The 55,625-nt window shown below is 71.3% G+C and carries 57 protein-coding genes (2 of these 57 only partly in view); 20 read left to right on the forward strand and 37 right to left on the reverse strand.

The window, feature by feature from the left end; translation table 11 throughout:
* Positions 1-373, forward strand: partial view of a GNAT family N-acetyltransferase gene (locus tag ACIA5G_RS23055; RefSeq protein WP_395926334.1) — the 3' portion only. It extends 110 nt beyond the left edge of the window; only the last 373 of its 483 coding nucleotides appear in the window; the start codon falls outside the window, past its left edge; it ends in the stop codon at positions 371-373.
* A 114-nt stretch (positions 374-487) separates the two neighbouring features.
* On the opposite strand, the gene ACIA5G_RS23060 is transcribed toward ACIA5G_RS23055, so the two are convergent.
* Positions 488-958: a hypothetical protein gene (locus tag ACIA5G_RS23060; RefSeq protein WP_395926336.1), complete on the reverse strand. Its 471-nt coding sequence runs from the start codon at positions 956-958 to the stop codon at positions 488-490.
* 335 nt (positions 959-1,293) lie between these two features.
* Here ACIA5G_RS23060 and ACIA5G_RS23065 point away from each other — a divergent pair, with 335 nt between their 5' ends.
* Entirely contained in the window at positions 1,294-2,220 is a 927-nt protein-coding gene (locus tag ACIA5G_RS23065) for a diacylglycerol/lipid kinase family protein (protein ID WP_395926339.1), read from the forward strand.
* A gap of 277 nt (positions 2,221-2,497) precedes the next feature.
* Entirely contained in the window at positions 2,498-2,752 is a 255-nt protein-coding gene (locus tag ACIA5G_RS23070) for a WhiB family transcriptional regulator (RefSeq protein WP_072481920.1), read from the forward strand.
* 308 nt (positions 2,753-3,060) lie between these two features.
* Here the strand turns inward: ACIA5G_RS23070 and ACIA5G_RS23075 are convergent, their stop codons facing one another.
* Positions 3,061-4,581, reverse strand: a complete 1,521-nt coding sequence (locus ACIA5G_RS23075) for a sensor histidine kinase (RefSeq protein WP_395926341.1) — start codon at positions 4,579-4,581, stop codon at positions 3,061-3,063.
* A gap of 2 nt (positions 4,582-4,583) precedes the next feature.
* Complete coding sequence (locus ACIA5G_RS23080) at positions 4,584-4,796, reverse strand: biotin/lipoyl-binding carrier protein (RefSeq protein ID WP_323323221.1); 213 nt, start codon at positions 4,794-4,796, stop codon at positions 4,584-4,586.
* Between the two features lie 135 nt (positions 4,797-4,931).
* On the opposite strand from ACIA5G_RS23080, the gene ACIA5G_RS23085 reads away from it, so the two are divergent.
* A complete protein-coding gene (locus ACIA5G_RS23085) occupies positions 4,932-5,006 on the forward strand; it encodes a 50S ribosomal protein bL37 (RefSeq protein WP_098515123.1) in 75 nt (24 codons plus the stop codon).
* A gap of 66 nt (positions 5,007-5,072) precedes the next feature.
* On the opposite strand, the gene rsrA is transcribed toward ACIA5G_RS23085, so the two are convergent.
* Positions 5,073-5,393 (reverse strand): mycothiol system anti-sigma-R factor, encoded by a 321-nt coding sequence (gene rsrA / locus ACIA5G_RS23090; RefSeq protein WP_284744382.1) that lies wholly within the window; start codon positions 5,391-5,393, stop codon positions 5,073-5,075.
* Positions 5,390-6,013 (reverse strand): sigma-70 family RNA polymerase sigma factor, encoded by a 624-nt coding sequence (locus tag ACIA5G_RS23095; RefSeq protein WP_395926344.1) that lies wholly within the window; start codon positions 6,011-6,013, stop codon positions 5,390-5,392. The genes rsrA and ACIA5G_RS23095 overlap by 4 nt, the downstream gene beginning before the upstream one ends.
* Positions 6,014-6,207: 194 nt before the next feature.
* On the opposite strand from ACIA5G_RS23095, the gene ybaK reads away from it, so the two are divergent.
* Complete coding sequence (gene ybaK, locus ACIA5G_RS23100; protein ID WP_395926346.1) at positions 6,208-6,684, forward strand: Cys-tRNA(Pro) deacylase; 477 nt, start codon at positions 6,208-6,210, stop codon at positions 6,682-6,684.
* Positions 6,685-6,806: 122 nt separating this feature from the next.
* Here the strand turns inward: ybaK and ACIA5G_RS23105 are convergent, their stop codons facing one another.
* A complete protein-coding gene (locus ACIA5G_RS23105) occupies positions 6,807-7,415 on the reverse strand; it encodes an alpha/beta family hydrolase (RefSeq protein ID WP_395926348.1) in 609 nt (202 codons plus the stop codon).
* A complete protein-coding gene (locus tag ACIA5G_RS23110) occupies positions 7,412-8,182 on the reverse strand; it encodes an SOS response-associated peptidase (protein WP_395926350.1) in 771 nt (256 codons plus the stop codon). Before ACIA5G_RS23110 ends, ACIA5G_RS23105 begins: the two co-directional genes overlap by 4 nt.
* Positions 8,183-8,297: 115 nt before the next feature.
* Between ACIA5G_RS23110 and rsgA the strand changes: the two genes are divergently transcribed.
* The 4 genes from rsgA (at position 8,298) to ACIA5G_RS23130 (ending at position 12,077) form a co-directional block, all read left to right on the forward strand.
* Positions 8,298-9,320, forward strand: coding sequence for a ribosome small subunit-dependent GTPase A (gene rsgA, locus ACIA5G_RS23115; RefSeq protein WP_395926352.1), 1,023 nt, complete (start codon positions 8,298-8,300; stop codon positions 9,318-9,320).
* Between the two features lie 101 nt (positions 9,321-9,421).
* Complete coding sequence (locus ACIA5G_RS23120; RefSeq protein WP_395926354.1) at positions 9,422-10,321, forward strand: hypothetical protein; 900 nt, start codon at positions 9,422-9,424, stop codon at positions 10,319-10,321.
* Between the two features lie 70 nt (positions 10,322-10,391).
* Positions 10,392-11,144: a hypothetical protein gene (locus ACIA5G_RS23125; protein ID WP_395926356.1), complete on the forward strand. Its 753-nt coding sequence runs from the start codon at positions 10,392-10,394 to the stop codon at positions 11,142-11,144.
* 51 nt (positions 11,145-11,195) lie between these two features.
* Positions 11,196-12,077 (forward strand): NAD-dependent epimerase/dehydratase family protein, encoded by an 882-nt coding sequence (locus tag ACIA5G_RS23130; protein WP_395926358.1) that lies wholly within the window; start codon positions 11,196-11,198, stop codon positions 12,075-12,077.
* Between the two features lie 265 nt (positions 12,078-12,342).
* Here the strand turns inward: ACIA5G_RS23130 and ACIA5G_RS23135 are convergent, their stop codons facing one another.
* Both ACIA5G_RS23135 and ACIA5G_RS23140 read right to left on the reverse strand, forming a co-directional pair.
* Positions 12,343-12,834 (reverse strand): DUF6912 family protein, encoded by a 492-nt coding sequence (locus ACIA5G_RS23135; RefSeq protein WP_395926360.1) that lies wholly within the window; start codon positions 12,832-12,834, stop codon positions 12,343-12,345.
* Positions 12,831-14,237, reverse strand: a complete 1,407-nt coding sequence (locus ACIA5G_RS23140; RefSeq protein WP_395926362.1) for a wax ester/triacylglycerol synthase family O-acyltransferase — start codon at positions 14,235-14,237, stop codon at positions 12,831-12,833. The genes ACIA5G_RS23135 and ACIA5G_RS23140 overlap by 4 nt, the downstream gene beginning before the upstream one ends.
* Before the next feature lie 34 nt (positions 14,238-14,271).
* On the opposite strand from ACIA5G_RS23140, the gene ACIA5G_RS23145 reads away from it, so the two are divergent.
* On the forward strand, positions 14,272-15,033 hold the full coding sequence (locus ACIA5G_RS23145; protein ID WP_395926364.1) for a TrmH family RNA methyltransferase: 762 nt from the start codon (positions 14,272-14,274) through the stop codon (positions 15,031-15,033).
* A 4-nt stretch (positions 15,034-15,037) separates the two neighbouring features.
* Here the strand turns inward: ACIA5G_RS23145 and ACIA5G_RS23150 are convergent, their stop codons facing one another.
* Complete coding sequence (locus ACIA5G_RS23150) at positions 15,038-15,412, reverse strand: HAD-IA family hydrolase (RefSeq protein WP_395926516.1); 375 nt, start codon at positions 15,410-15,412, stop codon at positions 15,038-15,040.
* Between the two features lie 187 nt (positions 15,413-15,599).
* On the opposite strand from ACIA5G_RS23150, the gene ACIA5G_RS23155 reads away from it, so the two are divergent.
* On the forward strand, positions 15,600-16,061 hold the full coding sequence (locus tag ACIA5G_RS23155; RefSeq protein ID WP_395926366.1) for an Rv3235 family protein: 462 nt from the start codon (positions 15,600-15,602) through the stop codon (positions 16,059-16,061).
* A 154-nt stretch (positions 16,062-16,215) separates the two neighbouring features.
* Here ACIA5G_RS23155 and ACIA5G_RS23160 read toward each other — a convergent pair whose 3' ends face one another.
* From ACIA5G_RS23160 to ACIA5G_RS23195, 8 genes are all read right to left on the reverse strand, one after another.
* Positions 16,216-17,415, reverse strand: a complete 1,200-nt coding sequence (locus tag ACIA5G_RS23160) for a cytochrome P450 (RefSeq protein WP_395926368.1) — start codon at positions 17,413-17,415, stop codon at positions 16,216-16,218.
* A gap of 63 nt (positions 17,416-17,478) precedes the next feature.
* Positions 17,479-20,367, reverse strand: a complete 2,889-nt coding sequence (secA, locus tag ACIA5G_RS23165) for a preprotein translocase subunit SecA (protein WP_395926370.1) — start codon at positions 20,365-20,367, stop codon at positions 17,479-17,481.
* 205 nt (positions 20,368-20,572) lie between these two features.
* Positions 20,573-21,259, reverse strand: coding sequence for a ribosome hibernation-promoting factor, HPF/YfiA family (gene hpf, locus ACIA5G_RS23170; RefSeq protein WP_395926372.1), 687 nt, complete (start codon positions 21,257-21,259; stop codon positions 20,573-20,575).
* A gap of 759 nt (positions 21,260-22,018) precedes the next feature.
* Positions 22,019-22,732, reverse strand: a complete 714-nt coding sequence (locus ACIA5G_RS23175; protein ID WP_395926374.1) for a ComF family protein — start codon at positions 22,730-22,732, stop codon at positions 22,019-22,021.
* 69 nt (positions 22,733-22,801) lie between these two features.
* Positions 22,802-24,511 (reverse strand): LpqB family beta-propeller domain-containing protein, encoded by a 1,710-nt coding sequence (locus tag ACIA5G_RS23180; RefSeq protein WP_395926376.1) that lies wholly within the window; start codon positions 24,509-24,511, stop codon positions 22,802-22,804.
* Positions 24,508-26,232 carry an MtrAB system histidine kinase MtrB gene (gene mtrB, locus ACIA5G_RS23185; RefSeq protein WP_395926379.1) on the reverse strand — a complete coding sequence of 575 codons (1,725 nt, stop codon included), beginning with the start codon at positions 26,230-26,232 and terminating at the stop codon, positions 24,508-24,510. Before mtrB ends, ACIA5G_RS23180 begins: the two co-directional genes overlap by 4 nt.
* 7 nt (positions 26,233-26,239) lie before the next feature.
* On the reverse strand, positions 26,240-26,917 hold the full coding sequence (gene mtrA, locus ACIA5G_RS23190) for an MtrAB system response regulator MtrA (protein ID WP_005150760.1): 678 nt from the start codon (positions 26,915-26,917) through the stop codon (positions 26,240-26,242).
* Between the two features lie 157 nt (positions 26,918-27,074).
* Positions 27,075-27,389 (reverse strand): bifunctional 3-phenylpropionate/cinnamic acid dioxygenase ferredoxin subunit, encoded by a 315-nt coding sequence (locus ACIA5G_RS23195; RefSeq protein ID WP_395926382.1) that lies wholly within the window; start codon positions 27,387-27,389, stop codon positions 27,075-27,077.
* Between the two features lie 165 nt (positions 27,390-27,554).
* Here ACIA5G_RS23195 and ACIA5G_RS23200 point away from each other — a divergent pair, with 165 nt between their 5' ends.
* Positions 27,555-28,340 (forward strand): IclR family transcriptional regulator, encoded by a 786-nt coding sequence (locus ACIA5G_RS23200; protein ID WP_395926384.1) that lies wholly within the window; start codon positions 27,555-27,557, stop codon positions 28,338-28,340.
* On the opposite strand, the gene ACIA5G_RS23205 is transcribed toward ACIA5G_RS23200, so the two are convergent.
* On the reverse strand, positions 28,337-29,305 hold the full coding sequence (locus ACIA5G_RS23205; protein ID WP_395926386.1) for a helix-turn-helix transcriptional regulator: 969 nt from the start codon (positions 29,303-29,305) through the stop codon (positions 28,337-28,339). The two genes, ACIA5G_RS23200 and ACIA5G_RS23205, sit on opposite strands and share 4 nt — an antisense overlap.
* 64 nt (positions 29,306-29,369) lie before the next feature.
* On the opposite strand from ACIA5G_RS23205, the gene ACIA5G_RS23210 reads away from it, so the two are divergent.
* The 3 genes from ACIA5G_RS23210 (at position 29,370) to solA (ending at position 33,091) form a co-directional block, all read left to right on the forward strand.
* On the forward strand, positions 29,370-29,819 hold the full coding sequence (locus tag ACIA5G_RS23210) for a hypothetical protein (protein WP_395926388.1): 450 nt from the start codon (positions 29,370-29,372) through the stop codon (positions 29,817-29,819).
* 90 nt (positions 29,820-29,909) lie between these two features.
* On the forward strand, positions 29,910-31,964 hold the full coding sequence (locus ACIA5G_RS23215; RefSeq protein WP_395926390.1) for an FAD-dependent oxidoreductase: 2,055 nt from the start codon (positions 29,910-29,912) through the stop codon (positions 31,962-31,964).
* Positions 31,961-33,091 (forward strand): N-methyl-L-tryptophan oxidase, encoded by a 1,131-nt coding sequence (gene solA, locus ACIA5G_RS23220; RefSeq protein WP_395926392.1) that lies wholly within the window; start codon positions 31,961-31,963, stop codon positions 33,089-33,091. Before ACIA5G_RS23215 ends, solA begins: the two co-directional genes overlap by 4 nt.
* Positions 33,092-33,102: 11 nt before the next feature.
* Here solA and ACIA5G_RS23225 read toward each other — a convergent pair whose 3' ends face one another.
* The 3 genes from ACIA5G_RS23225 to ACIA5G_RS23235 form a co-directional block, all read right to left on the reverse strand.
* Positions 33,103-33,753 (reverse strand): dTMP kinase, encoded by a 651-nt coding sequence (locus ACIA5G_RS23225; protein WP_395926394.1) that lies wholly within the window; start codon positions 33,751-33,753, stop codon positions 33,103-33,105.
* Between the two features lie 61 nt (positions 33,754-33,814).
* Entirely contained in the window at positions 33,815-34,579 is a 765-nt protein-coding gene (locus ACIA5G_RS23230; RefSeq protein ID WP_395926396.1) for a hypothetical protein, read from the reverse strand.
* On the reverse strand, positions 34,576-35,151 hold the full coding sequence (locus ACIA5G_RS23235; RefSeq protein ID WP_395926398.1) for a papain-like cysteine protease family protein: 576 nt from the start codon (positions 35,149-35,151) through the stop codon (positions 34,576-34,578). Before ACIA5G_RS23235 ends, ACIA5G_RS23230 begins: the two co-directional genes overlap by 4 nt.
* A 247-nt stretch (positions 35,152-35,398) precedes the next feature.
* Here ACIA5G_RS23235 and ACIA5G_RS23240 point away from each other — a divergent pair, with 247 nt between their 5' ends.
* Positions 35,399-36,397, forward strand: coding sequence for a hypothetical protein (locus ACIA5G_RS23240; protein ID WP_395926518.1), 999 nt, complete (start codon positions 35,399-35,401; stop codon positions 36,395-36,397).
* On the opposite strand, the gene ACIA5G_RS23245 is transcribed toward ACIA5G_RS23240, so the two are convergent.
* Complete coding sequence (locus ACIA5G_RS23245) at positions 36,398-37,003, reverse strand: TetR/AcrR family transcriptional regulator (RefSeq protein WP_395926400.1); 606 nt, start codon at positions 37,001-37,003, stop codon at positions 36,398-36,400.
* Between the two features lie 49 nt (positions 37,004-37,052).
* On the opposite strand from ACIA5G_RS23245, the gene ACIA5G_RS23250 reads away from it, so the two are divergent.
* A complete protein-coding gene (locus ACIA5G_RS23250) occupies positions 37,053-38,489 on the forward strand; it encodes an MFS transporter (RefSeq protein ID WP_395926402.1) in 1,437 nt (478 codons plus the stop codon).
* On the opposite strand, the gene ACIA5G_RS23255 is transcribed toward ACIA5G_RS23250, so the two are convergent.
* The 3 genes from ACIA5G_RS23255 to ahcY all read right to left on the reverse strand — a co-directional run bounded on the left by ACIA5G_RS23255 (position 38,486) and on the right by ahcY (position 40,555).
* Complete coding sequence (locus ACIA5G_RS23255; protein ID WP_395926404.1) at positions 38,486-38,827, reverse strand: VOC family protein; 342 nt, start codon at positions 38,825-38,827, stop codon at positions 38,486-38,488. The two genes, ACIA5G_RS23250 and ACIA5G_RS23255, sit on opposite strands and share 4 nt — an antisense overlap.
* A 46-nt stretch (positions 38,828-38,873) precedes the next feature.
* On the reverse strand, positions 38,874-38,999 hold the full coding sequence (locus tag ACIA5G_RS23260; protein ID WP_395926406.1) for a hypothetical protein: 126 nt from the start codon (positions 38,997-38,999) through the stop codon (positions 38,874-38,876).
* 83 nt (positions 39,000-39,082) lie between these two features.
* Entirely contained in the window at positions 39,083-40,555 is a 1,473-nt protein-coding gene (gene ahcY / locus ACIA5G_RS23265; protein ID WP_395926409.1) for an adenosylhomocysteinase, read from the reverse strand.
* Positions 40,556-40,645: 90 nt separating this feature from the next.
* Between ahcY and ACIA5G_RS23270 the strand changes: the two genes are divergently transcribed.
* The gene (locus ACIA5G_RS23270; RefSeq protein WP_395926520.1) at positions 40,646-42,904 is read left to right on the forward strand and encodes a hypothetical protein; all 2,259 of its coding nucleotides are present in this window, start codon (positions 40,646-40,648) and stop codon (positions 42,902-42,904) included.
* A gap of 45 nt (positions 42,905-42,949) precedes the next feature.
* On the opposite strand, the gene ACIA5G_RS23275 is transcribed toward ACIA5G_RS23270, so the two are convergent.
* From ACIA5G_RS23275 to ACIA5G_RS23285, 3 genes are all read right to left on the reverse strand, one after another.
* Positions 42,950-43,612 (reverse strand): LPXTG cell wall anchor domain-containing protein, encoded by a 663-nt coding sequence (locus ACIA5G_RS23275; RefSeq protein WP_395926411.1) that lies wholly within the window; start codon positions 43,610-43,612, stop codon positions 42,950-42,952.
* Between the two features lie 271 nt (positions 43,613-43,883).
* Positions 43,884-45,410, reverse strand: a complete 1,527-nt coding sequence (locus ACIA5G_RS23280) for an amino acid permease (protein ID WP_395926413.1) — start codon at positions 45,408-45,410, stop codon at positions 43,884-43,886.
* 87 nt (positions 45,411-45,497) lie between these two features.
* Positions 45,498-46,415, reverse strand: a complete 918-nt coding sequence (locus ACIA5G_RS23285) for a cation diffusion facilitator family transporter (protein ID WP_395926416.1) — start codon at positions 46,413-46,415, stop codon at positions 45,498-45,500.
* Positions 46,416-46,568: 153 nt separating this feature from the next.
* Between ACIA5G_RS23285 and ACIA5G_RS23290 the strand changes: the two genes are divergently transcribed.
* Entirely contained in the window at positions 46,569-49,499 is a 2,931-nt protein-coding gene (locus ACIA5G_RS23290; RefSeq protein ID WP_395926418.1) for a BTAD domain-containing putative transcriptional regulator, read from the forward strand.
* A gap of 423 nt (positions 49,500-49,922) precedes the next feature.
* Here ACIA5G_RS23290 and ACIA5G_RS23295 read toward each other — a convergent pair whose 3' ends face one another.
* From ACIA5G_RS23295 to ACIA5G_RS23325, 7 genes are all read right to left on the reverse strand, one after another.
* Positions 49,923-50,255 carry a hypothetical protein gene (locus ACIA5G_RS23295; protein ID WP_395926420.1) on the reverse strand — a complete coding sequence of 111 codons (333 nt, stop codon included), beginning with the start codon at positions 50,253-50,255 and terminating at the stop codon, positions 49,923-49,925.
* On the reverse strand, positions 50,252-50,473 hold the full coding sequence (locus ACIA5G_RS23300; RefSeq protein WP_395926422.1) for a hypothetical protein: 222 nt from the start codon (positions 50,471-50,473) through the stop codon (positions 50,252-50,254). Before ACIA5G_RS23300 ends, ACIA5G_RS23295 begins: the two co-directional genes overlap by 4 nt.
* A 106-nt stretch (positions 50,474-50,579) precedes the next feature.
* Positions 50,580-51,809 (reverse strand): mannose-6-phosphate isomerase, class I, encoded by a 1,230-nt coding sequence (manA, locus tag ACIA5G_RS23305; protein ID WP_395926522.1) that lies wholly within the window; start codon positions 51,807-51,809, stop codon positions 50,580-50,582.
* A 54-nt stretch (positions 51,810-51,863) separates the two neighbouring features.
* Complete coding sequence (locus ACIA5G_RS23310; RefSeq protein ID WP_395926424.1) at positions 51,864-52,958, reverse strand: hypothetical protein; 1,095 nt, start codon at positions 52,956-52,958, stop codon at positions 51,864-51,866.
* Positions 52,942-53,163, reverse strand: a complete 222-nt coding sequence (locus ACIA5G_RS23315) for a Trm112 family protein (protein ID WP_395926426.1) — start codon at positions 53,161-53,163, stop codon at positions 52,942-52,944. The genes ACIA5G_RS23310 and ACIA5G_RS23315 overlap by 17 nt, the downstream gene beginning before the upstream one ends.
* An 84-nt stretch (positions 53,164-53,247) precedes the next feature.
* Positions 53,248-54,603 (reverse strand): phosphomannomutase/phosphoglucomutase, encoded by a 1,356-nt coding sequence (locus ACIA5G_RS23320; RefSeq protein ID WP_395926428.1) that lies wholly within the window; start codon positions 54,601-54,603, stop codon positions 53,248-53,250.
* Positions 54,604-54,683: 80 nt separating this feature from the next.
* Positions 54,684-55,040: a DUF3499 domain-containing protein gene (locus ACIA5G_RS23325; protein WP_395926430.1), complete on the reverse strand. Its 357-nt coding sequence runs from the start codon at positions 55,038-55,040 to the stop codon at positions 54,684-54,686.
* A 79-nt stretch (positions 55,041-55,119) separates the two neighbouring features.
* On the opposite strand from ACIA5G_RS23325, the gene ACIA5G_RS23330 reads away from it, so the two are divergent.
* Positions 55,120-55,584 carry a metallopeptidase family protein gene (locus tag ACIA5G_RS23330; RefSeq protein WP_395926432.1) on the forward strand — a complete coding sequence of 155 codons (465 nt, stop codon included), beginning with the start codon at positions 55,120-55,122 and terminating at the stop codon, positions 55,582-55,584.
* 25 nt (positions 55,585-55,609) lie between these two features.
* Here the strand turns inward: ACIA5G_RS23330 and ACIA5G_RS23335 are convergent, their stop codons facing one another.
* A protein-coding gene (locus ACIA5G_RS23335; protein ID WP_395926434.1) for a glycosyltransferase crosses the window boundary here: on the reverse strand, positions 55,610-55,625 show its final stretch. Its footprint extends 3,254 nt past the window's final position; only the last 16 of its 3,270 coding nucleotides appear in the window; its start codon lies off the right edge, out of view — the gene reads right to left on this strand; the stop codon is at positions 55,610-55,612.

The raw sequence follows: 55,625 nt of genomic DNA on the forward strand, positions 1-55,625 counted from the left end.
CGCCGAGCAGCTCCACGAAGCGCTCTTCGGGGACGCGCCGAAGCTGTTCGGGCATGTCGCCGAACTGGACGGCGAGGTGGTCGGTTTCGCCGTCTGGTTCCTCAACTACTCGACCTGGCGCGGAGTGCACGGGATCTACCTGGAGGACCTCTTCGTCCTCCCGGCCCACCGCGGCTCCGGGCTGGGCAAGGCGCTCCTGGCGGCACTGGCGGCCGAGTGCGTCGCGAACGGTTACGCGCGGCTCGAGTGGTCGGTGCTGGACTGGAACCCGGCGACCGAGTTCTACAAGGCCCTCGGCGCGGTGCCGATGGACGAGTGGACGGTCAACCGCCTCACCGACGAGCCGCTGCGGGCGCTGGCCGAGCAGGCGTAACTCACGTGACCAGAGCCGGAACTCGCGTGATCAGGGCCGGAACTCGCGAGTTACGGCCTCGATCACGCGAGATCCGGCCTCGATCACGCCGGTTACGGGCCTGATCACGCAGCTTCAGTCCTCTTCGTGGCCTTCGCGCTCGGCGCGGCGGCCGGCGAGCCCACCTCGTTCGGCGGCTTCCGTCTCCGTCTCGCCTTCGCGCAGGCCCAGCGCCCAGGCCCGCGACGGCCGCCGGAATAGCAGCACCAGCGCGGCGATGCCGAACAGGGCGATCGGCACACCCCAGACCGGCACCCCGGACGGGCCGAGCAGGTACCAGCCGAGCCCGACCACGATCAGCGCGATCACCACGCCGGGCGAGCGCGCCCACGTCTGGCCCAGGACGAGCCCGCCGGACGCGGCCAGGAACGCCAGCGCCACCACGATGAACGTGCCCGACTCGACGAAGACGTTGTTGCCCGGCTGCGCCGGTGAGCTCAGGCCGTTCACCAGCACGACGACCCCGAATACCAGCAGGGCGAGCGAGGGCACCGCGGTGACGACGCCGGCCAGCCGGACCTCACGGGGAGCGGGCGAGAGCTTCACTGCGGGCCTTCCGGAGGACTTGGTTTGCGGGAGCACAGTGGACTCGACCAGGGCGAGTCACCGTGCGTGAGCCATTTCGATCGTATGCCACCCGGTCGGCCGTTTTCGCGGGACCGCCCGGGCGCTGAGAATTCAGGTGTCGTCGATGAGCGGGCGGTCGGCCCGGGTGCACTTGTCACGACGAGCGGACACTCGCCACGTGAAGGAGGGCCGCCCGGCACAGGGTCACAGGTGCTGTTCGGTGCTGTTCGAAAGCGTCGCCGCGGCCGGTGCTTCCGGTCACCTTGCGCCGTCGAGAGGTTCTCGGGGCGGTGGGCGTCACTTACTCTGCGGTGGTGCGCGCAATCCTCGTCGTGAACCCCCAGGCCACCTCGACCACCGCCGGTGGCCGGGACGTCTTGGCGCACGCCCTCGCCAGCCAGGTCAAGCTCGACGTGGTCGAGACGGACTACCGCGGCCACGCGATGGCCGTCGCGCGCTCGGCCGCGCGGGACGGGATCGACCTGGTCGTGGCGCACGGCGGCGACGGCACGGTCAACGAGGTCGTCAACGGCCTGCTGGCCGACGCGGACGGCGACCCCACGCAGATCGGGCGCATCCCCGCGCTCGGTGTTGTGCCCGGTGGCTCGGCCAACGTCTTCGCTCGCGCCCTCGGCATTTCCGCCGACCCCGTCGAGGCCACCCACCAGCTGCTCAACGCGCTGGAGAACGACCGCTCCCACCGGGTCGGGCTCGGCCTGGCCGACGGCCACTGGTTCACCTTCAACTCCGGCCTCGGCTGGGACGCCGACGTCGTCGGCCGCGTCGCGAAGCGCCGGGGCAAGCAGACGACGGCCGGCCTCTACCTGAGGGCCGCGGTCCGCTCCTACTTCCGGCCGCCGCTGGGCCGGCCGGCCCTCACGATCCGCATCCCGGGTGAGGAACCCGCCGAAGCGCTGACCGCTTTCGTGTCGAACACCGATCCGTGGAGCTACCTGGGCGAGCGTCCGATCCACCTCAACCCGGGTTGCTCGTTCGAGACGGGATTGGGCTTGTTCGCGTTGAACGGTCTGGGGTTGCCCACGGTGTTCAAGCATGTACGCCGCGCTTTGGCTACGAAGAGCAACCAAAAGGGCAAACGTCTCGTGCGTCACGACGACCTGCCGATGATCCGCATCGACGCAGCTGAACCGGTAAACTTCCAGGTGGACGGCGACCTCGTCGGCCAGCGGACCAGGGTGGAATTCTTCAGCGTCCCGAATGCACTCAGCGTAATCGTGTGACGACGGGACACCTGATCGCCTGCGGCAAAGTGCAAGCTGCCGTTCGTCGACGCAGAAGCTCCACTCACCGCATCAGCCTTCCCTTCGGGCGGCTGTTTCGGAGAGAAACCGCAGGTCAGACGTGTCGCTCGGCCGGGTGAGCTGACTCACCGATCTTCAAGAAACACTTGTCGAACGCAGTGCTTCGTGAAAGCATTCACAAGCACCCAAGAACACGACCGCCATTGACGACTTGTGGCGCGGCTCTCTCCCGCGCCATATGAAGGAGCTCACGAACATGGACTGGCGCCACGACGCGGCCTGCCGAGACGAGGACCCCGAGCTGTTCTTCCCGGTGGGAACCAGCGGTCCTGCTCTGTCGCAGGTAGCTCAGGCGAAGGCCGTGTGCCACCGCTGCACCGTCGCTTCCGACTGCTTGGCCTGGGCTCTGGCCAGCGGCCAGGACGCGGGCGTGTGGGGCGGCATGAGCGAAGACGAGCGACGCGCTCTCAAGCGCCGCCGTACGCACATCGGCACGCGCACCAACGCCTGAAGTTCAATCGAAGCACCAGCTTTACCTCTAGCCGAGTAGGAATTTCACCCGGCGGGCATCCCTGTGCCCACGCCGTCTGGGGTGATACCTACCCGAACTGAGTTTAACAAGTGGGGCGAAACCACCCGGCGACGGGTGCGGTGAAACCTCACCGGGACTTCAAGTCCTCCCGCAAAACGCTGAACGGCCCGGCACCTCTGCACCAGGTGCCGGGCCTTCATCGTGTCCTGGGTCCGTCCGCGATCCGCACTCGATCACGACCACCGGGATCGAGATGCCCGGCGGTGATCAAGTCCAAACGCGACGGTCTAGAGCCGCCTCGAAAGAGGGATGCGCAGCGCGGCTTCCGTCCCGGTCGCCCGGGTCGACGACCCCTCGACGCGGACCTTCCGCAGCGACAGCGAGCCGCGCAGCTCCGACTCGACGAGTGTCCGCACGATCTGCAGGCCCAGGCCGTCCGAACGCTCTAGCGAGAAGCCCGACGGCAGGCCGCGCCCGTTGTCGCGGATGACGACGTCCAGCCAGCGAGCCGAGCGCTCCACGATCAGCTCGACCTTGCCCGACCGGCCGGCCGGGAAGGCGTGCTCGATGGCGTTCTGCACCAGCTCGGCCAGCACCATCACCAGCGGTGTCGCGATCTCCGCGACCACCACGCCGAACGAGCCCTTGCGTGACAGCCCCACCTGCGACTCCGCCGTGGCGACTTCGCCGACCATCGGCAGCACGTTGTCGAGCAGCTTGTCCAGGTCGACGCGCTCGTCGACGGAGATCGACAGCGCCTCGTGCACCAGTGCGATCGACGTCACCCGGCGCACCGACTCGGCCAGCGCGAGCCGCGCCTCCTCCGACGTCGTCCGCCGGGACTGCAGCCGCAGCAGCGCCGCCACCGTCTGCAGGTTGTTCTTCACCCGGTGGTGGATCTCGCGGATCGTCGCGTCCTTCGACAGCAGCGCGCGGTCACGGCGTTTGACCTCGGTGACGTCGCGGACCAGCACCAGCGCGCCCGCCGCCTGCCCGGCCGGGCGCAGCGGCAGCGCGCGGAACAGCACCACGGCGCCGCGTCGTGAGTCGGCTTCGGTGCGGCTCGACGGCTTCCCGTCGAGAGCCTCGATGATCCGGTGCGACACCTCGGTCGCGTCGAACGGGTCGCGGATCAGCGACCGCGTCAACGGCGCCAGCCGCGTGCCGACCAGGTCGGACTCGTGCCCCATCCGGTGGTAGGCGGACAACCCGTTCGGGCTGGCGAACACCACCGTGCCGCTGGAGTCGAGGCGGATCAGCCCGTCTCCGACCCGCGGTGACGTGTGTGTGTCGGTCGCGTTGGTGCCGCTCGGCGGGAACGTGCCGTCCACGATCATCTGGCACAGGTCACCGGCGCTGCCCAGGTACGCGATCTCCAGCGGTGAAGGCACGCGCGGCGCGGCCAGGTTGGTCTCGCGGCTCATCACGGCGACAACGTCGTCGTGGAACCGGACCGGGATGGCCTCGCGCCGCATCGGCAGGTCGCGGTACCAGTGCGGGTCCTCTTCGCGGCAGATCCGCACCTCGCGCATGGCCTTCGCCAGCTGCGGGTGCTCCTCCACGGTGAACCGGGTGCCGACGACGTCTTCCGGGTGCGCGGTGGGCGCCGTTGTCGGCCGCGCGTGCGCGACGCAGACGAAGTCGCCGCCGTCCGGCTGCAGGTCCTCGGTCACCGGGACCCAGAGCAGGAAGTCCGCGAAGGACAGGTCGGCCAGCAGCTGCCACTCGGCGACGACGGTCTGCAGGTGGTCCGCCGCCTCCCCGGGGAGGCCGGTGTTGTCGGCGAGCAGTTCGGCGAGCGTCGACACGGTTACTCGACCGTCCCGAGGACGTCGCCCTGCTGGACCCGGTCACCCTTCGCAACGGCGAGGCTGGTCAGCGTGCCCGCCTTCGCACTCACGGCGGGCAGCTCCATCTTCATCGACTCCAGGATCAGCACGGTGTCCCCCGCGGCCAGCGCGGCGCCCGGCTCGGCGACGACCTGGAGCACGGTGCCGACCATCTCGGCCCTGATCTCGGCCATCAACACCCTCCTCGCGCTGAACCGGACCACCCCATCCAACCAGAACGGCGCGCCATGACACACTTGAGAGGTTGACCCCAGCCCGGCAGGCGCCAGCGCCGCGGCCGTGGCCACCATTGACGACGAGGAGTGAACATGTCGAAGCGCGCCCGCAAGCGTCGCGACCGGAAGAAGAACGGCGCGAACCACGGCAAGAAGCCCAACGCCTGAATCCCGGCGTCCGGCATGACGAAGGCCCCCACACCACGGTGCGGGGGCCTTCGTCGTGCTCAGGCGCTATTCGGAACGCTGCTCGAGGGTGATCTCGGTGCGTTCGACCGTCACTCCGCCACGGGTGGCGACGGTCTGGCGGATCGACGCACGCAGCCGGCTCTTCAGCTCGGCCGGGGCGTGGTCACCGCCGCACTTGCGGGCCAGGAGCTGCTTGATGTGCTCGTCGATGCCGTACTCCTCGAGGCACGGCGGGCAGTCCTCGATGTGGGCGCGCAACGCGGCGTCCCGCTCGGCACTGCACTCGCGGTCGAGGAGCAGGTAGATGTCGGCGAGCGCCTCTTCGCAGCGGACCTTGTCGGACGCGCCCTCGCACATGTCGTTCATCGCCCCGCCACCTCTTCCTTGGTGCCCCGGACGAAGCCGCGCTCGCGCGCGACGTCGGCGAGCAGGTCGCGCAGCTGGGCGCGCCCGCGGTGCAGGCGGGACATCACGGTGCCGATGGGGGTGTCCATGATCTCGGCGATCTCCTTGTACGCGAAGCCCTCGACGTCGGCCAGGTAGACGGCCAGCCGGAACTCCTCGGGCAGCTTCTGCAGGGCGGCCTTGACGTCGGTGTCGGGCAGGTTGTCCATCGCCTCGACCTCGGCCGAACGCAGCCCGCTGGAGGTGTGGGCCTCGGCCTTGGCGATCTGCCAGTCCGTGATCTCCTCGGTGGGCTGCTGCACCGGCTGCCGCTGCCGCTTGCGGTAGCCGTTGATGTAGGTGTTGGTCAGGATGCGGTACATCCAGGCCTTCAGGTTCGTCCCGGCCTTGAACGACGCGAAGGCGGCGTACGCCTTCAGGTAGGTCTCCTGGACCAGGTCCTCGGCGTCGGCGGGGTTGCGGGTCATCCGCATCGCGGCCGAGTACAGCTGGTCGAGCAGCGGCATGGCGTCGCGTTCGAAGCGCTCGGCGCGCTCCGCCTCGGTCGCTTCTTCCGGCGCTGAGTTCTGCGTGCTCGGCAAACCGTTCCCTTCCCGCTCGGCGTCGATGCGCGTGCGCGCATACGGCGACGTCGAGTTTACGCGGGGGCCGGGCACACCGCGGTTCGCCGGTGCCTCGGGGCGACGACGGCTGCGAGAGCGTGTGGTGGCAAGGGTCGTGGTCACGTCCCGTACAACCGATCGGGTGCAGTGGACATTCCCTAGACTTCCGTCCCATGGCTGGCAAGGGCACCCCGGCGACCGCGGTTCTGACCAAGCAGAAGGTGGCGCACACGCTGCACGCGTACGACCACGACCCGCGCGCGGAGTCGTACGGGCTGGAGGCGGTCGAGGCCCTGGGACTGGACCGGGCGCGGGTGTTCAAGACGCTGGTCACCGAGGTCGACGGCCGTCTCGTCGTGGGAGTGGTTCCGGTCACGGGGCAGCTGGACCTGAAGGGTCTCGCGGCCGCGGCGGGCGGTAAGAAGGCGAAGATGGCCGATCCGGCGGCGGCCCAGCGGGCCACCGGGTACGTGCTGGGCGGGATCTCGCCGCTGGGGCATCGCAGCCGGCTGCCGGTGGTGATCGACGCGTCGGCGGAGAAGTACGAGACGGTGTTCTGCTCGGCGGGACGGCGGGGGCTCGAGGTGGAGCTGGCACCGGGTGAGTTGATCCGGCTGACCGGTGCCGTGGTGGCGCCGATCGCGGCCTGACCCGGGGTTCGCCGACTCGGCGCGAGCGCCCCAAGGCCACATTGGTTGCGTCTGACGCACCGAAGGCCGCCTTGGGTGCGTCAGACGCACCGAAGGCCACATTGGGGCGCTCGGGACCGGCCTCAGCCGAGCGGGCGCAGCACCCGCGAAAGCCACTCCGTCGCCGCCCGCGAGACGGTCGCCAGGTCGCGGCCCAGGCTGTGGTCGCCGTCCACCAGGACCAGCTCCTGGTGCGGTCCCGGCTTCGGGCGGCCGAACGGGTCGTGCTCGCCCTGGATCACCAGCGTGGGGACGTCGACCGCGTCGAACTCCGGCTGGCGGGTCTTCTCCGGGCGGCCCGGCGGGTGCTCCGGGAACGCCAGGCAGAGCACCGCCACCGCCTGACCGGCGGACGCCGTCCGGCAGGCCACCCGAGCGCCCGACGACCGGCCGCCGAACACCAGGGGCAGCGAGTCGAAGCGCTCCAGGAGCTCGTCCGCGATCGTCAGCCACGCCGTGTCCAGCTGGTTCGCCGGGGCCGGGGCGCGGCGGCCCGCCACCCGGTACGGCTGCTCGACCAGCGCCACGTGCACGCCGGCCGCCTGGGCCGCGCGCGTCACCGCGACCAGGTCCTTCGCGATGAGGCTGCCGCCCGCGCCGTGGCCGAGCATGAGCACCGCCACGCCCTCCTCGGCGCAGTGCAGGTAGACCCGGGCCGGGCCGTACGCGGTGTCGATCGCGAGGGCGGTCATGACTTCGGCACGTCGAACAACGCGCCCTCGGCTTCGAGCTGCTGCTGCGGGTCGACGCGCTCCAGCAGCTCGGGCCCGTTGTTGCGGACGTTGTTGACCAGGCTCGAGATCGGCCGCAGCTCCAGCGACGCGACGATGTCGTCCGGGGTGGGCACCAGCAGGTCGGTGACGTCGTCGCGGTCCGGGTCCAGCCAGCCGTCCCAGTGCGACTTCGGCACGATCAGCGGCATCCGGTGGTGGACGTCGGTGAGCTGGCCGGCGGCGTCAGTCGTGATGATCGAGAAGGTGATCAACGGCGAAGCGTTGTCGTCGTCCTTCGGCCGCCAGGTCTCCCAGATCCCGCCGAACGCGATCGAGGAGCCGTCCGGCTCCGTCATGTAGAACGGCTCCTTCTCCTTGCCGGTGCGGCGCCACTCGAACCAGCCGTCGGCCGGCACCAGGCAGCGGCGGGCCGTCAGCGCGCGCTTGAACGCCGGCTTCTCGGCCGCCGTCTCGGCCCGCGTGTTGATCATCCGCGAGCCGACCGACGGGTCCTTGGCCCAGAACGGCACCAGGCCCCACTTCATCATCCGCAGCGAGCGCTCGGCGGGCTCGTCCTCGAGAACCTGGCCCTCGTCGTCACGCGGGTGCCGCTGGACGACCGTGACCACGTTCTTCGTCGGCGCGACGTTGTGGTCCGCCCGCGCACGACCTTCCGTGAGGTCGATCGCCTCGAACTCTTCGATCAGCTTCGCCGGGTCCTTGGTGGCGGCGTAGCGGCCGCACATGTCCGACCTCCTCGCGGGGGAAACGTCCGGAACGCCATCGTTACACGCAGGCCAGGGCCCTGGCGAGCGGCATGGGATCATTCGGGTGGGCACCGGTGCACGAGAGGCGGACGGTTTGGCGCGCAACGACTGGAGCAAGCTGGACGAGTCCGACGTCCGCGTGCGTCCCGGCAAGGGCACCCGGCCCCGCAGCAAGCGCCGTCCCGAGCACCTCGACGCCGTGAACGCCATGGTCATCGGCAAGGACCGCGGGCGCTGGACCTGCGCGATCGACGCCGATCCCGAACGGGTGATCACCACGATGCGGGCCCGCGAGATGGGCCGGACGCCGGTGGTGGTGGGCGACCGGGTCGGCGTGGTCGGCGACGTCTCGGGCAAGCCGGACACCCTCGCGCGCATCATCCGCGTCGACGAGCGCACCAGCTCCCTGCTGCGCACCGCGGACGACACCGACCCGTTCGAACGGCTGGTCGTCGCCAACGCCGAGCGCCTCCTGATCGTCACGGCGCTGGCCGACCCGCCGCCGCGGACCGGCTTCATCGACCGCTGCCTGGTCGCCTGCTACGCGGGTGGCGTCGAGCCGGTGCTGTGCCTGACGAAGGCCGACCTGGCCAGCCCCGACGAGCTGCTCGCGGGCTACGCGGGCCTCGACATCCCGGCGATCGTGACCCGCTACGACGAAGAGCCCGAAGGCCTCGCGGAGATGCTGAAGGACCGGGTGACAGCGCTGGTCGGGCACTCCGGCGTCGGCAAGTCCACGCTGGTCAACCGCCTGGTCCCGGACGCCGATCTGGCCGTCGGCGTGGTGAGCGGGGTCGGCAAGGGGCGGCACACGTCCGTCGCCGCGGTGGCGCTGCCGCTGCCGGACGGCGGCTGGGTGATCGACACCCCCGGCGTGCGGTCGTTCGGGCTCGCCCACGTCACCGCGGACGACATCGTCGACGCGTTCGAGGAGTTCGCCGCGGCCGCCGAAGAGTGCCCTTCGGGCTGCGGGCACCTGGGGCCGCCCGAGGACCCGGACTGTGCGCTCGACGACGTCGTCACCGACGGCACGGCGCTGCCCGAGCGGCTCGCGTCGCTGCGGCGCCTGCTGGCCTCACGCGGCGGCCACGAGGTAATCCGCGCCACGGATTCTTGAGGCAACCGGGAACCGGTTGCGGATCGTCACCGTCACATCGGTAACCATTCGTCCGATCGGGCGATATGCCGAGCGGAAGATCCGATCCTGAGGGGAATTCGATGCGCAAGACCACCCTGGTCGCCGCCAGCGCCGCCGTCCTGGCGCTCACGCTGTCGGCTTGTTCCGGCAACTCCGCCAACGGCACCGCCGAGCCGGCGGCCGCGGGCAGCCAGTCGCAGGCCGACGGCGGCAGCGGCCTCGCCTCGCCGTTCACCGACGCGATCCAGCTGGCGTCGGCGTCCAAGCAGGGCACCGAGAAGTCCAAGTCGGCGAAGTTCACCATGGAGGGCTCGGTCGCCGGCCAGACCCTCACCGCCACCGGCGCGATGGCCTTCGACGGTGCGAACACCAAGTTCTCGATGACCAGCACCGCGGCCGGCGAGACCACCGAGATGCGCATGGTCGACAAGGTCATGTACATCAAGCTGCCGGCCGAGCAGCAGAAGCAGATGGGCACCGACAAGTCGTGGGCCAAGATCTCGGCCGACGGCACCGACCCGATCTCGCAGGCGATGGGGAGCGCGCTGTCGCAGTCGGCTGAGCAGAGCGACCCGAGCAAGATCCTGGACCAGGTCGCCAAGGCGGGCCGGATCATCTCGTCGGACCAGACCGAGCTGAACGGCCAGCAGGTCAACCACTACAAGGTGGAGCTGGACGTCGCCAAGTCGGTTGAGCAGTTCACCCAGCAGGTGCCGGCAGCCACGCGTGCCAAGCTGACCGAGATGCTCAAGGGCAAGGACGTCAAGATCCCGGCCGAGCTGTGGCTGAACAAGGACAACCTGCCGGTGCAGGTCACCATGGACCAGGGCCCGATGATGCAGGCGCTGGGCGTGCCGGGCGCGGGCGAGTCGAAGTTCACCATGAAGTACAGCGACTGGGGCACCACGGTCGACGTGGCGGCCCCGCCGGCCGAGCAGGTTGTCGACCTCGGCGAGCTGATGAAGCAGGGCGGCCGCTGACCGGCTGACCGTGAGTAGCAGCGGCTCCCCCGAACGGGTTCGGGGGAGCCGCTGTGTTTTTGTTGTCGCCATGCGCAAAGCCGCCGTCGTGCTGCTGCTCGCCCTGCTCGCCGGTGCGTGCTCCCCCGCCTCCCCGCCACCGTCGTTCGACGACGCACGGGCACTGGCCGACGCGGCCACGGCGGCCACCACGAGCGGCGGCTCGGCGAAGTTCGGCACGGACGTCGCCGTCGGCTCCGTCCGGTCGAAGGGCCAGGGCCAGGCGCGGTTCGGCGCCGGCGGGACGTCCCAGGTGATGACGACCGACTTCATCGGCGAGCCGATGGAGCTGCGGCTGGTGGCCGGGAAGCTGTACGCGAAGGTGCCGGAGGGCTCGCGCGACGAGGTCGGCGCCGGCAAGCCGTGGGTGGTCGTCGCCCAGGACGGCACGGACCCGTTTTCCCAGGTGCTCGGCGGCAGCCTCGCGCAGCTGGCTGCGCAGAACGACCCGGCGCACACGCTGGGCGAGATCCGGACGGCGGGCACGATCGTCTCGGCCGAGCGCACCGACCTCGGCGGCGTGGCGGCGGAGCACTACCGCGTCGACCTCGACCTGGCCCGGCTCGGCACTGACCTGCCCGCGGGGCTGTCAGCCGACGAAGCCGGGCGGCTCGGCGGCAAGTTCCCGGTGGAGCTCTGGCTCGACGACACGCACCGGCCGCTGCAGATCGTGCTGGACCTCTCGCCGATCCTGCAGGGCGGCGAAGCGCGGATCACGACCCGCTACACGGACTGGGGAGCGCCGGTCGAGATCCAGCCGCCGCCTTCGGGCGAAGTGGGCTAGTCACGTTTTCGCCCGCCGTCTCGTCCGGATGTCTGTCGAAAGGAGACGGACATGCGGGTGATGGTGATCGGGGCGACGGGTGTGCTGGGGCGCCCGGCGGTGACGCGGCTGCTGGCGGCGGGGCACGAGGTGAGCGGCCTGGCCCGCGACGCCTCACGCGGGCCGGCGATCGAGGCGACCGGCGCGAAGCCGGTGACGGGCGACCTGTTCTCGCCGACTTCGCTGGCGGCTGCCTTACGCGGTCACGACGCCGTGCTGAACCTCGCGACGCGCATCCCCCGGAAGGTGACGAGCAAGTCCGCCTGGGCCGGGAACGACCACGTCCGGCTGGCGGGGAGCGCCGCGCTGGCGGCCGCGGTCCGGCAGGTCGACGAGGTGCGGATCGTGGTCCAGGAGGGGATTTCGTTCGTGTACGCGGACGGCGGCGATCGGTTGCTCACGGAGGACGCTCCCCTGCGGCCGCGCGGGGTGACGGCTTCCTCGGTCGTGGCACACGCGAACGTGGCGGCTTTGGAGGACCGGACGGTGGTTCGGCTGCGGATCGGGACTTTGGTGGGTTCTGACGCGATGACTTCGGCTCTGCTGGCGGCGGCCCGGCGTGGAGCTCCGCTGATCATGGGGTCGCGGTCGGATTGGACAACGGCGATCCACCCATCCGACGCGGCTGCGGCCGCGGTGGCGGCGTTGGACGCGCCTTCGGGGGTTTACAACGTGGGGGCGCCGGCGGTGTTGAAGGGCACCTTGGGCGCGGCGATGGCTGCGGCGGCCGGGGTTCGGAAGGCGCGGGCGCTGCCGAAGTGGCTGGTTTCGCGGCTGGCGATGGCCGAGCCGATGGGGCGGTCGCAGCGGGTGGACTCGGGGAAGCTGATGGCCGCGACCGGGTGGCGGTGTGAACGGCCGGCGCCGGGGCCGGAGTGGTTCGCGGCGGAGTGAGGGATCTTCCCGGATGGCGGGGGCTCGCAAGGTGGCCCGCAGGCCTGCGATGGGGCGCCTCCGATGCGGTGAATGAGTCGTTCACTGCATTCCGGAGGGCACCCCAGGGGCCACCAGCCCACAAGAACAGCCCCCGCCCGTCCCAGGGGGGCGTCCCCGGCTCCAGTCTATCGGCCACCCCCGACCGAAACCCCAGTTCAGCCACTCGGCCCACAAGTTATCCACAAGCATTCACACCTGTGGACAACTCGGTAGAACGGATCCCTCAGAGCAGCTCCAGCAGGAACGGCAGCTCCTGCGGCGCGTACCAAGCCAGCTCATGGTCCTCGGCGTCGCCCAACGTGAACTCCGCGTCCGGGTCGCCCAGATCCGCCGCGTCGATCACCGCTGCCGCCGCGGACACCGCGTCCGCCGCCTCCGCCGCGTCCACGTGGATCGCCGCCACCGCCGAAAACGGGATCGGGCCGCCGATGCGGACCACCGGGGCGTCGAGGTCCGGGCGCAACGTCAGGCCCTCGACGTCCGCCGAGATCACCACGCGGCGTGGCTCGCCCTTCTCCTCCGCCGCGATCAGGCGCAGTGAAGCGCGGGCCGCGTCCAGCAGTGCCGCGTACTCCAGCTCCTCGTCGCTCCCGCTCACGTACGCCTCGCGCAACGCGGGTGTCAGCGCGAACGCCGTCCCGCTGCGGGGGCGGAATTCGCCCGAGGTTTCGAGGTCGCGAAGCATCGCGATGGTCGCAGGCAGATAGACCCTCACCAGTGCGCACCCTTCAGCTCTTCCAAGGACTCTTCGATCATCCCGGCCACGAGGTCGACGTCGAACGCGGCCTTGCGGTCGCCGTTGAGTCCGAAGTAGACGCCGCCGTGGTACGACGTCACCCCGATCGCCAGCGCCTGGGTGCGCATGAGCGGCATCACCGGGAACATCTCGACCAGTCTGGCCTCTCCCGCGTACATCGGCATCTGCGGGCCCGGCGAGTTGGTCACCATGACGTTGAAGATGCGCCCGGACAGCGACCCCGCCGCCCGCGCGCCCAGAGAATGCAAGGTCGCCGGGGCGAAGCCGCCTACCTTGAGCAGCCCGCGCGCCGCGACCGAGCGGCCAGAGTCGAGGTGCTCGGCCATCGCGTGCCCGATGTGCTGCAGGCGCAGCACCGGGTTCGGCTCGCCGACCGGCAGATCGACCAGGTACGCGGCGACCTGGTTGCCGATCAGCGCGGGTGTCGAATACTCCGCCGTCTCCGCGTCGCGCACCGCCAGCGGCACCAGCGCGCGGATCGTCGCGTTCGGATTCAGCGCCTCCTCACGCGAGACCAGCCACTCGCGCAGCGCGCCCGTGATGGCGGCGAGCACCACGTCGTTGACCGTGCCGCCGTGCGCCGCGCGGATCTTCCGGAAGTCCTCCAGGCGCGTGCGCACCACGGAGAACACGCGGCCGCCGGACACCCGGACGTTCAGCGGCCCCGGCGGCGCCGGGCTCACCAGCGTGCGCAACGCCGACGCGACGCCGCCGACGGTCTCGGCGAGCTTGCCCGCCGTCGCGACCGCGTCGTTCGCCGCCGACCGGACGTTCTCCACGACCTCGCCCGGCCGCTGCACACCCTCGCTCACCGCGTCCAGCACCAGCTGCGTGCGGCTCGGCTCGCGGCGCGGGGTCCAGATGTCCTCGAACGGCTCCGGCTCGGCCGGCGTCGGGTCGAGGATGAGCTGGCCCAGCTCGATCGTGCCGACACCGTCCACAACGGACTGGTGGGTCTTGGTCACCAGCGCGATCCGGTCGCCGGACAGGCCCTCGATGAAGTACGCCTCCCAGAGCGGCCGCTCCGGCGCCAGCCGCCGCGACATCAGCCGCGCCACCAGGTCGAACAGCTGCTCGTCGCTGCCCGGCTGGGGCAGCGCCGAACGCCGGACGTGGTAGTTCAGGTCGAAGTCGACGTCGTCCACCCACACCGGCCGCGCCAGGTGGCCCGGCACGTCCTGCACGCGCTGCCGGTACCGCGGCAGGTACGCCAGCCGCGCCCCGACGAGGTCGAGCAGCTGCGCGTAGCTGAACCCGGAGCGCGGCCGCTCGAAGATCGCCACGCCGCCGACGTGCATCGGGGTCGCGTGGTCCTCCAGGTAGAGGAACGAGGCGTCCAGCGCGGAAAGGCGGTCGGGCATGGGCCGATCCTTACACAGTGCGAGACTGCCCGGTGTGGGTGATGACTCGACGATTTCGCCGAAGGACCGCTTCCTGACCGTGTACGGCCGGAAGCCGGTGCTCGAGGCGCTGGCGGACGACGGCCTGCGGGTGGACAAGGTGATCCTCGCCGACACCGCCCGCGGCCCCGGCGCCACCGAGATCCAGCGCGCGGCGAAGGCCGCCGGCGTGCCGGTGCAGCGCGCCAGCGCCCACCGGGTCAAGGTGCTCGCCGGCAACGGCAAGCAGGACCAGGGGGTGCTCGCCGACGTCGTCGCGCCACGGATGCGCGCGCTCGAGGCGGCGCTGTCGGACCGCCGGCCGCCTTCTCGGGTGCTGGTGCTGGACGGCATCACCACTCCCGCGAACGTCGGGATGATCCTGCGGACGGCGACCGCCGCCGGGCTGGACGGCGTGATCGTGCCGCGCCGCGGGGTCGCGGCGCTCGACCCGCTGGTGGTCAAGGCTTCGGCCGGCGTCGCGTTCCGCGCGCCGGTGCTGCGCTGCGGCTCCGCGCGCGAAGCGGCCGAGATGCTGACCGAAGCCGGCTTCGGCCTCTACGCGCTGAGCGCCTCGGCGAAGACGGCAGTGTTCGACGTGGACCTGCCGCAGCGCGCGGCGTTCGTGCTCGGCGGCGAGACGGCGGGCGTCGGCGGGGAAGTCGGCGAGCTGGTCACGGAATGGCTGTCCATTCCGATGCCGGGTGACGTCGAGTCGTTGAACGTCTCAGCCGCGGCGGCGGTCCTGTCGTTCGAATTGGTGCGCCGCGGCCGCTGACCCCTCACCCGTCCGGGAACAGCACATCCAGTTCGGCGAGCGTCTCCTCGACCGATCGGTGGTGCACCCCGACCATGCCCGCCTCGACCGCGCCGCGGATGTTCGCCGCGGAGTCGTCCACGAACGCGCACCGGGTGGCGGGCAGCCCGAGCCGATCGGCGGCGATCAGGTAGACCGCCGGATCCGGTTTGGCGACGCCGACCTCTCCCGAAAACACCAGTGCGTCGAAATAGTCGAACATCGTGTTCTTGACCTCGGCCGACGCCCCCGGGGCGTTCGACAGCAACGCGGTGCGGACGCCTCGCTCACGTACGGCCGCCAGGTAGTCGTAGAAGCGGCCGGCGTCGGGATCGGTGAGAACTCCGGCAAAATCGACCAATAACCCCTTCAGCACCCGGCACACCATAGCGGGGTGGGTACCCGGTGTCTCGCATAGCGCAACACTGTCCGGGAATCCATGTCTTCCGCGGTTCTGTGCCGAATCGAGCGATTCCGGTCTCCTTTCCGGCCCGTTCCCCCCTCTAAGCGGTGGAGGCGGCGAAATGCCGAGTCCGGGAGGGGAGGAAATGACCGAGGAACATCGCCTGAGAACGCTCGTCCACTACGAAGCGCCTCGCCGGGCCGAACGTCCGGCGGCGCTGACCCCCGAGGAGCACCGCCGCGCCGGAACCCGGTGGCCGGTGCCCCGGCAGCTCGAAGCGGGCGAGGTGGGCCGGCTGCTGAACATGCTGCTGGAGGCCTACGACGGCCGACGGCCGGCCGCGCAGATCCGCGCGCTGGTGGCGCCGGAGGTCTACCGGGGCCTCAGCGGACCGCGGCTCGAACAGCCGCGGCACCGGACCCAGACCGTCCACACGTGCACCGCGGTGCCGGACGTGGTCGAAGCGTGCGCCCGCGTGGAGGCGGACGGCCGTTCGTTCGCGCTGGCGGCCCGCTTCACGCGGACCCCGGCGGGCTGGCGCTGCGTGCGGTTCGCCCTGCTGAAACCGCAGAGGCCGGCCCAGCGGTCCCAGCGAGCAGCGGCGTGAGGCGGGCCGGACAGGCGCGCGCTCCGCCCTGTTCCGGGTGGACGGCCACGCGCGGGCGAGGCGTGCTGACGGCTCGCCTGGCCGACCGCGGTGTGAAGCCGCGCTGAGCCGCTGAGGGTCACCACGAGAGCGCCAGCTGCCCTCGTGGTGGCCTTCAGAGCGCGACCGGCAGGCTCGCCAAGCCGCGCAGGGTCGTGGTCGGGTTCCAGGTCGGCGTGCCCGCCAGGGACAGCTCCGGGGCTCGCCGGGCCAGTTCGCGGAACACGATGCGGCCCTCCAGCCTGGCCAACGGTGCGCCGAGGCAGAAGTGGATTCCCTGGCCGAACGCCAAGTGACGGCCCGGTGCCCGCGCCGGGTCGAACGTCTCCGGATCCGGGCCCGTCGCCGGGTCGCGGTTGGCCGCTCCGATGAGGACGATCGCCTGGCTGCCCGCCGGCACCGTCAAGGAACCGAGTGTCACGTCGCGCAGGGCCGTTCTGGCCGTCAGCTGGACCGGTGAGTCGTGGCGCAGCACCTCCTCGACGACCCGGTCGGGCGACGCCGCCGCCGGACCGAGGCCGCCGTGGCGCAACAGGGCCAGGACGCCGTTGCCGATCAGGTTCGTCGTCGTCTCGTGGCCCGCGATCAGCAGGAGCGTCAACGTGACCAGGAGCTCGCCCTCGCTGAGCGCGTCCCCGGCGTCCGACACCGCGACCAGCGCGGACAGCAGGTCGTCACCCGGCTCGCGGCGGCGGCGCTGCGCCAGCTCGCGGAAGTAGCCGACGAACGACTGGCGCGCGCGGACCGCCGGCTCGACCGTCTCCGGGCTCTGCAGGAAGGGCGGGTCCAGCGCCCGCGCCATCGCGTGCGACCACGCCGCGAACTGCTCGCGGTCGTCCAGCGGCACGCCGAGCAGCTCGGCGATCACCTCGACCGGCAACGGCTTCGCGAGCGCCGTCATCAGGTCGAACTCGCCCCGCGCGCGGCCGATCAGCTCCGCGGTGATCTCCTCGATCCGCGGCGCCAGCTGGTCGACCATCCGCGGCGTGAACGCCTTCGCCACCAGCCGCCGCAGCCGCGTGTGGTCGGGCGGGTTCAACGACAGGAACGCCCGGACCACGCGTCCCGACTCGTCGACCGGCTGGTCCGGGAGCCGGTCCGCCGGGTCCAGGTACTCCGGCTCGGGGTGCCCGAACGCCGGGTCGCGCAGCACCTGCGTGGCCTCGACGATGCCACTGACGGCGTACATCCCCTCGGCCAGCATCGCGACCGGCCGGCGCTCACGCCACCGCCGGTAGTGCGGGTACGGGTCCGGCCGCCGCTCGGCGCCGAACAACGCGAAGAACTCCTGCGGATCCGCCGACACCGCCGTCACGACCGTCCCCCGTTCACGGAAACGGGGCGCGCGGACCAGCCGCGCGCCCCGATCACACCCACGTCAGCGACGCGGGCCCTTCTTGCCCTTCTTCTGCGCGTCGCGCTGTGCGGCGCGGCGGTCCCGGCGGGTCCCCCCGCCACCACCGCCCGCGGCCTGCGCCCCGCCGTCGGCGTGCGACTCGACCTCGCCGTCCTCACCCGGACCGGACAGGGTCACGCCCGACTGCTGGCCACCGCCGCCGAGGCCCTTGCCGCGCAGCGCGGCCGGGACGGACTCGGTGTCGGTCGTCGGCGGCTGGGGCGGCGCCGGACGCGCGTGGCGACCTTCCGCCGCGGCCTGGCCGTTGCCCGACGGGACGCCGGTGGGCAGCGCCGCCGCGTCCTCCGCCGGGGGTGCCTCGGCCCGCTCGACCTGCAGGTTGAACAGGAAGCCGACGGCCTCCTCCTTCAGCGAGTCGAGCATCGCGCGGAACATGTCGAAGCCCTCGCGCTGGTACTCGATCAGCGGGTCGCGCTGCGCGAGCGCCCGCATGCCGATGCCCTGCTTGAGGTAGTCCATCTCGTAGAGGTGCTCGCGCCACTTGCGGTCGAGGACCGTCAGCATCACCTGGTGCTCCAGGGTCCGCATGCCGTCCGGGCCGACCAGCGCGTTGATCTCCGCCTCACGCTTGTCGTAGGCGTTGCGGGCGTCCTGCACCAGCGCCTCGCGCAGGCCGTTCGCGTCGAGGTCGCCGTCCTCCATGAGGTCGTCCCACTCGATGCTGACCGGGTACAGCGTCTTCAGCGCCGTCCAGAGCTTCTCGTGGTCCCAGTCTTCGGCGTAACCGTTGGCGGTCGCACCGTCCACATAGGCGTTGACGACGTCGACGAGCATGCCCTCGATCTGGTCGCGCAGGCTCTCGCCGGCCAGGACGCGGTGGCGCTCGGCGTAGATCACCTTGCGCTGCTCGTTCATGACCTCGTCGTACTTGAGGACGTCCTTGCGCTGCTCCATGTTGATCTGCTCGACCTGGGTCTGCGCGCTCTTGATGGCCTTGGAGACCATCTTGTGCTCGATCGGCACGTCGTCGGGCAGCCGCATGGTCGTCATGACGCGCTCGACCATCGTCGCGTTGAAGCGGCGCATGAGCTCGTCGCCGAGCGACAGGTAGAAGCGGGACTCGCCCGGGTCACCCTGACGGCCCGACCGGCCGCGGAGCTGGTTGTCGATGCGGCGCGACTCGTGCCGCTCGGTGCCCAGGACGTACAGGCCGCCGGCCTCGCGGACCTCTTCGGCCTCGGCCTTCGACTCTTCCTTGACCTTCTCGAGGATGGCCGGCCAGGCGGCTTCGTACTCCTCGGAGTGCTCGACCGGGTCCAGGCCCTGCTCGCGCAGCACGTGGTCGGCGATCAAGTCGGGGTTGCCGCCGAGCACGATGTCGGTGCCGCGGCCCGCCATGTTCGTGGCGACCGTGACGGCGCCCTTCTGGCCGGCGCGGGCGACGATCAGCGCCTCGCGGTCGTGGTGCTTCGCGTTCAGCACCTCGTGCGGCACGCTCAGCTTGACCAGCAGCTTCGACAGCCGCTCGGACTTCTCGACGCTCGTCGTGCCGACCAGGACCGGCTGGCCCTTCTCGTGCCGCTCGGCGATGTCCTCGGCGACCGCCTCGTACTTCGCTTCCTCGGTCTTGTAGATCAGGTCCGGCTGGTCGGCGCGCACCATCGGCCGGTTCGTCGGGATCGGCACCACACCCAGCTTGTAGGTCTGGTGGAACTCGGCGGCCTCGGTCTCGGCCGTACCGGTCATACCGGAGAGCTTGCCGTAGAGGCGGAAGTAGTTCTGCAGCGTGATCGTGGCGAGGGTCTGGTTCTCGGCCTTGATCTCGACCTTTTCCTTGGCCTCGATCGCCTGGTGCATGCCCTCGTTGTACCGGCGGCCGTGCAGCACGCGACCGGTGAACTCGTCGACGATCGCGACCTCGCCGTTGCGGACGATGTAGTCCTTGTCGCGGTGGAAGAGCTCCTGGACCTTCAGCGCGTTGTTCAGGTAGCCGACCAGCGGGGTGTTCGCGGCCTCGTACAGGTTGTCGATGCCGAGCTGGTCCTCGATGAACCGGACACCCTTCTCGGTGACCGCGACGGTGCGCTTCCGGACGTCGACCTCGTAGTGGTATTTCGAGTTGATCAGGTTCGTCTTCTCGACGCGCTCCCGCGAGCCCATGGTGGTGGTGTCGATGCCGTTCATCAGCGGGGCGAGCCGCGCGAACTCGACGTACCAGCGCGACGACTGGTCCGCCGGGCCCGAGATGATCAGCGGCGTCCTGGCCTCGTCGATCAGGATCGAGTCCACCTCGTCGACGATGGCGAAGTGGTGCCCGCGCTGCACGCAGTCGTCGAGGCTCCACGCCATGTTGTCGCGCAGGTAGTCGAAGCCGAACTCGTTGTTCGTGCCGTAGGTGATGTCGGCGTTGTACTGGGCGCGCCGGACGTCCGGCTGCTGCTCCGACAGGATGACGCCGACCTCGAGACCGAGGAAGCGGTGGATGCGGCCCATCCACTCCGAGTCACGTTTGGCCAGGTAGTCGTTCGTCGTGACGACGTGGACGCCCTTGCCGGGGATCGCGTTCAGGTACGCGGGCAGCACACAGGTCAGGGTCTTGCCCTCACCGGTCTTCATCTCGGCGACCTGACCGAGGTGCAGGGCCGCCCCGCCCATCAGCTGGACGTCGAAGTGGCGCTGGCCGAGCACCCGCTTGGCCGCCTCCCGGACGACCGCGAAGGCCTCCGGGAGCAGCTCGTCGAGGGATTCGCCGTCGCCGTTCCGCTTGCGGAACTCGTCGGTCTTGGCCCGCAGCTCGGCGTCGGTCAGGTCCTTGACGTCGTCTTCGAGGGTGTTGATGTGATCGGCGATGTTGCGCAGCCGCTTCACCATCTTGCCCTCACCCGCGCGGAGCAGGCGGTTCAGCACCATCCGGTCGACCTCACTAGCTGATCATGATCGCGCCCAGGCCGGTCCCGGGCAGGTTCTCCCGCGGCGGCGGCCGTGGTCGGCGCCACCGTCCCACCCCATCGTAGGGAACGGTGGCGCCCGTGTGCACACGCCGTAGGTCCTGACATGCGGATGGCCCGCACGCGGGCGCGTGCGGGCCATCGGCGAAGGCCTCCTTCGAGCCGGCTCAGCCGAGCCGGATCACGCCGTAGTCGAAGCCTTTCCGCCGGTAGACCACGCTGGGCCGGCCCGCATCCGAGTCGTTGAAGAGGTAGAAGTCGTGGCCGACCAGCTCCATCTCGTAGAGAGCCTGGTCCACCGTCATGGGTTCCGCGGTGTGCTGTTTCTCGCGAACGACGCGACCGGGCTGGTGACCCAGATCGTCGTCGGCCCAGCTCTGCTGCTGGGGCAGGTGGATCTCTCCGGCACTCGCGAAGCCGTTCGTCTGCGGTTCGGCTTCGGGTGCGTCCAACACCGCGGTACGCGCGGCGGGACTGGCTGCGGCCGGGGATCCACCACCCGGCAGGACCGAGGTCGCTTCGGCGACCGACTCCGGGCGGCTGCGCCCGTAGTGCACGCGCCTCCGGTCGTGTGTCCTCCGCAGCCGGTTCTCCAGCTTCGTGACTGCGGAATCGAGCGCTGCGTAGAAGTCGGCGGCACACGCTTCAGCGCGTACGGCCGGGCCACGCCCCTTTCCGGTGATTTCGACGCGCTGGCAGCTCTTGGCCTGACGCCGATTGGGTTCGTGGAACAGCTCCACGTCGTACCGGATGACTTTCCTGTCGTAGCGCTCGAGGCGGGCCAGCTTTTCGCTGACGAGTGCCCGATAGTGCTCGGGCACCTCTACGTTGCGGCCCTTAACGACGATGTCCATACACGACCTCCCTCGCTGAGATGACTGCGAGCTGTTGAGTTCACACACGGCGCCGGTGTAGCGGGGACGGAAGCCCGGATCGCGGGCTGAGAAGGAACTCGGATCGGTTCACGACGTCTCGTGCCGGATGCCCGAGCGCGGACTCAGCGCACCTCCGGCGCCAGGGACATGGGCTCGTCACCTCCCTGCCTGCGGGGATTGCTGATTGCGGAGCACGTTAGCTTCCTCACGCCCGTTGCAACAGCCCCCGAGCCGGGGGATGTCGAGGAATGAGACTCCGTCACCCCGCGCAGTGAGCGGGGAGTGAACACCAGAAAACACCCGCTGGTCGGACGCGGTCCGCCAAACCCGCTTTCACACGGACGGCGCATCGCTGCCGGCTGGTGGACGCCGAGGGTGACGGCACGGTCCCGCACAGCCGCCACTCCGGTGGAGTGGTGTGGCAGCCGAGTGGCCGTGATCGACATCCTCATGCCCGGACAACGGGCGCGGGCGCGCTCGCGTTCCCGGCAGATGTCACTCGTGTAGGTGACCCGGGAGTCACCCGGCCGCGAGGTTTGTTTCGGGCAGGTTCCTTTCGTACGCGGAGTTTTGCCGCTGTGGCTGGGGGTAGTCGCCGGGCCGGCCGCGCGCCGGAGCTTTCCGCTCGGGCGTGTGAATAATTCGTGCGGCTTCCGGCCGTTCGGTGTCGCTTCGCAACGGAAAGGGAGATCCGCCTTTCGCTTGGTCAAGGGGGACAAAAGATCGGCACGCGCCGGCTCACCCGGCCGCGAGCAGCGTCAGGACGGCCACCACCGTGAATCCCTCCGCCGCCAAGGCCTTCACGCAGGCCGCCGCGGTCGCTCCCGTGGTGACCACGTCGTCCAGGATCACGATCGGGAACCCCGGCGGCGGCCGGCCGGACCGGCGGAACCGGAGCCGTCCGGCCAGGTTGGCCACGCGTTCCGCGCGGTCGAGGCCGACCGCGTCGCGGACTCCCCCGGCCAGCTCCAGCGCGGGCACCACCGCGACTTCGAAGCCCCGGGCGGCCAGGACGCTCGCCGCGGCGTCCGCCAGGCGCTCGACGTGCGGGCCGCCCCGCACGCGCGCCGCCGATGGCCGGCTGGGCGCCGGGACGAGACAGATGGCGCGGGACGGCGGTGGCACCGTGGCAACACGCTGCGGGACAGGAGCGGAAACGGTTCCGGTACCGGTTCCCCTCAACGGCAGCACAGCCAGCGCCTCCGCCAGCGCCCGCCCCAGCGACAACGCCAGGTCGCGCCGCCCTCGCTCCTTGTACGCGATCAGCAGCCGCCGCCCCACGCCGCGGTACCGAGCTAGCGCGAACACCCGCACCAACCCCGCTGTCGGCACCCGGACCACTTCGGACACCGAGCCCCACACGCGCTCGCACCGGGCACAGCAAGGCGCACCCCGCGCCCCGCAGGCGGCGCAGCGGCTGGGGATGAGCAGATCGAGCAGCTTGGCAATCACACGGACAGTGTCACGACCGGCACCGACAGTTTCGAACGTCCGGACGTCACCCGAACCGGTGAAACCAGATCAGCCCGGGTAGAACGGGTCCGCGTCCTTCATCGAGTGGGCCTGCGGCCGCCACACCTCACCGAGCACCATGGCCGTCCACAGGCCACTCGCGTCCGCCACCACGATCTGGCGGCTGGGGGCCGCCGTCACGCCGTGGACCGGCACCGTCAGGTTCGAGCTGTTGAACGCGTCCAGCCGCTGGCCGTCCACCGTCACGCGGACCACCGGCTGCGAGTTCGACCTGGTGACCGCCACCAGCGAATCCTGGGCCACCCAGTCGACGTCGACGACGTCCTGGAGGTCGTGCGGCTGGAGGTGCCGGGGCTCGCGGAGAGCGACCGAGTCGCCGCTGCCGACCACCGAAGCCACCCACAGCTGGCCGTTGACGACCGCCGCCACCCGGGCGCCGTCGCGGGAGAACCGCAGCGCCGTGATGCCACCCTGCTGGGTCAGGTCCGTGGCGTTGACCTGCAGCGGCGTCCACTGGCCGTTCGGGCCCAGCACCATCCGGCCCACCGAGTACTGGTCGACCACCGTCCACACCTCGCCGGTGCCGGCCCGCCAGGTCGGCCGGCTCAGCGTGCTGCCGCCCAGGTTGACCGCCGCCAGCTCGTGGCCGAGATCGCCGATCCGCAGCCGGACCTGGCCGCCGGCGCGCTCCACCACCGCCAGGCGCTTGCCGTCGATCGACTGGGCCGCGCTCACGACGTCGTAACCGCCGTTGCCCGCCGGCCCCGGGACCGGGGCGCCGTCGCCGAGGGACCGGACCCGGCCGCCGACCGTCATCAGTCCCAGCAGCTCCATGCTGAGCGACAGCGTCGCGCTGTAGTTGGGCAGCTCGTTCGGCCGCCAGTCCGGGTGGTTCGCCACCAGTGGAGCGCCGTCGGCGAGGATGCGGACCCGCGCGGACGTGACGTACTGGAGCGACAGGACGATCTGCGCCGCGATCAGCTTCCGGACCTCGTCCGGCACGCCCGTCAGCCCGGTCAGCGGCACCACCAGGGTCCCGTCGTCGAGGCTCTTGACGTTCGTGTCGATCTCGATCGGCTCGCCGAGCAGGTTCCGCACCGACCCGGCCAGGCTCGTCGACGGCCCGTTCACCAGCAGGTCCATCACCCGGCTCGGCAGCCCCGACTGCGGCTTCGCGACGACGTAGCGCCGGTCGGGGACGAACGTCGCCGACGAATCCGAGTAGAAGCTCACGGGCACCGCCGTGTAGTTCTCGGAGAAGTCGGACTCGGTCGCGTACAGGTCCGGCGGCGGGTCGACGATCCGCCACTGGCCGTTCGCCTGCTTGCGCACCTTCAGCTGGAGCAGCGCCGAGCTGTAGTCCGGCACGAACGCGTTGTTCTGGTCGAGCGTGCCGATGTCGATCCCGCGCACGTTGACGACCACGGTGTTCGGGTCCGGCTGCGGGTTGGTGTCGTAGACCGTGCCGAAGGTGTCCTGGATGATCGTCAGGCTGCGGCTCGGCCGCCAGCTCGCCCGGCCCCCGTCGTCCAGGTAGGCGCGGGCGGCGGCGTTGCTCTGCCCCGGCTTGAGCGTCGCGCGGACGAAGCCGCGGACCAGGGTCAGCGCGTCGATGCCCGGGTCCGGTTCGGGCACGACGTCCCCCGAGCCCTGGCCCTGGCGTTCACCCGGGACGACGACGGGCTGGGACTCCAGCGGCACGTTGGCGCAGCCGGCGACGAGCACCAGGCACAGGATCGCGAGCAAAAGCCGTTTCATTGCCCGATTTCCTCACGTTCGGCGAAGATCGCCTCCGGCGCCGGCGTCACCTCGATGATCCCGAGGGGCACCTCGGCCGCGACGCGGTCGGGCGGCGGCAGCACCAGCGGCGGTTCCCCGAGCGGCACGTCCTGCTGACGCGGCAGCAGGAGCCGGAAGCAGGCGCCGCCGCCCGGCTCGCCCCACGCGTCGAGCTCGCCGCCGTGCAGGCGCGCGTCCTCCTGGCTGATCGCCAGGCCGAGCCCGGTGCCGCCGGTGCGGCGGTTGCGCGACGGGTCGGCCCGCCAGAACCGGTTGAACACCAGGTCCGCCTCGCCGGGCCGCAGGCCGACCCCGTGGTCCCGGACCGTGATGGCGACGGCGGTCTCGTTGGCCCCGACGGTGAGCACCACCGGCCGGCCCTCGCTGTGGTCGACGGCGTTCGCGAGCAGGTTGCGCAGGATCCGCTCGACGCGCCGGGCGTCGACCTCGGCGACGACCTCCTCGTCGGGCAGCAGCAGCTCGACCGAGCTGCCCGCGTTGCCGGCGATCACCCGCACCTGCTCGACGGCGCGGGTGGCGATCGGGCGGACGTCGATGAACTCCGCGGACAGCTCCTCGACACCGGCGTCGAGCCGGCTGATCTCCAGCAGGTCGCCGAGCAGCGCCTCGAACCGGTCGAGCTCGTCGACCAGCAGCTCGGTCGAGCGCGCGAGCCCGGCCGGGAACTGCTCGCGGGACGCGTGCAACACGTCCGCGGCCATCCGGACGGTGGTCAGCGGGGTGCGCAGCTCGTGCGAGACGTCGGAGGTGAACCGGCGCTGCAGCCCGCCGAACTCCTCGAGCTGGCGGATCTGGCGCTGGATGCTGGCGGCCATCTCGTTGTAGGACACCGCGAGCTTCGCCAGGTCGTCTTCACCGAGCACGGCGAGGCGCTGGTCGAGATCTCCCCCGGCGAACTGCTCGGCCGCGGCGGCGGCCTGGCGGACCGGGCGCACCACCTGCCGGGTCACCAGGTTCGTGATGCCCGCCAGCAGGAGCAGCAGCACGAGCCCGCCGACGAGCAGCGTGTTCTGCACGGTCGCGACGGTGTTCTGCTCGGTCGTCAGCGGGAACAGCAGGTACAGCTGCAGCGGGCTGGCGACGGTGTTGAGCGGCGTGCCGACGATCAGGTACGTCGTGCGCATGCCGGTGTTGTCGGTGACGGTGTGCTCGAGCCAGCTCATCTGGTCGGCTTCGACGAACTGGCGCAGCCGCGGCGGCACGTTCTGGAACGGGCCCGCGGTCGACGGCTCGGCGCCGGACTGGTCGTGGCCGCCGCTGGCGAGCACCGGGACGAACGTGCCCGCCGCCGACCCGGCCGCGTCCTGGCTGGTCGGGGTGATCGCGATCTTCTTCAGCGCGTTCTCGAGCCGGTTGTTCATCGCGTCGCGCGTCTCGCCGCCGAGGCCGACGAGCTCACCGGCCGCCGTGTCCGCGGCCGCGCGGGTCTGGGCGATCGCCGCCTCGCGCTTGGTGTCCAGCAGCCGTTCGGTGATCTGGTTCTGCAGCACCATGCCCAGCACGAAGACCACGGCCGAGGACAGCGCCAGCGTCGACACGGTGACGCGGAACTGGAGCGAGTGCTTCCACAGCTCGTTGAACGCGACCGCGCGGCGGCGCGCGAAAACGACGACACGCCGCACCAGGCGTGCCGTCGAACGCACGAACGCGGGGAGCCGTCTGCCGGTCTCCGTGGTCATGGAGCCATCACGGCGGGCCGGCCTTGTACCCGACGCCGCGAACGGTCAACACCACCTCGGGGTGCTCCGGGTCCTTCTCCACCTTCGAACGCAGCCGCTGGACGTGCACGTTCACCAGGCGGGTGTCGGCCGCGTGCCGGTAGCCCCAGACCTGCTCGAGCAGCACCTCGCGGGTGAACACCTGACGCGGCTTGCGGGCCAGCGCCACCAGCAGGTCGAACTCCAGCGGGGTCAGCGGGATGGCCTTGCCCTCGCGCGTGACCTCGTGGCCGGGCACGTCGATCGCCAGGTCGCCGATCGTGAGCGACTCCGCCGGTTCGGCCTCGGTGCGGCGCATCCGGGCGCGGACCCGGGCGACCAGCTCCTTCGGCTTGAACGGCTTGACGACGTAGTCGTCGGCGCCGGACTCCAGGCCGAGGACGATGTCGACGGTGTCGCTCTTGGCGGTGAGCATCACGATCGGCACCCCGGACTCGGCGCGGATCGCCTTGCAGACGTCGATCCCGTTCATCCCGGGCAGCATCAGGTCGAGCAGGACCAGGTCGGGCTTCAGCTCACGCAGCGCGGGCAGCGCGCGTGAGCCGTCGGCGACCACCGCCGTGTCGAACCCCTCCCCACGGAGCACGATGGTGAGCATCTCCGCGAGTGCAGGGTCGTCGTCGACCACGAGAACACGTGCCTTCATGACCACATATTCGCACTAGTTCCGGCGCCCGCACGCACGACCCGCGTGTTTGACCACCAGAAAGATCAAGATCGCGACGTGCCCCTGCTCCATCCGGGTGCCCCTGGACGGTCCGTGAAGGCCGGCGCGCGGCCTTCACGGACCTGCGGAGGAGGGCTCAGGGAATGGCGGGGACGGGCGCGTCGACGAACACGGCGCCGTCGGTGACGACCACGCGGTGCGTCCGCACCGGCGCCTTCGCCGGCAGGCAGGTCGGCACGCCGGTGCGCAGGTCGAACCGCGCGGCGTGCAGCGGGCACTCGACGAAGCAGCCCTCGAGCCAGCCGTCGGCGAGCGAAGCGTCCTGGTGGGTGCAGGTGTCGTCGACGGCGAAGAAGCCGTCCTCGGTGTGGAACACCGCGATCGGGACGGGACCGTCGAGGCGGACGGCTTCCCCCTCGGGCAGGTCGGCGACGGCGCAGGCTCGGATCATCGGGGCCTCCGGGTAACGGGTGACGGGAAACCGGGACGGTGCGTGAAAGTTGCGCATTGCGCGACACTGCGCCTCCTGCGCAACAATCCGGCTACGGTGGCGGCCGCGTCAAGAGATTCGCCCACTCAGCCGATAGGGAGTGCTCAAAACGGATAGTGTTGCGCTATGCGGAACCAGGACTCGGGCAACGCAACTCAGAGCCAGGTGCAGTCGGTCGACCGTGCGATCAGCGTGCTGGAGCTGCTCGCCCGCAACGGCGAAACCGGCATCACCGAAATCGCGGGCGAGCTGGGCGTCCACAAGTCGACGGCGTCGCGGCTGCTCAGCGTCCTGGAGTCCAGAGGCCTCGTCGAGCAGCTCGGCGAACGCGGGAAGTACGCGATCGGGTTCGGCATCGTGCGGCTGGCCGGCGCCGCGACCGGCCGGATGGACCTGGCGAAGCTCGGCCGCGCCAGCTGCCGCTCACTCGCCGAAGAGCTCGGCGAGACGGTGAACATCGCCATCGCCGACGACGGCGTCGCGATCAACATCAGCCAGGCCCGCGGCGCGGCGGCGATCACCACGCAGAACTGGACCGGCCAGCGCACCCCGCTGCACGCGACGTCCAGCGGCAAGATCCTGCTGGCGTACATGGCCGAAACCGAGCGCAAGCGGGTGCTCAAGCGGAAGCTGGAGCAGTACACACCGCGCACGACGGTCGAGCCGGAAGAGCTGATGACCGAGCTGGAACGGGTGCTCGAAGACGGCTTCGCGGCCTGCTACGAGGAGCTCGAACTCGGCATGCACGCGGTCGCCGTGCCGATCCACGGGCCGGGCGGGGACGTCGTCGCCGCGATGAGCGCGTCCGGTCCGTCGTACCGGCTTTCGAAGCAGCGCGTGAAGCAGATCGTGCGGCCGATGACCGACGCGGCGGACGACCTTTCCGCGCAGCTCGGGTACTTCCGGGACTAGGGGTACAGCCGCGCCATCGCGCGGATCGTGCTTCCCATGTGCGCCACCAGGTCCGCGGGCGCCAGCACCTGCACGTCGGTGCCGAGCCGCAGCAGCCCCGCGGCCGCGTGGGGCACGCTCTCCAGGGGCACGCGGGCGCGGCGCCGGCCTTCGTCGTCCTCGGGCTCCAGCGTGCGGGAGACGAGCCGGGCGGCTCTCGGGCCCAGGATGTCCGGCAGGGCCTCGATTCCCGCCGGGGTCAGCCGCACGACGGCGGTCTCGCCGGTTTCGCCCTCCTCGTAGCTTTCGACGTTCGCGCGCCAGAACTCCGCGAGATCGAAGCCGGCCGGCCGGGTGAAGTGCTCGTCGAGCGTCCGCAGCTCCTCGATGTTCCCGACGCGGTAGGTGCGCACGCGCGGCCCGGCGACGAGGTACCAGACGCCCGCCTTGAGGACCAGGCCGAGCGGGTTCAGCCGCCGCGTGACGACGCCCGGCTCCGGCGACCAGCGGCGGTAGGAGACCTCGACGACCTGGTCCTGCCACAGCGCTTCCGCGGCCGCGAGCAGCTGCGGCACCGGATCCGCTTCGCGGTACCAGCCGGGCGCGTCGAGGTGGAACCGCTGCCGGATCCGCACCGAGGCGTCCCGGTACGGCGTCGGCAGCGCCGCCATCAGCTTCAGCTCGGCCGCGGCCACCTGCGCGCCCAGGCCCAGCTCGGCGGCCGGTTGTGGCAGGCCGGTGAGGAACAGCGACCCGGCCTCGCCGGCGGTCAGCCCGGTCAGGCGCGTCCGGTAGCCGTCCATCAGCTGGTAGCCGCCGTTCGGGCCGCCCTCGGCGTAGATCGGGACGCCCGCGGCGGCGAGCGCTTCGACGTCGCGGTAGACGGTCCGCGCGGTCACGCCCAGCTCGGCGGCCAGCTTCGAAGCGCTCAGCCGTCCCCGGTTCTGCAGCAACAGCAGCAGGGACATCAGCCGGCTCGCACGCACCCGGCGAAGTCTGCCAGCCACCACTGACAGAAGGTGTCAGTGGTGGCGGCCCAGGATCACCGCCATGACCGATTTCGCCTTCTTCCACGGCTCCTGGACCGTCGTCAGCCGGCGGCTGACCACCCTGTTCGCCGGCAGTGCCGACTGGGACGTCTTCCCCGGCACCACCACCTGCACCCCGCTCTTCGACGGCGGCGGCACCACCGAGGAGATCCTCTTCCCGGCCCGCGGGTTCCGCGGCTTCACGCTGCGGTTGTTCGACGTCGAGCGGAAGGAGTGGTCGATCTACTGGGCCAACGACCGCACCGGGCTGCTCCAGCCGCCGGTCGTCGGCACCTTCACCGGCGGCCGCGGTGACTTCTACGGCGACGACGTCCACGACGGGAAGCCGATCCGCGCGCACTACATCTGGTCGGACATCACGGACACTTCGGCCCGCTGGGAGCAGGAGTTCTCCGCCGACGGCGGGCGGACCTGGGAATCCAACTGGGTCATGGAGTTCACCCGGGCCTGAGCCGGCACCTTTTCGGGCGCTTGACAGTGCGTCTCGCATGACGCACTTTGTTGCCGAAGACGCAACTTCGTCGCCCCGGAAGGGAACGCGATGGCAGCACGGCCCCGGGTGGTCGTCCTCGGCGCCGGCCTCGTCGGCTGCGCACTGGCCGACGAGCTCACCGAACGCGGCTGGACCGACGTCACCGTCCTGGGTGGCGGCGAGGCCGGCGCCCACCCGGGGCTGGTCTTCCGGACCGACGAGGACCGCACGCTCACCGAGTTCGCCAAGTACACCGCCGAAAAGTACGGCGGCCTCGACGGCCAGTGGTGCTTCAACCCGGTCGGCAGCCTGGAGCTCGCGACCTCTCCCGAACGGCTCGCGGAGCTGAAGCAGCGGCACGGCTGGGCGACGTCGTGGGGTGTGCGCGGTTACCTGCGCACCCCCCGCGAGTGCGCCGACCTGCACCCGCTGCTCGACGGGTCCCGGCTGCTGGGCGGGCTGCACGTCCCGGGTGACGGCCTGCTGCACCCGCGGCGCGCGGCCGAAGCCCAGGCCCGGCGGGCGAAGGCCCGAGGTGCCCGCTTCACCACCGACGAGGTCGTGGCGGTCGACCGGGCCGGCGGGCGCGTCACCGGCGTGGTCACCACGACCGGGCGGTTCCGCGCCGACGTTGTCATCTCGTGTGACGGATCGGGCGGACTCGCCGGCTTGAGCGTGCCGCAGGTGCCACTGACCCACGAGTACACGCTGACGGCGCCGTTGCCGGAACTGGCCGGGCACAACGACGAGCACGTGCAGGCGGGCAAACCCGTGCTGCGGCACCTCGACACCGGGATGTACGTCCGCGAGCACGTCGACCGGCTCGGCGTCGGGGCCGCGACCGCCGACCTGATTCCCGCGCTCCGGGACGCCAAGGTCGAGACCACCACGACGGTGGTGCTCCCCTGCACCCCGGACGGCCGGCCGCTGCTCGGCGAGCACCCGGACCTCGACGGCTTCTGGGTCGCCGAGGCGGTCCGCGTCGAGCACTCCGCGGGGGTCGCGCGCGAACTGGCGCGCTGGCTCGTCGACGGGCAGCCGTCACTCGCCCTGCACGGCTGCGACCTCGCCCGGTTCCCGCCGTCGTCCCGCTCCACCGCCGGACCGGTGCGGACCGGCCCGTTCCACGAGCGGCAGCTCGCGGCGGGCGCGCACTTCGGTTCGGCAGACGGCTGGGCGCGGCCGGAGCGGTACTCGGCCGACGCCGGTGCGGAAGCGCTCGTCACCCGCGAGCGGGTCGCGATGTTCGACCTGACGTCCGTGCCGCGGCTCGCCGTCACCGGCCCCGGCGCGTTGCCGTTCCTGCAGGCCATGACAACCGGCGACCTGGCGAAACCACCAGGCACGGTGACGGAAACGCTGCTGCTCGGCGAAGACGGCGGGGTGCGCGGCTGCCTCACCGTGGCCCGCCTCGGGGAGCGGTTCCACGTCGGCGCGGGCGGCCGCCTGGACCTCGACTGGCTGCGGCGGCACCTGCCCGGCGACGGCACCGCGCAGATCCACGAGACCACACCGGGAACGTGCTGCCTCGGCGTGTGGGGACCGTCGAGCGGCGAGGTGCTGCCGGAACTGTCCACAACGGACTGCTCTGCCGAGGAGACGTTCGTCGGCGACGTCCCGGTCGTCGCACTGCGACTGTCCACTGTGGGTGAACCCGGCTGGGAACTGCACACCACGGCGGATCTGGGCCGCATCCTGTGGGACGAACTCCGCGAACGCGGCATCGCGGTCGCGGGCCACCAGGCGTTCACGAGCCTGCGGCTGGAGGCCGGCGGCCGCACCGCCGGTGTCGACTTCACCACGGAACACGATCCGTACGAGGCCGGGCTCGGCTTCGCCGTCCGCATGGACAAGGGCTACTTCCTCGGCCGCGACGCGCTCGCGGGGCGTTCCGAAGCGACCGTGAGCCGCCGGCTTACCCGCCTGACGGCCGACGACGTTGTGCTGGGCAAGGAGCCCGTGTACGTCGAAGGGCGCGCGGCCGGGTACGTCACCAGCGCCGGTTTCGGTTACACCACGGGAAAAACCATCGTGTACGCCTGGCTCCCGGTCGAGTACGGCAGGCCCGGGACGCCGGTGGAGATCGAGCACTTCGGGACGCGCGTGGCCGGGAGGGTCGCATGACGCACTACGACGTGATCGTGGTCGGCCTCGGCGGAATGGGCAGCGCCGCGGCGTACCGGCTGGCGCAGCGCGGGCAGCGGGTGCTCGGCATCGACCAGTTCGCGCCGGTGCACAACCGCGGGTCGAGCCACGGCGGTTCGCGGATCACGCGCCAGGCGTACCTCGAAGGCCCCGAGTACGTCCCGCTCCTGCTGCGGGCCCACGAACTGTGGGACGGCCTCGAGCGCGACAGCGGGCGCCGGCTGTTCACCCGCTGCGGCGGGATCATGGTCGGCACGGCGGAATCGCGGACGATCACCGGCAGCCTCGCCTCGGCACGTGCGTTCGACATCCCGCACGAACTCCTGGACGCTCCCGCGATCCGGCGGCGGTTCCCGACCATGGCGCCGTCGCCGGACGAAGTCGGGCTGTACGAGCCGGGCGCCGGGCTGGTGTCGCCGGAGGGGAGCGTCGCCGCGCACCTGCAGCTCGCCGCGCGGTGCGGCGCCGAACTGCACCACGAGGAGAAGGTGTTCACCTGGAGCACCATGGCCGGCGGGGTGCGCGTGGGCACGTCGCACAACTACTACACGGCCGACCGGCTGGTGCTGGCTCCCGGCGCGTGGGCCGCCGAGCTGCTGCGCGACTTCGGTGTGGCGTTCACGGTCCGGCGGCAGGTGCAGTACTGGTTCGCGCCGTCCGGCGGGGTTTCGCCGTTCCAGCGGCACCCCGTGTACATCTGGGAAGGCGACGGTTACACGTTCTACGGCTTCCCGGCGCCCAACGCGCCCGCGGACGGCGTGAAGGTCGCGTTCCACAGTGGCGGCCGCCCGTGCACACCGGACGGCATCAACCGCACGGTGTCCGACGACGAAGTCCACGAGATCTCTTCCGTCGTGAAACGGCACCTCCCGACGTTGCCGGGAGCGTTCCTTCGCGCGGCGACGTGCATGTACACCGACACGGCCGACGAAAGCTTCGTGGTGGCCCCACACCCGGCGGCGGAGGGAGTGGTGCTCGCCTGCGGGTTTTCCGGGCACGGCTTCAAGTTCGCGCCGGTGATCGGCGAGGTCCTCGCGGACCTGGTGGTCGACGGCACGACGGCCCACCCGATCGGCCGGTTCGACCCGGCGCGGCTACTGGCCTGACCCGAGCCGGGTCAGCTCAGCAACGACGTCGCGAGCGCTTCGAGGTCGACACCCGCGACGCCGTCCAGGACGTGCCACGGTGCCAGCCAGCCCGCCGCGGCCAGCTCGTCGTAGACCGCCGCGCACCGGCGCTGGAGGCCGTCGTCGGTTTCGAAGGCGTCGCGCTCGCGGTCGGTCTCGGTCTCCGCGCGGCGTTCGGCGCGCTCGGCCGCCACCGCGGGGGCGACCCGCAGCAGCAGGTGCGCGTCCGGCTTGGGCAGGCCGAACCGGCCGACCTCCAGCTCCCACACCCACTTCACGACTTCGCCGGCCGCGCCCTGCTGCAGGCGCGCGGCCGCGTACGCGGCGTTGGACGCGACATACCGATCGAGCAGGACGACGTCGTGCGCGTCCCGCAGCGCGCGGATTTCGTCCGCGGCGCCGCTGCGGTCCAGCGCGTAGAGCACCGCCATGCCGTACACCGAGTCGGCGAGGTCGCCGTGCCCGCGGTGCAGCGCCTCTTGGACGAGGTCCGCGTGCACGCTCTTGCCGTAGCGCGGGAACGCCAGCGACGCCACGCTCGCGCCCTTGGCGTGCAGCTCCGCCGTCAGCCCGCCGGCCAGCGTCCGCTTGCCCGCGCCGTCGAGCCCTTCGATGACCACCAGTCGACCCACGGGAGCCATTATCGGTGGTGGACCGACGGGCCCGGTGGAAGGGGATCAACACCGGGCCCGCCGGTACGTCTCATGCGGGGTTCCGCCGCAGGTGGAGCACGTACCCGGCGCCGCTGACCGCGAGCACGCCGACGAGGATCAGCAGCGGCACCCAGCCGGTGTCGTGGCTCGACGGCGCCGGGCCGCCGTCACCACGGGGCATCACCTGGGAGGTGGCGTCGTAGCCGCCTGCCTCGCCGTCGCGGGCGTAGGCCGAGCCGGGCAGCTTGTCCGCGTAGCGCCCCGAAACCGTCCGCTGGTAGTCGGCCACGGTGACCGCGGCCTTGTTCTCCGACAGCGGCGTCACGCGGCCGTCGCGCACCGCGAACCAGGCGTCGACCTGCGGCTCGTGCAGCAGCTGGGCGCCGGCCGGCAGCTTCGCCGCGTACGCGCTTTCGACGTCACCCGAGGCGATGTTGCCGATCTGCCAGGCGCTGTCACCGTCGCGGACCGACCAGAGTGTCGCGGTCCGGCCGTCGGAAGCCCGGACGGGGATCGCGAAGTACGCGAAGTCGGCGGGCGCCGCGCCCGGCTCGCCCAGGACGAAGTCCGGCGAGAGCTCGTAGACGGGGTAGGCGTCCGGTGCGATCTGCACCGAAACCGGCGCCTGCGCCCCCGGCGCCTGGGCGAAGAACCGGAGCAGGGTGTCCTGGAGCCCGGGCGCGGCGGCCGCGGTGTGCGCGGCCGCGGCGTCGGCGCTGCTGATGCCGGCGGCCTGGGCCGCGCCTGACACCGGTGCCGTCATCAGCAGCGCCGCGCCGGTCAGCACGGCGAGCACCAGCACCCGCCTGCTCATCGGACGATCCCGGTGAGCGTGTGCGTCCAGGTGAAGGACGAATTCTGCGTGTAGTACCCGTAGGTCGACCAGTTGTAGCGCTTGGCCGGCCCCGGATCACCCCAGTACACCCAGTCGCCGCTGGTGTTGTAGCCGTAGAGGACGTGCGTGTGACCCCCGCCCGAGCGGTACCCGACCCGGGTCTCCACCGGCCGGTTCGCGGACGTCTGCCGTCGGACGTCGGCGTAGGAGATGCGGTGGTCGAGGTAGCGGCCAGGCGAGGTGAACCCGAGCTTCGCGAACGCCCGCTGCGGGTCGGCCAGGGTGCCGGGGAGGTTCGCGCAGTCCTGCCCGGTCTCGCCGTGGGCGAGCTGGCAGAAGCGCGTCTGGCTGACGGCGGCGCCGTGGAAGGCCGCGATGGTGGCGCCCGAACCCGCCCAGCACCACTGGTTCTTCTCCTGGGTCTGCAGCGCGATCTGGTTCCGGTAGGTCGACGGCACTCCGGACGCGGCGCCGGCGGTGACCGGGGCGACCAGGCACAACATCAGGCTCACGGCCAGTACGGCGTGAACCCGGCTCGACTTCACCAACACGGACGGCCTCCTGCTCGAACGTGGGCGAACCAGCGGTGGTCACAACGGTGAACAACGCGGTCACAAGGAGCAAGAACGCCATCTGGATGAACGGACCGTTCCGGGGCACAGCCGGAACGCGGAACAGTCACCATCACGTGGCCAACCACCCTGAACGGGGGTCGGCACTGCCACCCTACGCTGCTAACGTGAACGTTCCGCGGTGTTCACGCCCAGCGCACACACTGGTCGGGTGAAGGGACGAGCGGTGGCACAAGACGGGAACCTCCCACTGATCATCGATGGCGCCCGCGCGACCCGGGCATCGGTCGCCGAGCTGCCCAAAGAGCTGACCGAGGCGCTCCGGACCGGCGAGTTCCACCACGCCTTGCGGCTCGCCATCGCCTATCGGGGCCTGTCCCTGGCGCGGCTGCGCGCCCACCTCGCCCTGCGCGGGGTCCAAATCGGACAGTCCACGCTGAGTTACTGGCAACGCGGCCTCCGCCAGCCCGAAGTGCCGAAGGCGCTCCCGGCGGTCCGGGCCCTGGAATCGGTCCTCCAGCTGCCCGCGGACGCCCTCGTCGTGCTCATCGGACCGCGACTGGTCCGGCGTGGACACCAGCCGGCGGCGTCGTTCCACGACCTGCGTTCCGGTGACATGGGGTCGATCGTCGAGGACCTGCTCGCCGAGCTCGGCGCCTACCCGTCGTCGAACCACTACAACGCCGACCTCGAGCTGCTGTCGGTCCACGACACGATCACGTTCGACGCCGAACACCGTCAGGTCAGCCTGCGCACGCGGCTGGTGACGCGCGCCCGGCGGCACGGCCCGGACCGCTACCTGACCGTGTACAACGGCGATCCGGGCTGCCGGATCGACGACGTCGAGCTGATCACCGACGAGGGCTGCCGGGTCGGGCGCATGCGCCGCAACCCGGACGCGGACACGATGGCGACGGAGCTGCTGTTCGACCGCAAGCTCGCCGAGGGCGACATCCACGTGTTCTGCTTCGAGGTCCGCGACGACTCGGGCTCGGCGTCGCCGGGCTACTACCGCATGCTGCGCGACCGGTGCGCGAGCTACCTGGTGCAGCTGCGCTTCGACCGCAACGCGCTGCCGGCCCGCTGCACGCGTCAGGTCCGGGCGCGCGACGACGCCCTGCCGGTGGTGGCGGAGGAGCTGGCGTGCGACATGGGCGGCGTGAGCAGCGCGTTCTTCAGCGACGCCGGGCCGGGGCTGGCCGGGGTCGCCGTCGAGTGGAACTGATCACGCCACGCCGTTTCGGAGGGCGTTGAACAGGCTTTCCAGGCGCTCGCGGTGGTCGGCCGCCACCTCGTCCGGGTCGCCTCGCTCGATGAGCCAGTTCGCGGTCTGCACCAGCACCGTGGCGTAACCGGCGATGAAGAACGCGGCGAGCAACGGCCCGTCGCGATCGAAGGCCGGGTCGCGGGCGAGTTCGTCGGTGAGGAGCCGCTGCAGGTCCGAACCGATCTCCCGCACGCGCGCGATCAGGGCGGGCGACGCTGCGACGGTCCGGAAGAAGGGGATCGCCCCGTCGGCGACGCCGGAGAGCCCGTGCCGTTCGTCGAGCAGCCGGAGGGTCGCCTCGCGCAGGGACGCCACGACGTCGACGCCCGGAGCGCGGTTGCGCACTGCCGCGCGCAGGACGTCGGCCGCGTCGACCTGGCGGTCCAGGAGGAGGTCCTCCTTGCGCGGGAAGTGCTTGAAGACCGTCACGCTCGAGACCCCGGCCTCCCGCGCGACCTCGGCGACCGTGACCTCGTCGAACCCGCGCTCGAGGAACAGCCGGGTGGCGACCTGCGAGATCTTCGCCCGCGTCTGCGGCCCGCCCCGCTCGCCGGTCCTGGGCATCGGCTCACACTCCCTTGTGTCACTAAACTTAGTCAGTTAACTTAGTGGCATGTCCTCCGAACAGACCACCGGCATTCTCACCGACCCCGCCCCTCGATCCTTGCGCGAGGCGTGGGTCGCCCTGGCGGGGCTCTCCGCCGTGTTCCTCTTCGAGATGCTGGACAACTCGATCCTGAACGTCGCGCTGCCCACGATCGGGCGCGAGCTCTCCGCGTCGACAACCACGCTGCAGTGGGTCACCGGCGCCTACGCGGTGGTGTTCGGCGGCCTGATGCTGGTGTTCGGCGCGCTGGCCGACCGGTTCGGCCGGCGCCGGATCATGCTCGCCGGGCTGGTCCTGCTCGGCGGCGCGAGCCTGGCGACCGCGTTCGTCGTCACCGCGGAGCAGCTGATCGCCGTCCGGGTGGCGATGGGGATCGCGGCCGCGATGACCACCCCGGGCTCGATGGCGCTGGCCTTCCGGCTGTTCGCCGACGACGGCCTGCGCGTCCGCGCGACCACCCTCATCTCGACCGTCGGCCTGGTCGGGCTCGCGATCGGCCCGACCGCGGGCGGGTTCGTGCTGGCGATCGCGCCGTGGCAGGTCCTGCTGCTCGTGAACGTCCCGGTCGCCGCGCTGGCGATCATCGGCGTGCGGTTCGGCATCACGCCGGACGACCCGGCCGACCTCCACCGCGACCCCGTCGACGTCCCGGGCGCGGTGCTAGGCACGGCGACGATCGTGCTCGCGCTAGTCGCACCGACGCTGTTCGTCAACGAAGGCACCGGCTCGTGGACACCGTGGGCGGCCACCGCCGCGGCCGTCGTGGCAGCGGTCCTCTTCGTCCTTCGCGAACGCTCGGCCCGTTACCCGCTGCTCGACCTGAAGCTCGTCGCGCACCCCCTGGTTTCCAGCGGCCTGGCGTTCAAGGCCGCGGCCGGGCTGGCGACCGCCGGCCTCGGTTACCTGGTGACGCTGCAGCTGCAGCTCGACTGGGGCTGGCCGCCCGCGCTCGCCGCCCTCGGGATGCTGCCGCAGGTTGTCGTCCTCGTCGCGGGCGGCGCGTTTGTGAACCCGTTCGTCCAGCGCGTCGGCCTCGAGCGCGCCGCGTGGATCAGCGCCTCGGCGGTGGTGGCCGGGCTCGCTTTCTACGGCCTGTTCAGCAGGTTCGGCTACGTGTGGGTCGCCGTCGCGCTCGTGCTGGTGGCCGCCGGGATGCGCGTGGTCGGTGTGGTCGCCGGGGTCAACGTGCTCCGCGGCCTGCCGGAGAACCGCACGACGATCGGCGCGGCGCTCACCGACACCGCCACGGAGGTCACCTCCGGCGCCGGCATCGCCGTCACCGGCACAATCCTCGCGGCACTGTTCACCGGCGACATCGCGACGGCGCACTGGAGCACGCAGCAGACCGCGGAGTTCCGGGACGCGGTCACGACCGCGGGTGTCACGCTCACCGCCGTCGCCGCGGCGCTCGTCGGCTGGGGAATCGTCCGCTCGCGGCGCTAGGCCGGTCCGCCGCCGATGCCGAGCTCGTTGCCTTCAGGGTCCCGGTAGATGATCTTGCGGACCCCGTTGTCGTAGCTCTCCCGGTCGGCGGGCTCGATGCCGCGCGCGGAGATCCCGGCGACCCGTTCGTCCAGGTCCTCGACGAACAGCGTGTGCATGGCGAGGCCCGCACGCTCGGGCCGCTGCACGACGTAGACCGAGCCGTGCGGGGTGACTTCCCACAGGACCTCGGTGTCGTGCACGACGAACGTCGGCGGGGAGCCGAAAAGGCGTTCGTACCAGGCGACGGCACTCTTGAAGTCGCGGACGGCGATGCCGGCGAAGAGTTCGACGGTCACAGCACCTCGAATCCGTTGGCCTTCACTGCTCCCAGCCTGTCTACCGTCACCACTCGCCCCGGGTCCAGTCCAGCGCCTCACTGACCGCGGTGCCCCAGCCGCGGGACAGCTCTTCGAGCTCGTCGCGGCTGAGCACCGGGGCCGCAGGAGCTTCGGCGTTCATTTCGTCCATTCCTCACTCATCGGCTGTCGCACGGACGAAACAACAGGGCCGCCCCGAACACGTTCGGGACGGCCCTGACCGGCTAAAACGCCTCAGTACCGGTAGTGCTCCGGCTTGAACGGCCCTTCAACATCGACGTCGATGTACTCGGCCTGCTCCTTGGTCAGCTTCGTCAGCTCGCCACCAAGAGCGTCCAGGTGGATCTTCGCCACCTTCTCGTCGAGCTTCTTCGGGAGGCGGAAGACCTCCTTGTCGTACTCCTCGTGCTTGGTGAACAGCTCGACCTGCGCGATCACCTGGTTGGAGAAACTGTTCGACATCACGAACGACGGGTGCCCGGTGGCGTTGCCCAGGTTCAGCAGGCGCCCTTCGGACAGCACGATGATCGTGTTGCCGTTCGGGAAGATCCACTCGTCGACCTGGGGCTTGATGTTGATGCGGCGGATGCCCGGGTACCGCTGCAGCCCCGCCATGTCGAGCTCGTTGTCGAAGTGGCCGATGTTGCCCAGGATCGCCTGGTGCTTCATCTTCGCCATGTCCTCGACCAGCACGACGTCCTTGTTGCCGGTCGTGGTGATGACGATGTCGGCCTCGGGCAGCGCGTTCTTCAGCGTGCGGACCTGGTAGCCGTCCATCGCCGCCTGCAGGGCGCAGATCGGGTCGATCTCGGTGACGATCACGCGCGCGCCCTGGCCGCGGAGGGACTCCGCCGCGCCCTTGCCGACGTCGCCGTAACCGCAGACGACCGCGACCTTGCCGCCGATCAGCACGTCCGTGCCGCGGTTGATGCCGTCGATCAGGGAGTGGCGGATGCCGTAGCGGTTGTCGAACTTCGACTTCGTCACCGCGTCGTTGACGTTGATCGCCGGGAACAGCAGCTCGCCGGCCGCGGCCAGCTGGTACAGCCGCAGGACGCCGGTGGTGGTCTCCTCGGTGACCCCGCGGATGCCCTCGCCGATCTTCGTCCACTTGCCGGTGTCGGCCGCGACCGAAGCGCGCAGCAGCTCGAGGAACACGCGGAACTCGTCCGAGGTGTTCTCGTCCGGGGTCGGCACGACGCCCGACTTCTCGAACTCGGTGCCCTTGTGCACCAGCATGGTGGCGTCACCACCGTCGTCGAGGATCATGTTGGGACCCTCGCCGTCCCAGGTGAGCATCCGCTCGGTGCACCACCAGTACTCCTCGAGCGACTCGCCCTTCCACGCGAACACCGGGACACCCTTGGGCTCCTCGGTGGTCCCGTGCGGGCCGACGACGACCGCGGCGGCCGCGTGGTCCTGCGTCGAGAAGATGTTGCAGGACGCCCAGCGCACCTCGGCGCCCAGCGCGACCAGCGTCTCGATCAGGACCGCGGTCTGCACGGTCATGTGCAGCGACCCGGAGACGCGCGCGCCTCGCAGGGGGTAGACCTCCGCGTATTCGCGCCGCAGCGCCATCAGGCCCGGCATCTCGTGCTCGGCGAGGCGGATCTCCTTGCGGCCGAATTCGGCGGCTTCGAGGTCGGCGACGGCGAATTCGATGCCGTTGCGGGTTTGGTGCCGCTTGGCAACGCTTTCGGGGGTCATAGTGGCGATTCCTCCAAGACTCGACGACACCGGAACACTACCGTTGTCCGCTCGACCGCCCTAGATGGTTAGGAGACCCTTACCGTGCCCATGCCCGGCCCGGACACCCGCGTCGTCGAAATCCGCGTCGCCGGGCTCGTGGGCACCAGCGGGGAGACGCTGCTCGACGCGGTCGCGACCGTCGACGTCGCCGGCGACGGGCTGGGCCGGGTGATCCGCCCGGCGGACCGGCTGCGCCGCCCGGCGCCCGGGCCGGTGCTGCCGGCGCTGGGCCGGTCGATCCCGCGGACCCTCGAAGGTTACCTGTGGCACGGCATGACTTCCGGCGGCGCCGCGAAGGCGACCTGGGCGCTGCTGTTCCCGTTCTCGCTGGCCAACGTCGCGTTCTGGATGCTGCCGCCGGCGCCGCCGGACCGCCGGTTCGCGCGTGTCCTCGGCGCGGTCTGCCGCGGCCTGCTGCGCGTCGGCGCCCTGCTGCTGACCATGCTGCTGATGGGCCAGCTCGCGGCGATCGCGCTCGACCTCTTCGCCGCGCAGTGCCTCGCGCCCGGCTCGGGCTGCTTCCCCGTGGTCCCGGACGTCCTGCGCTCGGTCCCCGCGCGGATCACGGTCGGCGTGCTGCCGCTGCTGCTCGTCATCTTCGTGCTGCACCGGATTTCGTCGGCGACCTGGGCGGTGCACGCCGACGGCGACCTGACCGCCGGGCCGCTGCGGATGCGCGCCGACCCGGAAACGCCCGCGCTGCGCTGCCTGCACACCGTCGCGGCGCTGGCTTCGGTCGCGCTGCTGCTGCTCGGCGGGCCGTTTCGCGTGCCTGGGAACGGCTTCGACCTGGTGGTCTGGATCGTGACACTGGCGCTGGTGCTCGCCACGATCGTCGCCGCGGCGATCGGCGTGGACACCGGCCGGTTCGCCCGGCCCGGCGTGATCACGCTCGCCGGGCTGCTGGTCGTCGTGGCCGCGGTGCGGCTGCGGCCCGGCGCGGGCCCGCTCCCGGGGACCAACGGCGTCGTCGAAGGGCTCGGCGCCGCGCTGGTCGCCGTCACGGTGCTGTTCGCGCTGTTCCTGGCGCCGGCCGCGCTGCTGGCGCGGCCCACCTGGAAGCACAAGCCGCGCCGGCTGCGGCCGTGGGCGGGCGGCTGGGCGGCCGCGCCGGTGCTGGCGCTGGCCGGCCTGCTCGGCGGCGGGTTCGGCGCCGGTCTCGCCGAAGCGCTGCGCCGGCTTTCCGGCGCGGAGCTCCTGCGCGTGCCCGACACATACCTGCTGGTCACCGTGCCGTGGGGCGCCGGGCTGGCGCTGGCCGCGGTGCTCGCCGTGCTGGGCTTCGCGGTCGCCGTCCCGCTGCGCCGGCTGCGGCGGGGCGTCCCGGCGATCGTCGAGCTGATGGAGCACGACGAACGGCAGGAAGGCCAAGCCGCGGCGGCGTGGGCGCGATCGGCGTGGGAACGGCGGCACCTGCACCACCTGGCGCTGACGGTGGCGTCGGCGATGTCCGCGGGCGGCGCCGCGCTGCTGGTGCTGCGCTTCGGGTTCGGGCTGGTGCCCGGCTGGTTCGGGCCGCTGTCCGCGATCGGCGTGTTCGCGCTCGGCGCGCTGGCCGCAGGTCTGCTGCGCGTCGTCTACACGGCCGCGCGGACACCGCAGCGCAGCCGGCACCTCGGTGCGCTGGCCGACCTCGTGTGCTTCTGGCCGCGGGCGGCGCACCCGACGGTGCCGCCGTGCTACGCGCTGAAGGTCGTCCCGGAACTGGCGGCGCGGGCGCGCGAGCACCTCGCCGAACCGGGGACGCGCGTGGTGCTCTCCGGTTACAACCTCGGCAGCCTGCTCACGGTCATGGCCGCCGCCCGGCTCGCGGCCGAACTGCCGCCGGCGGACCTCGAACGCGTCGGCGTGCTCACTGCCGGCTCGCCGCTGCAGTGGGGTTACCAGCGCGCCTTCCCCACGTTGCTGCCGCAAGAAGCGCTGGAACGGCTGTTCGCCGACCTCGACGGACGATGGCGCGCCCTGTGCCGCGGCACCGACATCTTCGGCGGCGGCGTGACGACCTGGCGGCACGAAGTCTCCGACCGGCAGCTGTACGGCGTCGGCTTCCAGCCCGAAGGCAGCTCCGGCCCGCTGAAGGCGAAGGCCGACGAGAACGGCGTCCTCATCCTCGGCGGTGACCACTGGCTGCCGGACCCGCTGCGCGGCCCGACCGGGCGGCACCGCTGGGCGCCGGGGGTGCTCAAGCACCAGGACTACGTCGTCGACGCCGAATGGGACCACGCCGTCGCGATGGCCGCGGGCCTCGGCAAGCCGGCCTGGGGTGAGCAGGGATCACTCTTCGGGGACTTCCCCTCGAAACAGTGAAGGCCCCTCGCCGGAGCGAGGGGCCTTCACGGAGCTAGCTCAGCTTCACTCGGAAGCCTTGCGGCGGAACTTCAGCAGCACGAGCAGGCCGCCACCGCCGAGCAGCAGCAGTGCGCCGATCCACACCAGCCACATGTTGTCGAAACCGGTGTTGGCCAAGCCACCGCCGGTGCCGGACTCGTTGCCCGCCGGCACGACCGCCGGGGCGGTGGAGCTGGTCGGGGCGACCGAGGTGTCCGAGGTCGCCGGGGCGCTCGGCCGCGTGGTCTCGGTCGGCTTGGTCGTCGGCGGCTTGGTGGTCTCGGTCGGCTTGGTCTTCGTGCCGCAGAGGTACCACTTCTCGATGTCGGCCTGGCGACCGTTGCGGCTGAACGGCGCACGCAGGTCGTTCCACGGCGCGGCCTTCTCGAGGCCCTTGACGCCCGGGGTGTAGTCGTTGAAGCCGTCGTCGCCACCGATGACGACGATGCGCTTCACCGTGACGCCCTCGTGCACCTTGGAGATGTTGAGGCGGTTCTTGACGATCTTGAAGTCGACGTCGCTCTGGCTGAGGTCCGTGCCCTCGGCGCACGGCGTCGCCTTGCCGGGCGTCGGGTGCGGGCGGTTGTCGTCACTGTGGCAGGCCAGCGCGGAGCCGGCGGTGCCGAGAAGGGCGGCGGTGGTCAGCGCGACGATCGCGATCGCGCCGCGGAAGGTACGACTGCGCATTCAGAACTCCTGTACCGGCGGGGAGAGAGTACTTGCGAAATCTGTGATCGCGTCGCTACCGACCGTTGAATCACGCTGCTGTAATTCACCCGTCCGTGCCACACGAAGGATCGAAAGGTATCGCACGTCACTTCCCCCGCTACACGGGGTCCCCTTTTAGGCACCAAAAGCAAGATCGTCATCTGCTGACCGGTCCGTACGGTTCCGCAAAAAGCCCCGCCGACCTGCGTGAACACAGGTCGGCGGGGCCGTCACGATCGAGTGGGTGAAGCTAGGCGTCCGGCGCCTTGGCGGGCGCTTCGACGCCGTCCGCCTGCCGCTTGCCGAGCAGCGAGTGCCGGCGGCTGTAGGCGAAGTAGAGGACCACGCCGATCACCATCCACACGATGAACCGCAGCCAGGTCAGCACGGTCAGGTTCAGCATCAGCCAGAGGCAGGCCAGGATGGCCAGGATCGGGATGAGCGGCACCAGCGGCACCTTGAACGCGCGGGGCAGGTCCGGCCGCGTCTTGCGCAGCACCAGGACGCCCGCCGACACCAGCACGAACGCGAAGAGCGTGCCGACGTTGACCATCTCCTCCAGCTTGTCCGCCGGGAAGAACGTCGCCGCGACGGCGACCAGGCCGCCGACGATGATCGTCGCGCGCTTCGGCGTGCCGTGCTCACCGGTCTTCGCCAGGCCGCGCGGCATCAGGCCGTCCCGGGACATCGCGTAGATGATCCGGACCTGGCCCAGCATCAGCACCATGACGACGGTGGTCAGGCCGGCCAGCGCGCCGAAGGAGATGAGGTTGGCGGCCCAGTCGACGCCGTTGGCGGAGAACGCCGTGGCGAGGGTCTTGTGGCTGCCGTCGCCGGCCTCGGTGGCCAGGTCCTTGTAGGACGTCATGCCGACGACGACGAGCGAGACGGCGACGTAGAGCACGGTGACGATGATCAGCGAGCCGAAGATGCCGCGCGGCACGGACTTCTGCGGGTTCTTCGTCTCCTCGGCGGTGGTCGCCACGATGTCGAACCCGATGAACGCGAAGAACACCAGCGAGGCGCCGGCCAGCAGGCCGAACACGCCGTACGAGCTGCTCGCGCCGCCCGCGATCAGCGAGAAGAGCGACTGGTCGACACCGGTCTCGCCCGCGCCGCCGGTCGAGCCCGGCGGGACGTAGGGCGAGTAGTTGGCGCCCTTGATGTAGAAGATGCCGAGGATGATCACGAACAGCACCACGGCGACCTTGATGCCGGTGATCACCATCGAGACCCGCGAAGACAGCTTGGTGCCGACGGCCAGCAGCGTCGTCAGGATCGCCACGACGACCAGCGCGCCCCAGTCGACCGTGACGCTGCCGATGTCGAACGTCGTCTTCGCGCCCTTGCCGAACAGGTAGCCCAGCACGGTTTCGAGGTAGACCGACCAGCCCTTCGACACGGCGGCGGCACCGACGGCGAGCTCGAGGATCAGGTCCCAGCCGATGATCCACGCCATGAACTCGCCGAACGTGGCGTAGGAGAACGTGTACGCGCTGCCCGCGACCGGCACGGTCGAGGCGAACTCGGCGTAGCAGAGCGCCGCCAGCGCGCACGCGATCGCGGCGAACACGAACGCGAGCGAGACCGACGGGCCCGCGTAGTCACCGGCCGCGCGGGCGGTGAGCGTGAAGATGCCCGCGCCGATGACGACCGCGACGCCGAAGACCGTGAGGTCCCAGGCGCTCAGGTTCCGCCGGAGCTTGGTGTCCGGCTCGTCGGTGTCCGAAATGGACTGCTCGATGGATTTAGTGCGCCACAATCCCGTTCCGGGCACCGTTGACCTCCTGCGGCTGGCCTGCGTGTATCGCGGTAGGTCACCCTATCGGGTCAGGAGCGTGACGGCTTGCCGAACGCCCGGGGCCTACCTCGCGAGACTGCGGTCGAGGTCCGGCTCGAGGTAGATCAGCTTCGCGACGGGCACCTTGGCGCGCACGCGCGCTTCGGCGTCGTCGATGGCCGTGGCCAGCTCGGCGGTGTCGAGTCCCGGCACCATCGCCAGCTTCGCCGCGACGAGCAGCTCGTCCGGGCCCATGTACTGGGTGCGGATGTGGATGACCCGCTCGACCTTGCCCGCGGCGAGCTCGTCGACGATCGTCGCGAGCACGGCCTCGGTGACCCCTTCGCCGATGAGCAGGCTCTTCATCTCGACGATCAGGATGATCGCGATGACCCCCAGCAGCGCGCCGATCGCGAGCGTGCCGACACCGTCCCAGACCGGGTTGCCGGTGACGACCGACAGCCCGACGCCGAGGAGCGCGAGGACGAGCCCGAGCAGCGCGCCCGCGTCCTCCAGCAGCACCACGGGGAGCTCGGGTTCCTTGGCCTGGCGGATGAAGCCCCACCAGGTCGCGTCCCCCTTGATCTTCTTCGACTCGCCGATGGCGGTGTAGAAGCTGTAGCTCTCGAGGGCGACCGCGACGAGCAGGATGATCACCGCGACTATCGGCGACTCCAGCGGCTCCGCGTGGCCGACCTTGTGGATGCCTTCGTAGATCGCGAAGGCCGAGCCGAGGCTGAAGAGCATCAGCGCGACGATGAAGGAGTAAAAGTACCGGTCACGGCCGTAACCGAAGGGGTGCTCCTGGTCCGCTTCCCGCTTCGACGTCTTCTGGCCGAGCAGGAGCAGGCCCTGGTTGGTGGTGTCGGCCAGCGAGTGCACGGACTCCGCCAGCATCGACGACGACCCGGTGACGAGGAATCCGACGAACTTCGCGGCCGCGATTCCGGCGTTCGCCGCGAGCGCCGCGATGATCGCCTTGGTTCCGCCTCCAGCTGACACGACCGCTCCCCTGGTTGGTCCCGAATGTCCGGGTGGAGCCTAGTAGGAGCGTGCGCGCGGGACCGTCCCGACCGGCGTAACCGCGGCCGGCGTTTTCTGTCGTACCCCTCCGCTACCGTGGCTCTCCCTGCTCACCAGTCTGGGGAAGGTGACATGGCGCACTTCGCCGTGCTCGGTCCGCTCGTGGTCGAGAGCCCGCCGGGCCAGTGGCCGGTCCTGCGCGGCGATCGCCAGCGCACGCTGCTGGCCGTGCTGCTGCTCAACGCCAACCAGCACGTCCACGTCGACGTGCTGGTCGAAGCGCTGTGGCCGGAGCGGCCGCCGAAGTCGTGGACCTCGAACCTGCACACCTACCTCTCGCGGCTGCGCGACCGGATCGACGGCCTGCGGATCGACCACGGGCCGCTCGGCTACCGGCTGCGGGTCGAGCCGGACGAGCTGGACCTGCTCCTGTTCCGGTCCGCGGTCGCCGACGGGAAGCGGGCGGGGGACGCGCTCGCCGCGGCGGGGCACTACCGGCGGGCGCTCGCGCAGTGGCGGGGGCCGGTGCTGGCCGGGCTGCACGTGCCGCCGCTCGACGCCGACGTCGCGCGGCTCGAGTCCGAGCGGCTCGCCGTCTTCGAGGACTGCGTCGACGCCGAGCTCACCGCCGGCCGGCACGGGGAGCTGACCGGCGAGCTGCAGGCCATGATCACCGAGCACCCGCTGCGCGAACGGCTGGCCGCGCAGCTGATGATCGCGCTGCACCGGGCCGGGCGGCAGGGTGACGCGCTGGAGGTCTACCGGCGGCTGCGGACCACGCTGATCGACGAACTCGGCGTCGAGCCCGGCGCGGAGGCCCGCCGGGTGCACTCCGCCGTCCTGCGTGGCGAGGATCCGGTGCCGCGGTTGCCGCCGCCGGTGTGGCCGGTCTGCCAGCTGCCGCCGGACATCGGGGACTTCACCGGCCGCGACGCCGAGCTGGCCGAGCTGACGGAGGTGCTGGGCGACGCACAACGTGTCCCTGTTGCGATCCTGAGCGGCGAACCGGGCGCGGGCAAGAGCACCCTGGCCGTGCGCGCCGCGCACCGGCTGCGGGCGCGGTTCCCGGACGGCCAGCTGTACGTGCCGCTGGCCGGGCGCGACATCGGTGCCGTGCTCGCCGACCTGCTGCGCGCGCTGGGTGTGCCCGGGCCGGCGGTGCCGGACGACCTCGGCGCCCGCGCGGCGGTGTTCCGCGGCCGGCTCGGCGACCGGCGGGTGCTGGTGGTGCTCGACGACGCCGTCGACCCCGAGCACGTCCGCACCCTGCTGCCGGGCACGCCGGGCTGCGCGGTGCTCGTGACGAGCCGCCGCCGGTTGAGCGGGCTCGCCGGCGCGCACCGGCTGCCGCTCGGGCCGCTTTCCGACAACGACGCCGCCGAGCTGCTGAACCGGCTCGCCGGGGCGCGGGTGGCCCGGGAGCGCGCCGACGCCGGCCGGATCATCGCGGCGTGCGCGCGGCTGCCGCTGGCGCTGCGGATCGCGGGCAGCCGGCTGGCCATCCGCCCGCACCTGCGCCTCGGCGAGCTGGCCGACCGGCTCGAAGACGAGGTCCGCCGGCTCGACGAACTGACCGTCAGCGACCTGGCCGTCCGGAGCAGCATCGCGCTGAGCTACGAGGGTTTGCGCCCACCCGCGCAACGCGCGTTCCGGCTGCTTGGGCAGTGCCGGCTGCCGGACCTGCCGGCCTGGGCGGTGACCACGCTGGTCGACGACCCGGACGCGGACGAAGCCGTCGAAGAGCTCGTCGAAGCGAGCCTGCTGGAGGCGCACGGCCCGGACGGGACCGGCGAGGGCCGCTACCGGATGCACGACCTCGTCCGGCTGTACGCCGCGGAAGGCCCGCCGGAGCGGGGCGGCGGGTCGACGGTCCTCGCGGCGACGCTCGCCCTCGCCGACGCGGCGGCGGCCCGGTTGCCCCGCACGGTGCCGATGCCGGCGATGGCCCACGAGCCGCTCGCGCAGCCGTTGCCGGGTGCGCTGGTGGCGCGGCTGCTCGAGCGTCCGGACGAGTGGTTCGCGGCCGAGCGCGCGAACCTCGTGCTGCTCATCGGGACGCTGCGCGCGCGGGAAGCGTTGCTGCTGCTGGACAAGCTGAGCGTGTACCTCTATCTGCACGGGCACTACACCGACATGCGCGCGGCGTACGAAACGGTCTTGGCGGCGACGGACGACCGTCCGTCGGCCGCGGTCGCCGAGGCGAACCTGGCGCTGCTGAGGCACGCGCGCGGGCAGTACGAGGAGGCCGCGTCTGCGTATCGCGAATGTGCAAAGGAACTGGAAGCCCACGGCGATCGCCGCACCCACGCGTGGGTTTCGGCGAACCTGGCGCACTGCCTGATCGGGCTGGGCCGCGCGGAAGAAGCGTTGCACACCGCCGCTCACGCCCGCGAACTGTTCACTGTGGACGGTCAGGCGGAGGCACTCCTGGTGCGGGCCGCGGAGTCGGCGGCGCTGCTGCGGCTCGGCCGGGTGGCCGAGGCCCGGGAGGTCGACCGGACGGCGGTGGCATCGGCCCGGGACACGGGTGACGCGCGGCAGATCGGCATGGCGCTGCACGGGTTCGCGTGGTCGTCGCTGCTGACGGGCGAAGGTGACTCGGCGACGGCGGCGATCACGGAGTCGGTGGACCTGCTGCGCGGCACGGTGGCACGTTCGGCGCTGGCGAAGTCGTTGCGCACCCTCGGCGCGATCTCGGCGGCGACGGGTGCCCGCAACCGCGCGACGGCCGCGTTCGGCGAGGCCCGCGAGCTGGCACGGGACCTGGACGAGCGGCCGCGGGAGCTGTCGTGCACCCGGGCCCTGGCGGCAAGCTGGATCGGCGAAGGCCGGGCGGCGCAGGCGATCCCGGTGCTGCGCGCTTGTCTCGACGAGTTTCGCGAGATGGGAGGTAAGCCTGCGACCGGATTGACGTGGCTCGTCCTGCAGCGAGCTTGCGAGGCCACGGGTGATGATGCGGCGGCTTTGGAGGCGGCCGCTGAAGCTGCGAACCTGGCCGATCCGCGTGATGCCAGCGCTGCTGCGCTTCGCCGGGCTCTGCTGGCCCTGACCGAGCCGGTCTGACCAAACGAGACGGTGCCGCGATCGCCCCGAGAGGCCACGCTGCCCCCTGACCGAGCCGATCTGACCAACGAGACGGTTCCGCGATCGCCTCGAAAGGCCACGCTGCCGCCCCCACCGCGCCGATCTCGCAAAGCGAGACGACGCTGCGACGGCCCCGAAAAGCCGCGCTGCCGCCCCCACCGCGCCGATCAGATCAAGCGAGGCAGCCTCCCAGACCGGCCCCAGCCCCGAAAGTCCATGAGGGGCACCCTCATGGACTTAAAAGCCATGAGGGTGCCCCTCATGGCATGCACCTCAGCGGAAGGTCCCCAACCGGTCCTCCCCGAACCGCCGAAACGCCGAAACGGGGTGGTGCCGCCCCCTCGCGGCACCACCCCAGCCCACGGGCGCCGGGCACGCACGACCGGCGCCACCCCCAGGGGGCTAGCGGACCCGCCGGGCCTTGGCGTACCGGTTGACCGCCGGCAGCCACGCCAGTGCGACGACCACCAGGCCGGTCGCCAGCGCGACCCAGGCGATGCCGCGGATCGCGGCCGTCCCGCCTTCGACGTCGGTCGCGAGGCGCAGGGCCACGCCCGCGTTCGTCAGCGACGCCAGGGTCAGCAGCACGCGCACCCACATGGCGCCCCTCAGCGCCAGCAGCCCCCAGAACAGCAGCACCACGCCGAAGAAGATGGCGACCGCTCCCCGCACTTGGAGCGTGCTCTGCACCTCGTCCAGCGCCGCCTCCAGCAGCGCGCCGCCGCCGGCCTTCACCGTGTCCGCCGAGGCTCCGTGATCGCGGCGATCGTGTCCGCGGCGACGTCGAGCGCCATGTCGCGGCCGCCGACGAAGAACAGCACTCCGTCGACGATCGAGGCCAGCGCCGAGACCACGGCGACCGCCACCAGCCCCAGCAGCACCCCCGGCCGGGACGGAGCCGCGACCGGGGCAGCCTGGGGCAGCCCGGTGCCGGCATCGGGATAGGAAGTCACCAGCTCTTTCTCCTCCAGAAATCGACACCATGGAGCGGCAGAACCACTCCGATGGGTGATAGTGGAGAAGGGCACCACACGGAACGCACACAAAGTGCGCCGCGCGTCAGTCCTCGCAGGTCCCTGCGGTCGCCCGGAACAGCTGGGACCGCGCACCGCCCACGGCACGTACGCGAACCGGCGGGTCCGCGGCCGGCAGCCAGACCGACTGACCGCGCCGCAGCTCCACCTTCTCGCCGTCGTCCGCCGTCACGAGCAGGTCGCCGGCCGTGCACAGCAGGATCTGCGGGCCCACGCTGTCGACCGAGATCTCGTCGTCCTGGCCCGCGGCCCACTCGACACGCGAAAGCTCGAACTCCGGCGCGTCCGTGCGGTAGACCGAAAGACGGTCTCCGCCGTCGCCGCACTGCACAGGCATCTCGCCGCACGCGAAGTCGACCACGCGCAGCAGCTCCGGCACGTCCACGTGCTTCGGCGTCAGGCCGCAGCGCAGGATGTTGTCCGAGTTCGCCAGGATCTCGACGGCCGTGCCGTTCAGGTACAGGTGCAGGTTGCCGGCCGGCAGGTAGATCGCCTCGCCCGCGCGCAGCGTGAGCCGGTTCAGCAGCAACGCCGCCAGCACGCCCGCGTCCCGCGGGTGCGTCTCGCCCAGCTCCAGGATCGTGCGGCACTCGACCGCGAACTCGCCGTGCTCCTGGACGTGCCGGACGCACGCGTCCAGCACCTCGGGCAGCAGCGAGTCGAGCGACGGCTGCGGCAGCGTGATCCACGTCGTGAACAGCGCCCGCAGCCCGGACGGGTCCGGCTGCGCTTCGAGCAGCCCGGTGTACTTCGCCAGCCCTGGCGTCTCGATCGCCTTCAGCAGCTTCACCGTGCGGTCCGGCTCGCGGAACCCGGCCAGCGCGTGGAACTCCGTCAGCGCGCAGACCAGCTCCGGCTTCGCCGTCGGGTCCGGGTAGTTGCGGTTCGGCGCGTCGCGCGGGATGCCCAGCTGCTCCTCGCGCGCGTGCCCCTCCGCGGCCTGGGCCGCCGACGGGTGCGCCTGCATCGACAGCGGCTCCTCCGCGGCGAGGATCTTCAGCAGGAACGGCAGCCGCCCACCCCACCGCTTCGCGCAGCGCTCGCCGAGCTGCGTCACCGGGTCGGCGTCCACCAGCTCGAGCAGGCTCCGCTCGGTCCCGTCCGGTCCGATGACGTGTGACGGGTCACCCGGGTGGGCGCCCATCCACAGCTCGGCCTCGGGGTGCGGCGCGGGGATCGGACGGCCCAGCAGCTCGGGGATCGCCGTCCGCGATCCCCAGGCGTAGGGCCGCACCGCGTTGCGCAGCAGCTCCACTGTCACCTCAACTCCACTCCTTCGGCACCGGCCCGGGCCGGTGCTCGGCGTGTCTCACGCCGTCGCGGGCGCGAAGCGGCCTGCGCCGCCGATGCTGCCCGCCGCCAGCCCGAGATAGACCGCCGCCAGTTCGAACCGCAGCGCCAGCACCGCGGCCCGCACGATTTCGTCGGCCTCGATCTCCTCGGCCGGGGCGATGACGTCCGCACCCGGCAGCAGATCCTCCGCTTGGAAGCGCGCCGCGTCCGTGGCCGGACCGGATCGCACCGAGAGGAGCAGCACCCGGGTGGGGATGTCACCAGAGGGATCGTCCGGATCGGCGAAGATGTCACGCTCCGCGCCACTCGATTGCGCCGCCCGCCGCAACGCGGGGCGCGCCAAAGCCTGACGAAAGTCTTCGACGTCGCACACAGTAGCCGCGTGCGCGGCGAACGCGTGCGCAGCGTGCTCGCCGACGGCGACCGCCACCGGATCGAGCCCCCACAGCAGCGGCACGTGGTCGGCGACCCGCAGCGCGAGCGCCTTGGCCGGGTTCGCGAACGAGTCGCGGGCCAGGTAGTCCTTCTCGGCCTCCAGGTCGAGCTGGTCGGCCAGCACCTGGACGTCGGCCACCAGCAGGCCCAGCGCGTTCGCGGTGAGCAGCCCGGCGGCCAGGCCGCGCGGAAACGCCAGCTCCGGCGGCACCGGGATGCGCGGCGCCAGCAGCAGGCCCTTGCCCGCCACAGCGGCTGCCACCGGGCCCTCGGCCGGCGCGGAGAGCACCACCGAAGCGCCGAAGCGCGCGGCGCGTTCCAGCGACGCGGCGAGCTCGCGGTCACCGGGGTCGTCGGTGTGCGCGAAGACGACGTCGAGCGCGCCGATCCAGCTCGGCACCACCTCGGCGACGACGACCGGGACCGGGCACGACGGGGTCAGCAGCGCCGCGAGCAGCCGGGTGAGCGTCCGGCTGACACCCGGCCGGTCGATCAGCACGACGGCGCGCGGCCGCCCCACGTCGAGCCGGTCGGACAGCTCCAGCTCGGCGGCGAGCTCGGCGGCCGCCCGCACCTGGGCGCCCGCCATCGCGGCGGCCCGGAGCAGCCCCGAGCTGTCGGCCTCGGCCAGCCGCCCGGGGTCGTCGAGCAGCGAGTCGTCAAGCACTGTCGGCATCGGAGTTTCCGGTGTCGCCAGGGACGGTGGCCTCGTCGAGAAGCAGCACCGGGATGCCGTCACGGACCGGGTACACCCGGCCGCATTCGGTGCACGTCAGCGCGTCGGCCTCGGGGTCGTCCGGCGCCCCGGGACGCAACGGGGCGTGATCGGGCGACGGGCACGCCAGGATCTCGAGGAGCTGGGCGTCGAGCGTGATGGCCATGGTTCCTCCATACCACGCGGGGAGGTGTGATGAAGGGCACCTTCGGGACACAGTTCGTCCCGGCCGCCCTTCACCGTGGACGGGTCAGCTGCGGATGATCGCGAGTACTTCGTCCACCAGCCCTTGCACGGCTTCGGCGTTCGCGGCCTCGACGTTCAGGCGCAGCAGCGGTTCGGTGTTCGACGGGCGCAGGTTGAACCAGGCGCCGCCCGGCAGCTGCACGGTCAGGCCGTCCATCTCGTCGAGCTCGACGCCGGAGCGGGTGCCGAAGCTGTCCTTGACCACCATCATCTTCGCGACCTGGTCGTCCACGGTCGAGTTGATCTCACCGGACGCCGCGTAGCGCGAGTACGCGCTGGTCAGCTCGGACAGCGGGCCGGTCTGCTCGCCGAGCGCGGCGAGCACGTGCAGCGCCGCCAGCATGCCGGTGTCGGCGCGCCAGAAGTCGCGGAAGTAGTAGTGCGCCGAGTGCTCACCGCCGAAGATGGCGCCGGTGCGGGCCATCTCGGCCTTGATGAACGAGTGCCCGACACGGGTGCGGACCGGCTTGCCACCGTGCTCGGCGACGATCTCCGGCACACCCTTGGACGTGATCAGGTTGTGGATGATCGTGCCGCCCGGGTCCTTCGCCAGCTCGCGGACCGCGACCAGCGCGGTGATCGCGCTCGGCGAAACCGGCTCGCCGCGCTCGTCGACGATGAAGCAGCGGTCGGCGTCGCCGTCGAAGGCCACCCCGGCGTCCGCGCCGACTTCGCGCACCTTCGCCTGCAGGTCGACGATGTTCGCCGGGTCGAGCGGGTTGGCCTCGTGGTTCGGGAAGGTGCCGTCGAGCTCGAAGTACATCGGCAGGACCTCGATCGGCAGGCCCTCGAACACGGTCGGGACGGTGTGCCCGCCCATGCCGTTGCCCGCGTCGACGACGACCTTCAGCGGCCGGCTGCCGGACAGGTCGACGAGGTTGCGCAGGTAGGCGGCGTAGTCGGCGAGGACGTCCCGCTCGCTCGTGGTGCCGCGCTGGCCCTCGAAGCCGGGCACGCCCTGCTCGACGGTGTCGCGGATCTCGGCGAGCCCGGTGTCCTGGCCGACCGGCGACGCGCCGGCGCGGCACAGCTTGATGCCGTTGTACTTGGCCGGGTTGTGGCTCGCGGTGAACATCGCGCCCGGCAGGTTGAGCGAGCCCGAAGCGAAGTACAGCTGGTCGGTGCTCGCCAGGCCGATGCTGACGACGTCGAGGCCCTGCGAAGTCACGCCGTCGGCGAAGGCCTCGGCCAGCCCCGGCGACGAGTCCCGCATATCGTGGCCGATCACCACCGAGGGCGCCTCGGGCTTGATGAGCAGCGCGAACGCGGCGCCGAAATCACGGACGAGGTCCGCGTCGAGCTGCTCGCCGACCACGCCGCGAATGTCGTAGGCCTTCACGATGCCCGAAAGGTCTGGCACGCCGTCTCCCCGCGAATAGTCGTCCCGGCGCCCGCTGCGCCGCGCGGAAAGCCTACCGGCGACGGAGGTGGGTGACGCGCTCAGGCGCGACCGGGCAGCACCCGGAGGTGGCCGCGGCGCCCGGACGGGCCGTCCGGCTCGGCGGGCGGCGGCGCGGGCCGGTCGGACCGGCCGGCTTCGCGCACGGCCTCGGCCAGCGCGGTCAGCTCGTCGGCCGACGGGTCCGGAGCCGCGAAAGCGCCTTCGTGCCGGACGACTTCCCAGCCCTTGGGGACGGTCAGCCGCAGCGCGTGGGCTTCGCAGAGGTCGTACGAATGGGGCTCGGAGGCGGTGGCCAGCGGGCCGACGACGGCGGTGGAGTCGCTGTAGGCATACGTCAGCGTGGCCACTGCCGGCTCGAGACAGCCGGTACGCGAACACTTCCGTACGCTCCGCACGATCGGAAACGATAGCGCGTCGCCGCAAGCTAGGAGGAGCGACACGCGCTGGGACGTGCCGACCGCATAGACTTCCGGGGTGGCGACGGCTCGTGACTACCGACAACGGCGGCGCCTGCGACGGGACCGGCACGGCCGGGGCCTGCGCGGGACGCTGTATCCGGCAACCCTGCCCGCCGCCGCGAGCCGCGCGGAGCGGTTCGACGCGCTGGTGCTCGACGCGCTCGAGCCGATCGAAGCGCGCTGGCGCCACGAGCTGACGAAGCTGGACGTGGCGGTCGACGACGTGCCCGAGGTCCGCGAGAACGGCCGGGCCCCTTCGGACGGCGTGTTGCACGACGGCGCGGTGCCGTTGTCCCGTCTCGTGCCGGCGGGCGTCGATCGGACCGGAATGCCCACGCGGGCGCGGATCGTGCTGTACCGGCGGCCACTCGAGGCGCGGGCGAAGGACCCGTCGGAGCTGGCCGAGCTGGTGCACGACGTGCTGGTGGAGCAGGTGGCGGGATACCTCGGCGTGGAACCGGACGTCATCGAAGGCGAGTAGCGCCGGCGCGGGTCTCGAGCCGGAGTCAGCGGCGGCGCCGG

The sequence above is a fragment of the Amycolatopsis sp. NPDC051758 genome (genome assembly GCF_044453095.1).
Classification (GTDB): Bacteria; Actinomycetota; Actinomycetes; order Mycobacteriales; family Pseudonocardiaceae; genus Amycolatopsis.

Excerpts from the sequence above, each read along its gene's own strand:
- ACIA5G_RS23070 (WP_072481920.1), top strand. The coding sequence starts at position 2,498 with ATGGACTGGCGCCACGACGCGGCCTGCCGAGACGAGGACCCCGAGCTG.
- ACIA5G_RS23080 (WP_323323221.1), bottom strand. The coding sequence starts at position 4,796 with ATGGCCGAGATCAGGGCCGAGATGGTCGGCACCGTGCTCCAGGTCGTC.
- rsrA (WP_284744382.1), bottom strand. The coding sequence starts at position 5,393 with ATGAACGACATGTGCGAGGGCGCGTCCGACAAGGTCCGCTGCGAAGAG.
- ybaK (WP_395926346.1), top strand. The coding sequence starts at position 6,208 with ATGGCTGGCAAGGGCACCCCGGCGACCGCGGTTCTGACCAAGCAGAAG.
- ACIA5G_RS23105 (WP_395926348.1), bottom strand. The coding sequence starts at position 7,415 with ATGACCGCCCTCGCGATCGACACCGCGTACGGCCCGGCCCGGGTCTAC.
- ACIA5G_RS23110 (WP_395926350.1), bottom strand. The coding sequence starts at position 8,182 with ATGTGCGGCCGCTACGCCGCCACCAAGGACCCGGCGAAGCTGATCGAA.
- ACIA5G_RS23120 (WP_395926354.1), top strand. The coding sequence starts at position 9,422 with ATGCGCAAGACCACCCTGGTCGCCGCCAGCGCCGCCGTCCTGGCGCTC.
- ACIA5G_RS23125 (WP_395926356.1), top strand. The coding sequence starts at position 10,392 with ATGCGCAAAGCCGCCGTCGTGCTGCTGCTCGCCCTGCTCGCCGGTGCG.
- ACIA5G_RS23130 (WP_395926358.1), top strand. The coding sequence starts at position 11,196 with ATGCGGGTGATGGTGATCGGGGCGACGGGTGTGCTGGGGCGCCCGGCG.
- ACIA5G_RS23140 (WP_395926362.1), bottom strand. The coding sequence starts at position 14,237 with ATGCCCGACCGCCTTTCCGCGCTGGACGCCTCGTTCCTCTACCTGGAG.
- ACIA5G_RS23155 (WP_395926366.1), top strand. The coding sequence starts at position 15,600 with ATGACCGAGGAACATCGCCTGAGAACGCTCGTCCACTACGAAGCGCCT.
- secA (WP_395926370.1), bottom strand. The coding sequence starts at position 20,367 with ATGGTGCTGAACCGCCTGCTCCGCGCGGGTGAGGGCAAGATGGTGAAG.
- hpf (WP_395926372.1), bottom strand. The coding sequence starts at position 21,259 with ATGGACATCGTCGTTAAGGGCCGCAACGTAGAGGTGCCCGAGCACTAT.
- ACIA5G_RS23180 (WP_395926376.1), bottom strand. The coding sequence starts at position 24,511 with ATGAAACGGCTTTTGCTCGCGATCCTGTGCCTGGTGCTCGTCGCCGGC.
- mtrB (WP_395926379.1), bottom strand. The coding sequence starts at position 26,232 with ATGACCACGGAGACCGGCAGACGGCTCCCCGCGTTCGTGCGTTCGACG.
- mtrA (WP_005150760.1), bottom strand. The coding sequence starts at position 26,917 with ATGAAGGCACGTGTTCTCGTGGTCGACGACGACCCTGCACTCGCGGAG.
- ACIA5G_RS23195 (WP_395926382.1), bottom strand. The coding sequence starts at position 27,389 with ATGATCCGAGCCTGCGCCGTCGCCGACCTGCCCGAGGGGGAAGCCGTC.
- ACIA5G_RS23200 (WP_395926384.1), top strand. The coding sequence starts at position 27,555 with ATGCGGAACCAGGACTCGGGCAACGCAACTCAGAGCCAGGTGCAGTCG.
- ACIA5G_RS23210 (WP_395926388.1), top strand. The coding sequence starts at position 29,370 with ATGACCGATTTCGCCTTCTTCCACGGCTCCTGGACCGTCGTCAGCCGG.
- ACIA5G_RS23215 (WP_395926390.1), top strand. The coding sequence starts at position 29,910 with ATGGCAGCACGGCCCCGGGTGGTCGTCCTCGGCGCCGGCCTCGTCGGC.
- solA (WP_395926392.1), top strand. The coding sequence starts at position 31,961 with ATGACGCACTACGACGTGATCGTGGTCGGCCTCGGCGGAATGGGCAGC.
- ACIA5G_RS23225 (WP_395926394.1), bottom strand. The coding sequence starts at position 33,753 with ATGGCTCCCGTGGGTCGACTGGTGGTCATCGAAGGGCTCGACGGCGCG.
- ACIA5G_RS23230 (WP_395926396.1), bottom strand. The coding sequence starts at position 34,579 with ATGAGCAGGCGGGTGCTGGTGCTCGCCGTGCTGACCGGCGCGGCGCTG.
- ACIA5G_RS23245 (WP_395926400.1), bottom strand. The coding sequence starts at position 37,003 with ATGCCCAGGACCGGCGAGCGGGGCGGGCCGCAGACGCGGGCGAAGATC.
- ACIA5G_RS23250 (WP_395926402.1), top strand. The coding sequence starts at position 37,053 with ATGTCCTCCGAACAGACCACCGGCATTCTCACCGACCCCGCCCCTCGA.
- ACIA5G_RS23260 (WP_395926406.1), bottom strand. The coding sequence starts at position 38,999 with ATGGACGAAATGAACGCCGAAGCTCCTGCGGCCCCGGTGCTCAGCCGC.
- ahcY (WP_395926409.1), bottom strand. The coding sequence starts at position 40,555 with ATGACCCCCGAAAGCGTTGCCAAGCGGCACCAAACCCGCAACGGCATC.
- ACIA5G_RS23270 (WP_395926520.1), top strand. The coding sequence starts at position 40,646 with ATGCCCGGCCCGGACACCCGCGTCGTCGAAATCCGCGTCGCCGGGCTC.
- ACIA5G_RS23275 (WP_395926411.1), bottom strand. The coding sequence starts at position 43,612 with ATGCGCAGTCGTACCTTCCGCGGCGCGATCGCGATCGTCGCGCTGACC.
- ACIA5G_RS23290 (WP_395926418.1), top strand. The coding sequence starts at position 46,569 with ATGGCGCACTTCGCCGTGCTCGGTCCGCTCGTGGTCGAGAGCCCGCCG.
- ACIA5G_RS23310 (WP_395926424.1), bottom strand. The coding sequence starts at position 52,958 with ATGCCGACAGTGCTTGACGACTCGCTGCTCGACGACCCCGGGCGGCTG.
- ACIA5G_RS23315 (WP_395926426.1), bottom strand. The coding sequence starts at position 53,163 with ATGGCCATCACGCTCGACGCCCAGCTCCTCGAGATCCTGGCGTGCCCG.